Genomic DNA, 55,488 nt, shown 5'->3' with positions numbered 1-55,488 from the left:
CCTCGACCGTGACTTCCTTGCCCGGATACCGCTCCGAGAGGTCGTTGTCGAACTCGTCCGTGAGCACGATATCGCCATCGGGCGTCTCGACGACGCCGCGGAGGATCTGCGGTTCGTCCTCGTCGAACTCGCCGCGGTCGCCCTCGACGGTGACGCGCTGGAGGTGTCGGTAACCGACGGAGACGCCGCCCTGATGTTTGGCGTGCTCCTTTCCGGTGTCTAACACCGCGTCGGCCTCGAACTCCAGTCGCTGTCCCTCCTTCAGCTCGATGATCGGGACGTTGTCGTCTGCGACCTCGACCAGCGGGTCCGCGCTCTCGATGTCGCCGGAGTAGGCCGTGTCGGGCCCCTCGACGTCGAGTGCGAGCGTGACCTCGTCGCCGACCTCGAAGTCGTCGAGCGGGGTCGTGAGGGGGATGAGCCCCAGCCGCAGGCCGATCATCTCGTCGAACATGACGGAGGAGTTCTCGACGAACCGAACGGTGTCGATCGAGAACGTCGGGACGTCGGCGATCATCGCCCGGCGGATGCCGTTCGCGAACGCCGGGGTGAGCCCGCGGATCAACACCCGCGCGCTGCGTTCGTCCCGTTCGACGTACTCAACGTCGAAATCTGCGTCACTCATGTCAGACTCGCTTGTTCTTCGGTGCCTTCGTCCCGTCGTGCGGGATGGGCGTGACGTCCTCGATCCGGCCGATCTCGACGCCGGCGCGCGAGAGCGCGCGGATCGTCGCCTGCGCACCGGGACCGGTGGACTTGTTGAGGTTGCCGCCGGGGCCGCGCACGCGGACGTGCACGCCCTCCAGGCCGGCGTCTTTGACTCGCTCGGCGACGACTTCCGCCATCTGCATGGCGGCGTACGGCGACGCCTCGTCGCGGTTCTGTTTCACCACGGTGCCGCCGGACGACTTGGCGATCGTCTCGGCACCCGTCTCGTCGGTGACCGTGATGAGCGTGTTGTTGAACGATGCGTACACGTGGGCGATTCCCCACTTTCCGTCCTCGGATTCACTCATTGTTGGTTACTCCTGTGACTCCGCGCGCTCGGGGTGGAGATCGTCCGCGAGCGGGCTGTTCTCGTCGAAGTCGATGGCACCCTCGTCGGCCACGTCGACCTTCACCGAGGGACGCGTCACTCGGGCCCCGTCGACGGTGACGTGTCCGTGGACGAGGAACTGACGCGCCTGCTGTGTCGAGGACGCGAGCCCCTGCCGGTAGACGACCGTCTGGAGACGGCGTTCGAGCAGGTCGGTCACGTCGAGCGACAGGACCGTCGAAATGTCGTCGTTGTCGCCGAGAATACCGATGCGACGGAGCCGTGCGACGAACTCCGATCCGGCGTCCTGGGCGGCGTCGACGTCACCCTGGGCCTCGCCGAGCAGTCGGCGCGCCTCGCGGCGCATGTTGCGCAGCTCGGACTGAGCGCGCCAGAGTTCCTCTTTGTTCTTCAGGCCGTACCGCGAGAGGAGGTCCGACTCCTCGGCGATCCGCTCGCCCTGGTACGGGTGGTTCGGCGTCTCGTAGCCTTTGGTGTTCTTGCCGGTGCTCATTCCTCGTCACCCGCTTCGTCTTCCGCCATCTCCTCGCGGATCTCCTCGACGTTGACGCCAATGGTGCCCTCGGAGCGACCCGTGGACTTCGTGCGCTGGCCGCGTACCTTCTGGCCGCGCTTGTGGCGAACGCCCTTGTACGATTCGATGAGCTTCATCCGGTTGATGTCGTGGCGACGCTTCTCGCTGACGTCGGTGCCGACGAGGTGCGTCGTCTCCCCGGAGTAGAAGTCGTTCTGTCTGTTCGTCATCCACGACGGGACGTGGTCTTCGAGGTTCTCGGCGATGTCGACCACCGCGTCTATGTCACCCTCGTCGAGGAGACCGAACGTGGCTTTACGATCCACGTCGGCCTTCTCGGCGACCAGCCGCGCCGTGCGCGTGCCGATGCCGTCGAGTTCGGACAGGCTTCGCTCGACCGTCTTCGTCCCGTCGAGGTCCGCGCCCCCGATCCGGACGAAGTACTGGAGGTCTTCTTCCTCCTCCGGCGAGTCGTCCTGTGATTCTTCCGTGCTCATGTGTTGGTTGTGGTGAGCCCTGCCGGCGCGATTCCGGCGGTACTCGGTCCGTTCGAGCGTTGCGGCGGGGATTCGAACCCCGGAGGCAGTGACGCCACAGAGTTAGCAACCCTGCGCCTTGGGCCAGGCTTGGCTACCGCAACTCGCGTCGTATCATCGCCCTCTCGGACTCGGGGCCCGGTACCCCTGCAGTTCGTGCATCCGTACGGTCCCGCCTTCGGTACTTAAACATCACGAAAACAGCGGGTGAATGCGTCCAGATCGCACGGGTGAGACGGTGTGACGTGCGATAAAGTGTGACGTGCAGTGGGGTGTGCCATGCGATGGACTGTGCCGTGAGACGAAATCACAGCCGGTTGGCGTACTGTTTAGTGGGTGCCGCGGGTGGGAGACGGTATGCAAGCAGTTCAGTTCGATTCCCACGGCGACCGCGACGTGATCGAGTACGGCGAGTTTCCGGACCCAGAGCCCGGCCGCGGCGAGGTCCTCGTCGACGTCAAAGCCGGCGCGCTGAACCACCTCGACATCTGGACGCGACGCGGGCTGCCGGGCGTCGACTTAGAGATGCCGCACATCCCCGGCAGCGACGCGGCGGGCGTCGTGGAGGCCGTCGGCGACGGCGTGACGCGCTTCGAGCCGGGTGACCACGTGGCCGTGAGCGCCGGTGTCTCCTGCGGCGAGTGCGAGTTCTGTCGAAGCGGCGAGGAGTCGCTTTGCGCGTCGTTCCACATCATCGGCGAGCACGTCCGCGGCGTCCACGCCGAGAAGGCCGCGGTGCCCGCAGAGAATCTCGTTCCCGTCCCGTCGGGCGTCGACTGGGAGGTCGCCGGGTCCGCCTCGCTCGTCTTCCAGACCGCGTGGCGGATGCTCCACACGCGGGCCGAACTCGATGCGGGCGAGAAGGTGCTCGTCCTCGGCGCGTCTGGCGGTGTCGGGCACGCCGCGGTACAGATCGCGGACCACGCGGGCTGTGAGGTGTTCGCGACCGCCTCTACGGAGGAGAAGCTCTCGCACGCCGAAGACTGCGGGGCCGACCACGTCATCGATTACGAGGCGAACGACTTCGCGGACGAGATCGCCGAGTTAACGGGGAAACGCGGAGTCGACGTCGTGGTCGACCACATCGGCGAGGCGACGTACCCCGACTCGCTGAAGTCGATGGCGAAGGGAGGTCGACTCGTCACGTGTGGCGCGACGACCGGCCCGAACCCGGGCGCAGGGCTCAACCGGATCTTCTGGAACCAGCTGTCTGTGATCGGTTCGACGATGGCGACCCCCGGCGAGGTCGACGACGTGTTACAGCTGGTCTGGGACGGGACCTTCGAGCCGCGCGTGCGCGAGGTGCTCCCGATGAGCGAGGCCGCCCGCGCGCACGAACTGATCGAGAACCGTGAGGGCTTTGGCAAAGTGGTGGTAAAACCCGATAGTGAAATCTGATCCCGACGCCGACGCCGTAAGCGAACCCGACGCAGACGGGTTCGGACGAAAGGGGTGGGCGCTGACAGCGGTGCTTTTCACCTGCGTCCTCGTCATCCCCGGGATCATCTACGTGTACCCGTATGCCGCCGGCGCGCTCGGGTTCTCGTTTTTCCAGACGTATCTCGCGCTTCCGCTGATTCCCGCCGTCCTCCTCGGGCTCGTCGCCGTGTGGTCGATGACTGCGGCGACTCGGGACCAGTAGCCGCCGGGGTTCGTGGCGGTGGCCGCACTCCCCGCGAGCGCCGAACGACAACCGTTTTGAACGATACCCGCGGAGTAGCGATATGTTGATCACCGTCTCCGGCCCGCCGGGAAGCGGGAAGAGCACGAACGCCACGGCGCTCGCCGATCGCCTCGGCCTCGGTCACGTCTCCGGCGGCGACATCTTCCGCGAGATGGCGGCCGAACGCGACATGACGCCGGTCGAGTTCAACGAGTTCGCCGAGGAGGATCCGCAGATAGACCGCGATCTCGACCGTCGGCTCCACGAGATCGCTACGACCCGCGACGACGTGGTCCTCGAATCGCGGCTGGCCGGGTGGCTCTCCGCCGACGCGGCCGACTTCCGCTTCTGGTTCGACGCGCCCGTCGCCGTCCGCGCAGAGCGGATCGCCGACCGGGAGGACAAGCCGGTCGAGCGCGCGAAAGCCGAGACGGAGCGCCGTGAAGCCTCCGAGCGGAAGCGATACTTGGAGTACTACGACATCGACATCGACGACCTCTCCATCTACGACGCCGCCTACAACACCGCCCGTTGGGGACCCGAGCGCTTCATCGACGTGCTCGTCGCGACGGTCGAGGCGTACGACCCCGACGACGACGAGGGGAAGGCACCGATCGACGGCGTCGACTACGAGTTTTGAGACCGCTCGAACTGATATCGAACCATGCCCAGTGACCCAGCCGACGCGGACCGCACGCCGCTTCGCACCCCGCCCGAGGACCGAACGGTCCCGGAGCTCCTCCGGTTCGGTGTCGTCAACCTCGACAAGCCAGCCGGACCCTCCTCGCATCAAGTCTCAGCGTGGATACGAGACGCGATCAACGAGGGCCTCTCCGCGCTCGATCCCGAGGGCGAGCCGATAGACGGCGTCGCACACTCGGGTACCCTCGATCCCAAGGTCACCGGGTGTCTCCCCGCGCTCACCGGCACCGCGACTCGAGCCGCACAGGTGTTTCTCGAAGGGAGAAAAGAGTACGTCGCGGTGTTGGAGCTTCACGCCGACGCGCCGGACGACTTCCGCGACGTCGTCGCCGAGTTCGAAGCGGAGATATACCAGAAGCCGCCGCGAAAGAGCGCGGTTACGCGGCGGCTCCGCAGCCGGACCATCGACGACCTCGACGTGTTAGCGATCGACGGCCGACAGGTGCTGCTCCGGATCCGGTGTGAGTCCGGCACGTACGTCCGAAAGCTGTGTCACGACATCGGACTCGCGACCGGCGTGGGCGCACACATGGGACACCTCCGCCGGACCGCGACCGATCCGTTCGACGACCGCGATCTCTGCACCCTGCAGGACCTCGTCGACGCGCTCGCGTGGGCCGAAGAGGGCGACGAGACGCTCCTCCGCGAGGTCGTCCGGCCGGCCGAGGACGCGCTGGGTCACCTCCCCGGGGTCACCATCGCGCCGTCGGCGGCGCGAAACGTTGCGACCGGTGCCCCCGTCTACGCGCCCGGCGTCATCGGCGTCGACGACGACGCCGAGAACGCAGCCGCTGAAAATCAGGAACCGGGCGGTCACGCCGACGAGAGCCCCCTCGTTGCCTGTTTCACGCCCGACGGTGCCGCGGTGTGTCTCGGCCGGATCGTCGGCGACCCCGACGCCGAGTCCGGGACCGTCGTCTCGATAGAGCGCGTGCTCGTCTGATCACGGGACGACGACGGACGGCCGTGGGCCGAAGCGACACGTGAAACGAAGTTCTTAATTACCGGACACTCATGTCTCCGAATGCAGCACGGGACCGTGGGGTAGTGGTATCCTCTGCGGATGGGGTCCGTAGGACCTGAGTTCGACTCTCAGCGGTCCCACTCAAAATAAAACACTTTTCGTCAGAAACATCTGCCCGTCGAGACACATGCTTGCGGCTCAGTTTTCCACGACAGTCAACCAATTTTGGGGCGGTAGTAGCCGACGCCCCTCTCATCGGAGGAGTACCGACGTAACCGGAGTCAGTTATGGGAGTTCTATGTCCTGATCGACTTGTGACTCTCGCGCACTTGATTCAGTCTGAAGAAAATATCCGCACTGCTCGCGATGAATTGGACCCCGTAACGATCCAACAGTTCAACACCGATGTGTTTGGGTTGCGGTACTGGACTCAAATAGAAAGCCGGCGAAAATAAATTTAGACGTAGATTACTCGGCTGTGATTGTCGTTGAGTAGATCGCGTTACCAGACGGCTCGTGGATCACGCGGATCGTAAGACGATCGCCCGATGCGAAGGAGATGGATCCACCAGCGGGCTCATCAGTAAAGTCTACAGATTGGCCCGTTTGCCATGTCGGTGAATCCAGATGGCTCCCGTCGGTGATGTCTGTATCCGAACGGGCACCTTCAACCGATAGAGTCAGATCGGCTGCCTCAAGATCCTGTCCACCAGTTTTTGTGAGGGTGAAAGTGACATTATTATTAGCCGCATCTGTGGAAACGTCGTCAATCCCGAAGCTCGCCTGCGGCGCAGTATCACCTAGCTGATCGCCCAGACCGAGCACGAAGGTCCCGATGACGGCCGCGAGGATGACAGTGATTGCGACCATAAGTATAACTCCGATAACAGGACTCACGGCGCGGTCGTCCGCTGTGTTTTGGTTGAATAGTTTCATGGTTTGCACCCAGCGTCGGCCGAAGACGCGAGTACGACCTACCGCGGTCGCGTCCGTCGGGTTGCTGGCTACTTGATGCTACGCGAATCTGGTATATGTACGTGTTGGCCAAAATCTCAGCGTTGAAAACCATCCCGCTACGTTCAAGGTGTCACTGATTCGATTCGTGGGTATGTACCCCACGGCGCAGGCCCTCGCTCGGACCTACAGCGACCGCGAGTACCCCGACCCGTGGCAGAAAGTCCTCGACTATCGCCGCGTCCGCGAGTACGCCGCAGAACACCCGAACCACGGCCGAACGCGCGTGGGCAGCGCTCTCGATCTCCCACCGAGCCGCGTTCGAGGGTGGCTCGACGGCGGGATGCCTGACTCGGTCCGAGGTATCCAGACGGCGATCGGTCACGGCTGGCTCGACCCCGACGAGGCGACCACTGCCGCGTTCGTCGACCTCCTCGCACACGTCCTCGCGGGCGGCAGCATCAACGACACGTTCGTTCCGGCGATAACCGTCGACGACTCGGTGACGACCGATGAGGTGCGCTCGGTCTTCGAGGCGCTCGGTATCGGTATTCTCACCCGCAACTCCGACGTAGACAACCGCGCGACGGAGGTGGTTCCGGCCGCCGACGCATCGGTGCTCGGTCGGTGCCTCGTCGCGATCGGTGCCCCGGTCGGAGAGAAGGCGGGGCTCGACTCGTTCCCGCAGGTCGTGTGGGACGTGCCGAAACCGTTCCGCGAGTCGTTCGTCCGGATCTACGTCGGCCACCGCGCGCTCACGTACGAGACGAAAGACACGCGAGTCATTCAGGAAGACCGGTCGCGCGCGTATCTCGACGCCCTCCGCGACGTGTTGGCCGACGTGACCGGCGAGCCCGTGAGCGTCGGCGACGGGCGCGTGACGGTCTCCGCGGCGGCCGCTCGTCGACTCGCGAAACCGGACCGCACCGGCTCGCTTCCGTCGAGCTCGCCCCCGAAATAGGTGCGATAGGGATCGACGGCCCGGACGACGAGGACGACCGGACGTTCTCGCGTTCGCGCGGAGGTGTGCCCCGACGCGACGAAACGCCGCAGACGGCGGACTACCGGTATAGACGGCCGGGCAGACCGCTCCGGAACCACTAAACGCCGCACTCGCGTACCGCCGGTGATGGCCGACTGGACCGAAACGTATCGCCCGCGCACGCTCTCCGAGGTCCGCGGCAACGACAAGGCTCGCGACGCGTTCGAGGAGTGGGCGCGCTCGTGGGACGACCACCGGGAGGCGGTCGTGCTCCACGGGAGCCCCGGCGTCGGCAAGACGAGCGCGGCGCACGCGCTCGCGAACGACATGGGCTGGGAGACGGTCGAGCTGAACGCCTCGGACCAGCGCACCGCCGACATCATCGAACGGTTCGCGGGGCGGGCCGCCCGCAACGCGACCCTCGGCGGGAGCGCGGCCGGCGGCGGCGCAGCCGGGGGCGACACGGCCTCGCGCCAGCTCGTCGTTTTGGACGAGGCGGACAACATCCACGGCAACTACGACCGCGGCGGCGCGAGCGCGATCACGGAGCTGGTGAAAGAGTCCGGCCAGCCGATCGTCCTCATCGCCAACGACTACTACGACATGTCTCGCGGGCTCCGCAACGCCACCCAAGAGATCGAGTTCCGCGACGTCTCCGCTCGGTCTATCGTTCCCGTGCTCCGAGATATCTGTCGGAAGGAGGCGATCGAGTTCGAGTCCGACGCGCTCTCGGAGATCGCCGAGCGGAATCGCGGTGACCTCCGCGGCGCGGTCAACGACCTGCAGGCGGCGGCCGAGGGGCGCGACGCGATCACCGTCGACGACGTGGTGACCGGGGACCGCGACAAGGCGCTCGGACTCTTCCCGTTCCTCGATGCGGTGCTCAAAGAGGAGTCCGCCGAGGAGGCGCTCCAGTCGGCGTACGCCGTCGACGAGACGCCCGACGATCTCACGAAGTGGATCGAGAACAACGTCCTCGACGTGTACGACGCCCGCGAGGCGGTTCGGGCGTACGACTTCCTCGCGAACGCCGACGTGTGGCTCGGGCGCGTGCGCGCCACACAGAACTACTCGTACTGGCGGTACGCGACCGACAACGCGGCCGCGGGCGTCGCCGCCGCGCGCGACGAGACCAAAGGCGGATGGACGCGGTACGGCCGCCCGCAGTTCTGGAGTTCCTCGGACGCGACGGCCGACGAGGTGGTGGGGCGGATCGCGGCAGCGAGCGGCTGCAGCGTCGCCACCGCCCGCAGAGAGGTGCTCCCGTTCTTACAGTCGATCACGCACCACTGCAAGCCCCGAGAGCTGACCGTCGCGATGGCGGCCGCGTACGACCTCGACGAGACGGGCGTCGCCTTCGTCACCGGCTCCGGCGAGTCGACGAACAAGGTGGAGTCGATAGTCGAGGACGCACAGTCGCTTCGTGACGACCGACTGGAAGACAACGCGGGGGGCGCGTTCGCCGCGAGCACCGACTCCGTCTCTCCCGTCGGTGAACGCGGTGACGAGACCGTGGACGGTGACGCCGGAGACGCAGATACCGGTGACGGCCGGGGCGAGACGGGACGCGAGGACGGAACCGACACGGTCGACGCCGACGGTAACGCGAGCGACGCCGAAGACGACGACGGACAGGCGGGGCTCGGCGACTTTCTGTGACCGCGTCGATCAGGTCGCGTCGTCGCTCCCGGTGTCGCCCGCGTCGAGAGGCGGATCCGCGCCGAGCACGCTGACGCCGTCGAACTCGAAGCGCGCCCCGCCCGTCCGGCTCTCTGTGAGCGTGACCTCCCAGCCGTGGGCTTGTGCGATTCTGTCGACGATAGCGAGCCCGAAGCCCGTCCCCCCCTCGGCGGTCGTATGCCCCGGTTCGAACACGGAGTCGCGGTCTGCGGGATCGATCCCGTCTCCGTCGTCCGCGACGTAGAATCCGCCGTCGAGTCGGCCGACGAACACCTGAACCGCCGGGTCGTCCGCACCCGCACGCACGGACGAGTCCTCCCGTGCGTCAGAGACGACGTCGCCGTCGGCCGCGTCGGTGAACGTGCCGGGCGGGACGGATCGGTCGTCGAACGTGTCGCGTCCCTCGGGGTCGGCGAAGTCGTCGCCGGCCACATCGGCGTCGGTGCCGTGTTCGAGCGCGTTATGAAAGAGGTTCTCTAGCGCCTGCCGGAGGCGGCGTCTGTCGCATTCGATGCGCGGCAGCGGGCCCGTGACGACGAGCCTCGCGTCCGCGCCGGGGGCGACGGTCCGCCACGCCTCTTCGACGACGGCGGTGAGGTCTTCCGGCGTGGTCCCCTCGACGGACCGCCCCTCGCGGGCGAGAGCGAGCAGATCGGAGATGAGGTCGTCCATCCAATCGAGCGCGTCGAGCGCGCGGTCGAGTCGGTCCGTACTGGCGTCTCCCTCGAACTCCATCGCCAGTTCGACGTTGCCGACCGCGACGGAGAGGGGGTTGCGAAGGTCGTGTGAGACGACGCTCGCGAACTCTTCGAGGCGCTCACGCTGTCGTTCGAGCTGCCGGTTGCGCTCGACGCGGTCGCCGGCGGTGAAGAGGTAGCCGACGAGGTTGCCACGCCCGTCGCGGGCAGCGCGCTCGTGAACCCACGTCTCCGCGTCGTCGACCTCGAGACGGTAGGCGACGTCGACCCGTTCCTCACCGAGAGCGGCGTGAAATCGGTCGGCGTCCGCGTCTGCAACTGCCTCCGACCACCCGGTCTGCGGGAGCACCGCAGGGTCGAGCCCCGACTCGCCGACGCTCTCGACGACGAACCGGTCCGGATCGCCGTCGGGGCGGCGATACGCGATCCCGGGTCGCCGCTCCATCGAGTGGCACACGATCGCAACGCTCAATGTAGGATATTAAATCTTTCTCGAATAACACGATGGCGAGAGGAGTCACCGCTCCCGAGCGGCCCCGAGTCCGGGGATCGCGACGCGGTCGTCGACGCGCTCCATCAGTTTCGAGGCCGTGATCACGAGGGCGAGATACATCGCGCCGGTCACGACGAAGATGAGCGTGTACCGAAACGTCTCGGAGGCGACCTGGTCGGCACGGTAGTAGAGCTCCGGGACCGTGATGAACGCCGCGAGCGACGAGTACTTGATCAGGTAGACGAACTCGTTCGTCCAGGAAGGGATGGCGTACCGCAGCGCCTGCGGGAGCACGACGTGATAGATGGACTCAACCTTCGAGAGGCCGATCGCCCGTCCCGCGGTGATCTGTCCCTCGTCGACGCTCTCGACCGCGCCGCGGATGTACTCCGCCTGATACGCGGCCCCGTTGAGAGTGAACCCGAGGATGGCGACCCAGACGACGTCGCGCGGGAACACGCCCGAGAGCGCGCCGGGAACGTATCGACCGAGGTTCAGTCCGTAGTACAGCACGAACAGCTGGGCGAGAAGCGGCGTGCCACGCAGTAGCTCCGTGTACGCGAGCGAGAGCCACGCCGAGAACCGACCGTACACGCGGGCCACCGCCAGGGGGACGGCGAGGAAGAAACCGACGACGAGGCTCACGCCGGTGATGACGACCGTGAGCCACGTGCCCTGCGCGAGGTTCGGCGTGAGTTGGACGACGAAGGCGGCGTCGCTCGCGTACGTCGCGAGCGCTGGGAGCGAGGCGAGTGCCCCCTCGACGAGCCCCGGCGCGACGAGCGGATCGCCGACGGGGACGACGACGCCGCCCAGCCACCGGTTGACCCAGCTGACGAGGAGCCAGCCCCAGAACAGCACGCCGGCCGCGACGAGGAGGAGCCGACCGGCCGAGACGTCCGCGTCGCTCACGCGCTCTCGAACCGTCGTGGGTCTCGTCGCGCCCGCCATCAGTCGTGACTCGCGATCCGTTCGAGGAAGCGGCCGGTCCGCTCTTTTTCGGGCCGTTCGAACAGCTGGTCCGGGGGTCCGCGTTCGACCACGCGGCCGTCGTCGAGAAACACGATCTCGTCTGCGACCTCGCGGGCGAAGCTCATCTCGTGGGTGACGACGAGCATCGTCATTCCCTCGTCGACGAGCCCGTGCATCACCTCTAGCACCTCGCCGATGAGTTCGGGGTCGAGGGCGCTCGTCGGCTCGTCGAAGAGCATCAGTTTCGGTTCCATCGCCAGCGCGCGGGCGATCCCCACGCGCTGTTGTTGTCCGCCGGACAGCTCCGCCGGGTACGAATCGAGTTGATCCCCGAGTCCGACGCGTTCCAGTTGCGCCTCCGCGCGCTCGCGTGCCTCGCGTTCGGAGAGCCCGAGCACGCGCCGCGGGCCGAGCGCGACGTTGCCGACCGCGGACAGATGCGCGAACAGGTTGAACCCCTGAAACACCATCCCGACTTCGCGTCGGAGGTCGTCGACGTCGAGGTCGGGCGACAGCACCTCCTCGCCGTCGAGGAGGATCGATCCCTCTTGGGCCTCGGCGAGCCGGTTGACACAGCGAAGCATCGTCGACTTCCCGGAGCCGGACGGACCGATGAGAACGGTCACGTCACCGCGACTCATTTCGAAGGACACGTCGTGGAGCACCTGCTCGTCGCCGTACCACTTCGAGACGTCGGACACGCGGAGGAACCCGTCGTCGGAGTCACTCACGTCGACTCACCCTCCGGGATCGCGTAGCGAGTGCCGAGGTAATCGAGCGCGCGGTTCGTCGTGAACGTGAGGACGAAGTAGATTGCACTGATGAACAGGATGACTTCGAGCACTGCAGTCGTTCGCTCCGAGAACAGGTCGTACCCCCGAGTCAGTAGCTCCGCGAGCCCGATCGCGAAGACGATGCTCGTGTCCTTCAACACGATCGTGAACTCGTTTTGAAAGCCCGGGATCGACCGCCGAAGCGCCTGCGGGACGACGACGTAGCGGATCGCTTCGAACCGCGAGAGGCCGACAGAGCGACCCGCCTCGAGTTGACCGTCGTCGACGCTCGCGAGCGTCGCTCGGAAGATCTGTGACTGGTAGGCGGCGCTTCGCAGTCCGAGCCCTAAGATGCCGGCGACGACCGGCGGTGACAGCGAGGCGACGCCGAAGTTGATCTGCGGGACGCCGACGACGAAGTACATCACGATCAGGATGACGACGATAGGGGTCCCGCGGAGGACGACCCCGACGGTGCCGACGGCTCGCTTGAGAAGCCCGTCGCCGTACACCTCGACCGCGCCCGCGGGGAAGCCGAGGGCGAACCCGAACAGGATCGACGCGACCGTGAGCCCTATCGTCAACAGGACGCCGACGCCGAGGTAGTCGGCGTTGTCGAGGACGAACCACCAGTCCGCGGGCTCGCCGATGAACCACCAGTCTGCGGTCCCGACGACGAGTCCGGACGCGACGGCGGCAACGTCGGACGCCGCGACCGACGGAGCGCCTCCCGACGCGAGAGCACCGAGGCTGTCGACCGCGGCGGGCGCGAGCGTCCCCAAGGCGGACATCCTATTCCTGACCGAACCAGGTGTTGGTTATCTCTTGGTACGTCCCGTCGTCGCGGACCGTCGCGAGCCCGTCGTTGAGCGCGGACTGGAACTCCGATTCGCCCTGCCGGAGTCCGAAGCCGAACTGTTCGCCGGTCTCTTCGACGAAGGCGATGGTCACGTCGCGGTTGGCCGCGAACGTCTCTGCGACGGGGTTGTCGACGACGACCGCGTCGACGTTCTCGTTCACGAGGTCCTCGACTGCGAACACGTAGCTGTCGTACGTGGAGTAGTCCTCGTCGGCGATGATACCGGGATCGACGAGGTTCGACTGGACCTGATCTGCGCCGGTCGTCCCCGACTGTGCACCGACGCGGACGCCCTCGAAGTCAGCCCACGCACCCGGCTGGAAGTCGCCGCCCTCGCGCACGAGGATCGCCTGATCCGACTCCCAGTACGGGTCGGAAAAGGCGATCGTCTCCTGCCGGTCCTCGGTGATCGTCATCGCGGCGGCGATCACGTCTATCTCCTCGTTTTGCGTGAGCGCGGGGATGAGCGAGTCGAACTCGAAGGTCGCCCACTCGCCGAGCTCGTAGTCGGTCTCGGCGACGACGGCCTCAAGCAGGTCGATGTCGAATCCGATCAGTTCGCCGTCTTCGCGCATCTCGAACGGCGGGAACCCGGGAGCGGTACCGGGCGTGATCGTCGTGGTGTTCTCGCCGAGACAGCCGGCGACGCCGGTCAGCCCGACGGCGCCCGCGCCACCGGTGAGTTTCAGGTACGTCCGACGGCTCACGTCGGTTTCCGTGCGGTATGACATACCGAGAGGAAGTGCCGGGACTGATTTCAACCTTTCCTCCTCGAACCGGACGTGCGGCCGTCAACGGGCGTTTTCATCGATCGATCCCCACAGTCTCGGTGGGGCCGTAGCGATCAGTCGGTGGCCATCGGTCGGTCGAAACGGCTGCAGGCGGTCAGTCGCCGCCGACCGGTGTCGCCCGCCGCTCCGTGCCGTCTGCACCGCGGACCACCCACGCTGCGCCGACGGCACACACGAGCGCGAGGCCGAGCGCGACGAGGTTGATCTGCTGCCAGACGCGGGTGTACAACACGAGATCGCGACCGAGGAGCAGCGTCCCGACGAGCGCGGCCATCGACCCCGCGGCGAACGCGCGTACGGCCCGGGCCGTCGAGCGGTCGATCCCGGCGTACCCGCCGCGGACCGCCTCGGTCGTGTACGCGATCGTCGCGACCAGCCCGAGGTGTCCGGCGAGCCCGGTGATGTAAAATCCCGCCTGCGCGCCCGGCGAGTAGGTGACGAAGGGGACCGCCCGCGAGAACACCGCGCTGGCGACGATGCCGGCGACGGCGATGGTGGTGGCTATCCGAAGGAGTCGCGGTCCGCCGCGACCGCCTCCCCAGATCGTCGCCAGCGCGAGCAGGGTGAAGATACAGAGAGCGACCGTGAGGTGCGCGGCGTGCGTCGAGACGGTGTAGCCGCCGGGAACGAGCCCGCCGACGGTGACGGTGATAGCACCGACCGTGATCTGTAGCGGGAGAATCGCCACCGCGAGGGTCGCGGCCAGTTTCGTTCGGCGGTCGAAGGAACCGAGCCACGTCCAGCCGGCGACGCCGACGATGAGGAACCCGGTCACCATCGCCCACACGCGGTGGAACCACTCGATGAAGTCGGGGTTGATCGTGAGGGTGGGGATGAGCTGGTCGGAACAGAGCGGCCACTGGGCCTGACACGCCAGTCCGGACCCCGTCGCCGCGGTGTAAACCCCGAGCGAGAACAACACGAGGGTCATTCCCGTCGTCGCCGCCGCGTATCGCCTGAACGAGAGCCACGCGGGCCGAAGACTCATTGTCCGTACTCCGGCTCGCGCGTACTTAGACCGTTCGACCGATCCGCGTCGCCGGGAACAGAAGACAGACCGGTTTTATGCGTGACGTGAGGCGAGCGAGTTCCGGAAAAGGACCGAACCGACACGGTCAGCCGCGGTGAGTTCAGCCCGACAGCTCCCGTTTCGCGCGCCGTGCCCGCTCGGACATCTCTTCGTTGCCCTCGACGTCGGCGAGGGTCTCTATCGCCTCCAAGTTGCGAACCGAGTCATCGAGAAACGAGAGCACGTCGCCGGTGTACGCGTACACCATGTAGTCGTCGGTCATCACGTCGACGATCGCCTGCGGACCGAGTCCCTCGGCGCGGAGTTCGAGCACGTACCGCATGAACTTCTCTTCGGGGCAGCCGCAGTACGGGTTGGCGTCGCAGTCGCAATCGAGGAAGTCCTCGGCGAAATCGAGGATGCGGTCTCGCGTCGTCGAGTCGAGCTTCGAGAGGCCGTCGCCGCTATAGAGGATGTCGAGCGTCGCGCCCGCGAACGCGCCCTTCGGGATGCTCGTCTCCAGCTGCGAGGCGAGCTGCCGGTGATTCTTCACGTATATCTTGTCGGTAAACGCCACGAGTCACACGAGCCTACGCCGTGGCGCGGCAAAAGCGGTGCGGTCGGGGATCTCACGAGCGCGCGACCGAGAGACGCTCTCTTGCCGCACAGCCTGAGCGAACCGATGGCACGGACTGCCGCGAGTCGTAACGGTTATCAGTCGAAACGGGGTACGTGCGAGTGCGTGTCCGGGTTAGGGTAGTGGACTATCCTTCAGCCTTGTGGAGGCTGAGACGCGGGTTCGATTCTCGCACCCGGACCTTCTGAGGAACGTAGTGACGAAGAGAGACGGGAGACGAGAGTGACACTCGAGACGAGCGCAGCGAGTCTCGCTCGGGTTCGATCCTCGCATTCGGGCCTCCTACGGAGCGGAGTGAAAAAACGGAGAACGGAAACGCTGCGAGTCAGCCGGGGGCGATATCACGCACCGAGCAACCGGGCGGCGATCCCGATGAGCGTGAGAAGCCCACCGAGGACGAACGTTCCCGGCAGTGGGAGGACGAACACGAGCACGCCGACGGCGATAAGCATCGTCGAGAGCCGCATTCTGAGTCGCATTCACGACGCCGGACCAATAACGGTTGTGCCGAACGCCGCCGATTGGCGCGGACGCGGGGCGGTTGAGGCGGCGGTGTGTCGGTCGGGGATCGCGCTACGGCCGTGAGAACCGATCGCTACTGACTCGACGACGCCTCGTCCGGGCGAGCGTCCTCCGAGGTTCGCGGGCCGTCCCGCGTCGTCTCCGCGAGCGGGAGTTCGACGACGAACACCGCTCCGCGGGGGTCGTTGTCTTCGACCCACACGTCGCCGCCGAACTGATCCGCGAGCACGTAGACGAGGTACAGGCCGACCCCGGACCCGGCGCTGTCTATCCCCCGCTCGCCTTTTCCGAATATCGCGGTCTTCGACTCGTCCGGGACCCCCGGACCGTTGTCCGCGACGCGGACGCGGACGCCGGCGTCGTCCGTCTCGCACGCGACCGTCACTCGCGGCGTGTCGCTGTCGTTGTGCTGTACGGCGTTGTTCAAGAGGTTGCGGAACACCGACGACAGCATCTCGTTCGCCCGGACCGTGACCTGCGACGAGTCGTCGCGCAGCCGAAACTCGGCGTCGGGGTACGAGTCCCGGGCCGCCTGGACCTCGTCTTCGATCAGCTCCCGCAGGTCGACCGGTTTGATCTCGGGGAGCGCGTCGCCCGTGAGCGAATCGACGAAGTCCCGTGCGGTCTCGGTGAGTTCGATGACGTGATCGGACTTTCGCAACACGCGGTCGAGCGCGTCCCGCCCTTCGTCGTCGACGTGATCGCGGAGGGTCTCCGACCAGCCGCGTATCACGGCCATGTCGTTGCGGATGTCGTGTCTGACCACGCGGTTCAGCGCTTCGAGCTGCTCGGTGCGCTCTTCGAGCCGAAGCCGATACCGCTCTCTGTCGGTGACGTCGTCGATCGTGAGTAGCTCGCCGGCCGTCGCGCCGCCGGAGGTAAACGCGTTCCGCGAGACCTCGTAGAAACGTCGAAGGTCGTCTGAACCACCCAGATCGACTTCTATCACGTCGTCTCCGCCGCGGTCGATCGCGAGGTGCGGAAGGACGGTGTCGAAGGGCTTCCCGACCGACCCCTCGAGCGACGGGAACAGGAGCCGAGCGGCGCGGTTGTAGTCGCGGATGCGGCCCGCCTGATCCAAGAACACGGCCGCGTCGTCGCTCTCGGCGGCGAACTGGATCGCCTCGAAGCGACGGAAGTAGACGAACAGCGTTCCGAGCGCGAAAAGCGCCACGCCCGGCGGCTCGTACAACAGGGGGAGCAGCCACGGGAGTTCGCCGCCGACGAGGGTGGCGACGGTCGGAACGGCGGTCATGCCTGCGAGCACGACGAGCGGCCGGCTGTCGGCGCCGGTGTAGTAGAACTGTTCGAGGAGCATGTAGAACCCGACCGCGACGATCGCGTACGAGACGCCGAGAACGACCCAGTAGAGAAGCTCGTGGCGGATCGCGAGGTGAGGGAACGGCTCGGTGGTCCACGCGGCCGTGAAATAGAGGTTGTGGAGCGGGTTCGTGACCTTCAGGGCGCTCGTCGCGAAGAACACGCCGGCCACGGCCCACCGGTGTGGTGCCCGTCGCGGCGAGCGGCCGGTGTACGCGGCACAGAAGTAGAGCCACGCGCCGACGGCGAGGAGCGCCGCGACGAAGCCCGCGATGTAGAACGCGACCTTCAGCCGCTCGCCGGGCACGAGGAGGTATCCGACGTACCCGCCGGCCCACGCCGTGACGGCGAGGAGGAGTCCGACGAGACCTTCCCGCGTCTCTCGGTCCCGGACGCGCTGTGCGCGCGGAAGGGCCGCGACGCAGGCGAGCGCCGAACCGGCGAATACGGAGACGTGTGCGAGAAAGACCGTGTTCATCGTTCGACGGGTGCGACTCACGGCCGCGTCTGATAACGGTTCGGGTGTCGACTCCCGACGACGACGCCACGTCCCTTCGGAGCCGACCGCAGTCTTTTGACCGCCACCGGTCGTCATAGGAAACATGACAGAGAACGGGGGGTCCGACGGCGGCACAGCGGACACGATGCGCGACCGCGCCGACGAGAGCGGAGTGAAACTCTGGCTCCTGTTGCGCGCGAATCGGCTGCTCGTCACCGGTGTCGTGACCGTGGGTCTGTTCGTCGCGTTCGTCGTCGGTGCGGCGGCGCTCTCCCCGGCGCTCGCGGAGAAGGTCGGGTCGAGCGACGTGATAGAGACGATGTTCTCGGCGATGATCACGGCGATCGTCACGGGTACCACGCTCGTCGTCACGATCGGACAGCTCGTGTTGACCCAAGAGAACGGCCCGCTCGGTGACCAGAGGGATCGGATGGCCGGCGCGATGGAGGTGCGCGAGTCCGTGGCCGCGCTCACCGGCAACCCGAGCCCGACGGATCCCGCCGAGTTCCTCGATGCGATCCTCGGCGTCGCAGCGGACAGATCGGAGCGACTCCGCACCTCGGTCTCGGTGGCCGAACGCCCCGACGCGGTCGGTGACGACCTCGCGGAGCTCGGTCAGCGGGTCGCCGGCAACGCCGACACCGTACGGGAGCAGCTCGACGGCGCGCGGTTCGGCTCGTTCGACGTGGTGTTCGCCGCGCTGGATTTCAACTACGGGCGGAAGATACACCGAGTAGACCGGCTCGAAGCCGATCACGGAGATAGCCTCACGGAGGCGGAGCGCGACGCGCTCGGGGACCTCAGGGAGTCGCTGTCGCTTTTCGGACCGGCCCGCGAACACGTCAAGACGCTGTACTTTCAGTGGGCGCTCATCGACCTGTCGCGGCTGATCCTCTACGCCGCCGTGCCGGCGCTTCTCGTCGCCGGACTCATGCTCGCCGTCGTCGACAGCGGGACGGTTCCCGGCAGTACGCTGGGAGTCGAGCACGTCACCGTCGCGGTCGCCGGTGCCTTCGCGGTCACGCTGGTGCCGTTCGTGCTGTTCGTCGCGTACCTGCTCAGGATACTCACGCTCGCGAAACGGACGCTCGCGATCGGACCGCTGGTCCTCCGAGACGGGCAGTGATCGGGCGAGCGCGGCCGGAGTGACGACCCTAAACGCGTGCGGATCAGGCGAGAGCGCGACCGACGCGCTCGAAGACGACGGCCCACGCACTGGTCGCGAGCGCGACGACACCGAGAGCGAGGAAGGCGGCGTCGAACCGCCCCGCGTCCGCCAAGACGCCGACCGCCGGCGGTCCGAGCGCACCGAACGCGATGTACCCGGTCCGGAGCAGGCCGAACCCGCTTCCCTGGATCTCCGGTGGGAGCGACGCGAGACCGGCCGCGTTGACCGGCGGCATCGCACCGAGGAGGAAGCTCAACAGGACGGTGACTCCGACCAGCGCCGCGAACGTCTCGACGACGGTCAAGAGCACGAATCCGGGGACGCTGAGGCCGATGAACACCACGATCGCGACGCGGTTTCCGCGCCGGTCGGCCACGATTCCGGAGAGGAACTGCACGCCGATCGCGGCCGCGAAGAACAGGCTGTACAGCGTCGCCGCCGAGCCGGGGTCGACACCCTTCTGCGTGACGAGGTACGTCGGCAGGAATCCGGTCACGCTCTGGTACAGGAACATGTTGAGAGAAAGCAGCGCCGTGACGGCCACCACCGGCGGTCTGCGCACCGACGCCGCGACCTTCCGCATCGTCTCTCGGAAGGGCTCGTCGCCGGTCGCCGTCGACGCCCGCCGGGGCAGGGCGATCCACAGGCCGATCGCGCACGCCAACAGTACGGGCAGGAGGAAGCCGAAGCCCCACCGCCAGCCGAGGTAGACGCTCACGAACCCGGCGCTCGCCGAGAGGACGACGTTCCCGACGTTGCCGGCGGCCTGGTTCACGCTGATCGCGGTCGTCCGCATCCGGTCGAAAAGCGCCGAGATCACCGTGAGGCGGGTCGTCCCGAACAGCCCCGTGCCGAGGCCGAGGAGCACCGTCGCCAACACGAACGTCTCGACGGTCGAGGAGAGCACGATCACGCCGACCGCACCGGCAGAGAGGAGGATGCTGCCGGTGAGCACGAGGCGCTCGCCGACGACGTCCGCGATCGCGCCGCCCGGGAACTGTAACAGCGCGTACGTCGTCCAGAGGAGCCCGACGAACGCGCCGGTCGTGGCGTTGCTGACGCCGAACTCAGCGGTCACCTGCGGTAGCAACGCCGGGTACACGATCCGAACGCCGAGGGTGAGGAACCAGCCGAGCGACACGACGAGGAGGATCGACACCGGTCCGTCTTCTCTGATATCAGACAGTGTTCGGATCAGAAGCGATCCCGGCCGAGACAGCGCTCCCATCACTCGGCCCGACTCCAGATAGCCGTCTAAATGTTTGCGTCCCGGTAAGGCCGGGCGGCGGCGTGCGACGACGGACGGCTAGCAGAAAGTATTTTGCTATAGCCACAATATCGTTTCGAGAGCCCGGACCGGCAGAGCGATAGCTCAGATCGCGTCCGTCGACGGCGGCGTCCGTTCGGACTTCACCTTCGGATCGCGGAGAACAGACGCGATCGAGAGGTCCAGCGAGGCGACACGTAGGTGCACTGGAGTCGATTGAACGGCAGAATGAGGTGTTTTACGGCGTTTACCAAGGGACCGGCTCCGCGAACCGGAGACTGTGTCCGTCATCACAACGGGATGCCTCGATGTCGAATGGTGAACCAGATATCCCCTTCGCTGGAGGGTGCGTCACCGGCCGTCAGATCCGAACGCTTATGAGATAGTATTGTATAATTTGCACACAAAATGAACGACAGGCTGGGTGAGACGCTGCGGAAGGCAGCGGTCGTCGGAGTCGCGTTGCTGCTCGTCGGATCGATGGGAATCGGGATCTCGGGGACGGCCGCGGAGCGGTTTAGCGAGGAGTCGGTGCCGGAACTCGACGCGACCGTCGCCGGGACCAACACGGTGACGCCGGGTGAGACCACGACGCTGACGCTCGCGATCCAGAACCGCCACGACGGGGTCACCGACTCCGATCGGGCGATCGAGGACGTCTCGCGGGTCGTGCAGGCGCACGGCGTCCAGATCGGGGCCGCAACCGGGACGACCGTCACGTACGACGACGAGGGGCTCCCGCTCGACGTGAAGATGGGGACACAGAGCGTCGGAACGGTGCGAACCGGCAGTGCCACGCGGGTCCCTCTCACTATCGAAGTCGACGAGTCTGCCGAGCCGGGGACCTACACCGTGCCGATGGACCTCGAGTTCTCGTACATCCGCGACATCTTCGTCGACCGGGACGACTACACCGTCAATCGGAACACCGGGACTGAGGAGACGAGCGTCACGATCCGCGTCGAGCCGGACGGCCGGCTGGCGGTCGTCGACGTCCGCGGCGACGGACTCTACGAGAACGCCGAGGGCGACGTGGCGGTGACCGTGCGCAACGCCGGCAGCGAAGCGATGTCCGACGCGACGCTCTCTCTCGTCGGGTCGACGCACTTCGAACCGCAGAGCAACGAGGTCGCTCTCGGCACCGTCGCGCCCGGCGACACGCGGAACGCCACCTTCCAGACCGTCGTCCGCGGCGTCGAGTCCGCCGGGTCGTACGCCGTCGGGTTCCGCGCCGCATACGAGGATGCGAACGGACAGCCGAGCGAGTCCGCGGTCCGATACGGGAGCGTCGGCGTGGCACAGGGACCGCAGTACGACGTGTCGGTCGAATCGCGCTCGCTCTACGTCGATTCGACCGGGGCGGCGCGCGTTACGGTGACGAACACGGGCGACGTGGCCGCGACGAACGCACGCGTGTTCGCCGAGCCCGACCGACCGTTCGCGCCGCTGTCTAACGGCGGGCAACTCGGGACGCTCGAACCCGGCGAGTCGGCGACCACCAGCGTCAAGATGGAGGTGTCCGACCGCGCGCTCGCGCAGTCGTACGCGCTCCCGGTAGTCGTCGCCCACGACGACGACTACGGGAACACCGTCCGCAGCGACCCGCTGACCGCGGACGTCTCGGTCGGCCCCGAGCGGCAGTTCACCGTGGTCGACACCGCGCGGATCGAAGCGGGCGCGACGGAGCGGATCGAGATGACCGTCGAGAACACGGGCGAGAGCGCCTTCGAGGACGCGGTCGTTCGGATCAACGCCGACTCGCCGTTCGAGACCGACGACGACACGGCGTACGTCGGCGAGCTATCACCGGGCGAGCGGGCGACCGTCTCGTACACGGTCACCGCAGACGAGGCGGCGACGCCGAAGGCGTACACCCTCGACGCGACGATCAAGTACGACAATCCGTTCGACGAGACGGTCGTCTCCGACGTCCGGCCGGCCACGGTCGAGGTGACGGAGCCGAGCGGCCCCTCGACGCCGCTCGTCCTGACGGCGGTCGGCGTGCCGGTGCTTCTCGGAGCCGGGATCGTGTTCAAGCGCGACCGACTGCGCCAGTACCTCGGGTAAATGAACGCCGGAGAGCGGATCCAAGACGGGTTAGAACACGCGGGCCGGTACGCCGCGCGAAATCAGGTCAAGACGATCGCCGTCGTGCTCGTGACGGCGCTCATCGCCGTCGGCGTCGGGGTCGCGGGGATCCAGATGAGCATGGGGATGACCCTCTATATCGAGGACGACTCCCAGACGGCGACCGACTGGGAGACGCTCAAAGAGGACTTCGAGACGGGCAACAACGTGTTCGTCATCGTCGAGTCCGGCGAGCTTCACGACCCCGAGACGATCCGAGCGATCGACAGGCTCGATAGACGATACGCCGAGAACATCGACGAGACGACCACGGTCACCTCGCTGGCGGACGTCGTCCGTCAGGGGAACGGGGGCGAGCTACCGCGGACGGAAGCGGAGGTCGAACGAGCGATCGACAGGGTGCGCCAGCAGGGGCCGGAATCTGCCGCGATGGTCGACCGGCTCGAACCCGAGCCCGGCACGACGATCATCCTCGCGAGCTACGGCGACGTCGACACGTTCGACAGGGGGGCGTTCCTCCCGCAGCGGGACTCCGACATCATCTACGACAGGGTGCGAACGGAGACCGGTCTCGCGCCGTTGCCGCCCGGTGTGACGACGACCATCACCGGACAGCCCGTCTTCGAGAACGCCGCGTTCGGACTCATGTTGCCCGAGATGATCACGCTGTTCGCCGGGGCGTTCGCGCTCATCTTCACCGTGGTCTACCTGGTGATGCGCGCGAAGGTGGAGCGGGGGTGGCACGTATTCCTCCCGCTTGGAACCGCCATGGTCGCGCTGGCGTATATGGTCGGTGCGATGGGCGTGTTCGGGTTCGACTTCAACGCGATCATGCTCGGAGTCATGCCCATCGCGCTCGGCCTAGGGATCGACTACGGACTGCAGATCCACTCGCGGTACGTCGAGGAGCGCGAGGCCGGGTGCTCGCCGGAGACCGCCGCGGCGGTCGCGACGCGGACCACCGGTCGCGCGCTGCTCATCGCGATGGGCGCGACCGTGATCGGACTGGGGTCGCTTCTGGTGTCCAGCGTGCCCCCCGTCCGACAGTTCGGGATCACGAGCGCGACCGCCGTGTTGGCGTCGATGGCGCTGTCGGTCACGCTCCTCCCCGCGCTTCTCGTCCGATTCGACGGCGACGGGTACACACAGAGAGACCCGACCGACACGACCCCGGCGTCGACCGACTGGCTGGAGACCGGGACGGAGCGGTTCACCAGCGTCGTCACCGGCGGGCGACCGCTCGTGACCCTGTTCGTCGCGCTCCTTCTGGTCACCGGCGGTGCCTACGCGTATCCGCAGGTGGAGCCGAATCAGGAGATGATGGACTTCTGGCCGCAGGACCTCGACGCGAAAAACGACATGGACCGGCTGTCCGACACCGTCGACAGCCCGAAGGTGATGTACGTCAGCGTCAGCTCCGAGACGGCGTACTCGCCGGAGACGTTCCGCGAACTGGCCAGGTATCAGCGACTCATGCTGGCGAACGACCGGGTGAACGCGGTACAGAGTCCGGTGTTGGCCGTCCAAATGGCGAACGGCGGCTCGATTCCGGAGACGGAAGGACGGCTCGACGAGACGCTGGCACGGCAGACGGGGTCGGGGATGATGAGCGTCCGCGATCCGGCCCAGACGCCGTCACGGGTGCTCTTGACCTTCTACGTCGAGGACGTGGAAGGCGAGGAGGTCCGGACGCTCATCGACGAGTTCGAGGGGAACGCCGACCTCGCGTTGACGGGTGCGAACGACGTCCGCGTCACCGGGAAGCCGGTGCTCAATCGGAACGTGATCGAGAACGTCACGGCGGGGCTGACGCCGATGACGGTCATCTCGTTCACGCTCGGGTTCGTGTTCCTCGCGTTCGCGTTCCGGTCGGTCCGCGTGTCCGCGATCATCGTCGTCAGCGTCGCCGGCAGCGCGGCGCTCCTCGTCGCCGGAGGGATGTACGTGCTCTCGGTCCCGTGGAACCCGCTCACGATCACGATGTCGTCGCTCACGCTCGGGATCGGCGTGACCTACGGGATCCACATCTACGAGCGGTTCGTCTTCGAGACGGAGACGCACGGGCGGCCGCCGATCGGGGCCGCGGCGACGTCGGTCGCCAAGCTCTCCCGACCGATCATCGGGTCGAGTTTCACCACGATCTTCGGGTTCGGGATCCTCGTCGCCTCGCGGTTCCCCGTGCTCGCGAACTTCGGGGTGACGACCGTGCTGGCGATCGGGCTGTCGCTCGCGACCGCGTTCGGTATCCTCCCCGCCGTGTTGACCCTCGCGTCGCCTGCCTCCGAGGACGGCGGGACAACCGAGGCGACGCCGGCGGCTGACTGACACGAACAGTGTGTCGCCCGCGACACTAACGTCCGGTCTCATCTCCGGCGGCGTGCCGCGTCGACCGGGAAACCCTCGTGGCGGGCGGTCGCCTGCGCGGCGACGGGCGAGTCGCGTGTGCGACCATAATGTCGCGCGCCTGGGTTCTCCGCGCGGTCATCGCTCCCATCGGGGAGTACTCGGGCGGGGACTTGAGGGCGCGCACACGACGGTAGGCCCCGGCCGAACTTAACTGGCCCGTCCCGGATCCGGCTCAGTCCTCCTGTTCGGTTCCGGCGACGACCACCGCGTCGCCGTCGTCGCTTTGGGCCTCGCGGACCGACACCGGGTCGATCCCGCGACGAGCGGCGTCGACCTCCGAGAGAAGGTACACGAGGCCAACGAGCAACACCGCACCGAGCGGGAGCAGCGCGAGCGGCGTCACTCGCGTGGTTCCCCAGATCACGAGAAGCAGCACGACGACGGCGGCGACGGTGACGGCGTAGTAGATCTGCGTCCGGACGTGGTCGATCAGGTCGGCACCGGTGAACGTCGCGGAGAGAACGGTCGTATCGGAGATCGGTGAGCTGTGGTCGCCGAAGATCGCCCCGGAGAAGATGACGCCGACCATCGCGGCGACGAGCGTGTGTCCCGCGGCACCGCCGCCGCTTATCTCCCACGCGATCGGGATCGCGATGGGGGTGACGATACCCATCGTTCCCCACGACGTGCCGGTCGAGAAGGCGATGAGTCCCGCGACGACGAACACCAGCGCGGGCAACAGCGCGGGGGACACGGACCCGACCGCCATCGTCGCCACGTAGTCGCCCGTCCCGAGCGCGTCGATCGCCTCGCCGATCCCCCACGCGAGCGAGAGGATGGCGGCCGCGGTGAGCATGATTCCGAACCCGTCGATCGTGTACTCCGTCGCGTCGCCGACGCCGAAGACGTCGTACGCCTTCCCGAGCGCGAACCCGCTCGCGACCATCGCGAACGAGCCGATCATGAGCGCCACCTCGTAAGAGGCGTTAAGCGCCGCGTCCCAGAGCCGGCCGCCCGCCGGGCCGAACTCGCCGACTGCGAGGTCGCCGGCGAACCCGACCGGCGAGAACTCTCCCGACCACAGCGCAGTTGTGACCGTGACTGCGATGAGGACCGCGACGGGGACGAAGAAGTTGACCAGTCGGGGCGTCGACGCCGGCGGCTCGCCGAGTTCGCCGGCGACGTCCTGCATCGGCACCGCCTCGTCGCGGGTGACCTTTCCCGCGGTCCACGAGCGGTGTTCGGCGGTCAGCATCTCGCCGTAGTCGCGACCCGTGCCGACGATCACGAGCACCATCACGATCGCCAAGATAGCGTACATGTTGAACGGGATCGAGGAGACGAACACCTCGAAGGTGCCGGGGCGGTTGGCGGCGGCGACGCCCGCGGACTCGTACCCCTCCCCGATCAGCGAGAGCTGGAAGGCGACCCACGAGGAGATGCCGAGCGTGGCCACCGGTGCCGCCGTGGAGTCGACGACGTACGACAGCTTCTCGCGGGAGATCCGGAGGCGGTCTGAGACGTCTTTCATCGCCGAGCCCACGATGGCGGTGTTCGCGTAGTCGTCGAAAAAGAGGACGACGCCGAGCCCCCACGCGACGAGTCCGGCCTTCCGCTGGCTGTCCAGACGCGCCAGCGCCCACTCCCGGACCGCGGCCGTACCTCCGAGGTTCCACACCATCGCGACGCCGGAGCCGAGCAGCAGCGTGAACACGAGGATGGTGGCTTGGAACTCGTCGGAGATCGCGGCGACGATCCACTCGAACGTCTGGACGATCCCGAGCCCGCCGGTGACGATCACCGCGCCCGACCAGATGCCGAGAAACAGCGACAACACGGCCTTTCGCGTGAGAATCGCCAATACGATCGCGAGCACGGGCGGAGCGATCGACAGCGCGCCGAAGTCGGTCATACCGCATAACTCGTGAGAGCGTATTTAATTCCTCTCAGCGAGCGGGCGGAATCGGCGCGTATCCGAACGCACTTACGTCCCTGTGACTGACCCCCGTGCAATGTCTGTACGAGTCGGTATCCTCGGTGCCACCGGTGCTGTGGGACAGCGGTTCATCCAGTTGCTCGACGACCACCCGACGTTCGACCTCGCCGCGGTCACCGCGAGCGCGGAGAGCGCGGGCAAGACCTACCGCGAAGCCGCGAAGTGGCGCGTGAACACGCCCATTCCGGACGACGTGGCCGAGATGGAGGTCGCGGAGACGAGCCCGGCCGGCGTCGCCGACGCCGACGTCGACCTGCTCTTCTCGTCGCTCCCCTCGGGCGTCGCGAGCGAGGTCGAACCGGCGTTCCTAGAGGAGGGGTACGTCGTCTCGTCGAACTCCTCGAACGACCGAATGGCCGACGACGTCCCGCTCACTATCCCCGAGATCAACCCCGACCACCTCGACCTGATCGAGGTCCAGCGCGACGAGCGTGGCTGGGACGGGGCCCTGGTGAAGAACCCGAACTGCTCGACCATCACGATGGTCCCGACGCTCGCGGCGATCGACGAGTTCGGCCTCGAAAGCGTGCACGTCTCGACCCTGCAGGCGGTCTCCGGCGCGGGCTACTCCGGCGTCACCTCGATGGAGATCATCGACAACGCCATCCCGCACATCGGCGGCGAAGAAGAGAAGATGGAGACGGAATCGCGGAAGCTGCTCGGGGAATTCGACGGCGCGGCGGTGCACCTCCACGACGCCGACGTCGCCGCCTCGTGTAACCGGATCCCGACGCTCGACGGCCACTTAGAGAACGTCTTCGCGGAGTTCACGGAGGACCCGTCGGCCGCCGACCTGCGCGGCGCGATGGAGGCGTTCGAGAGCGCGGACCTACCGAGTTCGCCGGACCAACTCATCAAGGTGTTCGGCGACGACGAGCCGGAGCGTCCGCAGCCGCGGCTCGACCGGACGTACGCCGACGGGATGGGAATCGTCGCCGGCGGGGTCCAGACGACCGACGACGGCGCGAAGTACAACTGTCTCGCGCACAACACGATCCGCGGCGCGGCCGGTGCCTCCCTGTTGAACGGCGAACTGCTCGTCGAGGAAGGGTACGTCTAGCGGCCCGGGTCACGCGGCGACCGTCTTCGCTCCCGACTACCGCATCGCTCGAACGCCGAGCGCCGAGGCCGACACGCCGCCGATAGCGACGGGCATCCAGTAGACCGCCCCGCGGAACACGAGCACGGCTGCGGTGACCGTCGACGCGGGAACGCCGGTCGTGGGGACGAGCAGCGCGACGAACGCGGCTTCGATCCCGCCGAGACCGCCGGGAAGCGGCGTGGCGCCCGCGACGTACGCCAAGGGAACGACGAAGAGCGGAATGGCCGGCGATACCTGGTGGCCGACCGCCGCGAACGCGACCGTGAGCGCCGCCGCCTGAAAGACCCAGCCCGAGAGCGAGAGCCCCACGGCCGCCGCGAGCCGGCCCGGGCTGGTGCCGACGCGCTCGATGTCCTCGAAGAAGTTCCGGAGCCGCTCCGTGAGTCGGGCTTCGAGCGCGTCGGGATCGAACCGGTCCAGCCGACCGAGCAGTCCGGCGACGCCGGCGGGCAGGCGGGCGACCACCCGTCGGCGGAACCGCCACGCGAGTCCGATGACGGTGACGATGGCGGTGATGAGTCCGACGGCGACCGCGACGGCGACGCTCAGTCGCTCGCCGACGGCGGTCGTCGTCGCGTAGTACCCGACGCCGAGGAAGACGAGCGAGATGGACGGGACCACGTTGAGCACGTCGACGCTCGCGATCCCTACCAACCCCGTCTCGTAGCGCGAGCCGGACACGCGCGAGATGAGCGCCGCCGCGACCGGCTCGCCGCCGGCCTGTCCGAACGGCGTGACGTTGTTGGCGAACACCGCGCCGGCGTACACGAGGAACGCGGTGAAAACCGACATCGAGACGTCGAGAGAGCCGAGCACGGTCCGGAGCATGATGCTCCACGCGAGCAGCCAGCAGAGCGCGAGGCCGAACGAGGCGACGACCAGACGACGGTCGGCGGCGACGAGCTGATCGACGACGCGGCCGGCTCCCACGACGACGAAGAGCACCGCGAGTATCCCGAGGGCCGCGAGTCCCCCGAGTAGCAGCCCGCGCCGCGGGTTCCGGTCCATGACCATCCTGTGATGGTGTCGGACTTGAAACGTCTGGTCGCGGCCGGAAAATCGGGGTGAGATCAGTACCAATAAGAATACAACCGTCGGCCGGATACGGGCGCACGACCTATGGAAGACCAGCGGTTCCTCGAGTCGGAGTGGGATTACTGTCTGGTCCTCGACGCGTGTCGATACGACGTGTTCGAGGACGTGTACGACGAGTACCTCGACGGCGACTTGGAGAAGCGCTGGAGCGTCGGCTCGTCGACGCCCGAGTGGGCCTACCGGACGTTCACGGGCGACCACGACATCGCCTACTTCTCCGGAAACCCCTTCATCAACGACCTGGGGATCCCGCTGAACGAACTGAAGTGGGGCGCGAGTTGTGACTACGAGTGGACCGCCTCGGAGCACATCAGCGACATCCACGACGTCTGGAAGACCGGCTGGGACGAGGACCTCGGCACGGTCCCGCCCGACGGCCTCGCAGAGGCGTTTCACGACAATCAGGCGGCCGTCGAGGCCGCAGACCGAACCGTCCTCCACTACATGCAGCCGCACGCGCCGTACCTCTCGCGCGGGAAGGGACAGAAGCTCAAACAGATCCAGAAGGGGATCAAACGGCAGGAAGAAGAGGCGGCGAGCGGCGACGGCGCGGGCGACGACTCCGACGACGGCCTGCTCTCGTCGCTCAGCGACTCGATCCGCCCGAAGATCGAGAGCCGGCTGGACGACAGCGAGTTCGCCCAGAAGGCCGGCCTGTGGCTGGAGCTCGATCCCGCCGACCTCGTGAAAGATGGCACCCGCGTCACTGCGCTTCGTCTCTACGAGGAGAACCTCCGGATCGCGCTCGAATCCGTGGCCGAACTCGTCGAGGAGCTCGACGGCACCGTCGTCGTGACGGCCGATCACGGCGAGGCGTTCGGCGAGGAGGGAGTCTGGGAGCACCACATCGAGACGCACATCCCGCCGCTGATGGAGGTCCCGTGGCTGGAAGTCGAGTGACCGGAGGTGACTGGGACGGCCGCACGATCGGCCGTGCCGCTGCGACGGCCGCGAGAACGGCCGTGACGCCGCGATGAGAGTCAGCCACTACTTCGAGTTCGAAGATCGGATCACGGGCGGCATCGCGGAGTCCGTCGCCCACCAGCGGACGATGCTCGACCGCGTCGGCATCGACTATACCACGGAGCCGACGCTCGACGTCGACGTGCTCCACTGCAACCTGATGGGCCCTCGGTCGCTGTGGTACGCGAGGCGCGCGCGCGACCGCGGCGTGCCGGTGGTCGCGCACACGCACGTCACCGCCGAGGACTTCGGGGACAGCTTCCGGTTTACCAACGCGCTCGCGAAGCCGCTCAAACCGTATCTCAGCCGCGCGTACGGACTCGCGGACGCGCTCGTCTGTCCATCCGAGTACAACGAGAACGTGATCGCCGACTACACCGACGCGCCGACGACCGTGATCTCGAACGGCGTCGACCGGGGGAAGCTCGACGGGTTCGAGTCGCTGGAAGCGGAGTACCGCGATCGATACGACCTCGACCCGCCGACCGTGTTTCTGGTGGGCCACGTGATCAAACGGAAGGGATTGGAGACGTTCGTCGACCTCGCCCGCGAACTCCCCGACATCGACTTCGCGTGGTTCGGTCCCCTCGACCTGTCGTTGAAGGGGCGTGAGACCACGCGGCTCATAGAGGAGTCGCCGGAGAACTGCACGTTCACCGGGTACGTCGACGACGTTCGCGGAGCGTTCGCCGCGGGCGACGTGTTCTTGTTCCCCACCCACGAGGAGAACGAGGGGATCGCGCTGTTGGAGGCGATGACCGCCGGGAAGGCCGTCGTCGTCCGCGACATCGAGACGTTCGAGTGGCTCGACGACGGCGAGGACTGCCTGAAGGTCTCCGCGGCCGGGGCGGACGCAGCGGGCGAGATCGACGCGTTCGCCGACGCCCTCCGCAGGCTCCGCGACCCCGACCTCCGCGAGCGGCTGGGGTCGAACGCGGCCGCCCGCAGCGAGGCGTTCTCGCTCGATTCGATCGCCGAGCGGTACCGGTCGCTGTACGAACGAGTGACGCAGTAGCGGGGCGATCGACGCAGTAGCGATGCGATCGACGCAGTAGCGATGCGATCGACGCAGTAGCGAGGCGATCGACGGATAGTCGCGTCCGTACCGCGGGAGTCGGGGGTTCGCGAAAACCGCAGTTGGTATGAGCCTGAACCTGCTCTCTACAGGCAACATGACACGCGTGAGCGTTATCGGCTGTGGCAACATGGGGGGTGCCCTCCTGCGCGGGCTCGCCCGGACCGACGGATATCGCCTGACCGCGATCGATCTCGACCCGGAGGCGCGCGCGAGCGTCGCGGACGCGGCCGACGAGACGACGGACGACGTCGACGCGGGCACGGCGGACGCCGACATCGTCGTCCTCGCGGTGAAACCCGACATCGCCGAGCCGGTGCTCGACGACCTCGACCTCTCGGCGGACCAGCAGCTCGTGACACTGGCCGCGGGACTCCCCCGAGAGTTCGTCGCCGAGCGGACGGCTGCGACCGTGGTTCGGATCATGCCCAACCTCGCGGCCGAGACCGGCGACATGGCCGCGGCGGCGACGACGGACGGGCTCACGGACGAGGTCAGAGACCTGCTGAACGCCGTCGGCGAGTTCGTCGAGATCGAGGAGTCGCTGATGGACGTCGCGACGGCGGTCAACGGGAGCGGCCCCGCGTTCGCGTTCTACCTCATCGACGCGATGAAACAGGGCGGTATCGACGGCGGCCTCGACCCGGAGCAGGCCGAGACGCTCGCCGCGCAGACGTTCAAGGGGGCCGCGGAGACGGTCCTCCGCGACGACCGGAGCGTGGACGAGCTGATCGACGCGGTCTGCTCGCCCAACGGGACGACCATCGAGGGGATGGAGGTGCTCTGGGACAGCGACGCCGACGCGGCGGTCGCAGACGCCGTGGCGGCGGCCGAAGAGCGCTCGCGGGAACTGGCGGAGGCGTTCGATGACGAGTGAGTCGGCGGTGGCGGCGGTCGATCCGGACGACGTCGAGCGCGCCCGCAAGGCGGCGGCCGCGGCCGACCGCGTCGTGGTGAAGGCGGGGACCAACTCCCTCACAGACGAGGACTCGAAGCTCGACCGGGTCAAACTGGACAAGCTGGTCGCCGACGTGATGGACCTGCGCCGGGAGGGCAAGGAGGTCGTCCTCGTCTCCTCGGGCGCGGTAGGGGCCGGTATCGGCCACCTCGAACAGACGCACCTCGACCGCGACACCGACGAGATAGAGGAGAGTCAGGCGCTCTCGACGGTCGGACAGAGCCTCCTGATGCGTCACTACACGCAGAGCTTCGACCGGTACGACCAGACGGTCGCACAGATACTGGTGACGGGGAAAGACCTCGACAGCCCCGAGCGGCTGCGAAACGTCCGAAACACGGTCGAGACGCTGCTGGAGTGGGGTGTCGTCCCCGTCATAAACGAGAACGACGCGGTGGCGACGGACGAGCTGCGGATCGGCGACAACGACATGCTGTCGGCGTCGGTCGCACTCGCGCTCGACGTCGACTTGCTCGTCACGCTGACCGACGTGGCCGGCGTGTACACCGGGAACCCGAAGCGGGACTCCGACGCGTCGGTGATCGAGGCCGTCGGGTCAAACTACGACGACGTGCGAGCCGTCATCGGCGACAGCACGACCACCGACTTCGGCGGAATTCAGACGAAAGTGGAGGGCGCGCGCGACGTCGCAGAGAGCGGTTGTCCGGCGATCATCGCCGGATCGGCCGAGCCGGACGTCTTAGCGCGGATCGCAGCCGGTAAATCCGCGGGCACGCTATTCGTCCCATCCACTGGTGAGACCGATGAGTGACACGACAGCGGTCGAGCGCGACACGGACGAACTGGTTCGAGACTCTCAGCGCGCCGCGTTGCGTCTCGCGAACGTCGACGAGGCGGCGCGGAACGAGGCGCTCCGGTCGATCGCCGACGCGCTCCGCGAGGAGGAGGCGGCGATCCTCGACGCCAACGCCCGCGACGTGGCCGCCGCCGAGGACCTGCTGGCGCAGGGCGAGTACACGCAGGCGCTCGTCGACCGACTGAAGCTCGACGCGGCGAAGATCGAGGATATCGCGGAGATGGTCGAGTCGGTCGCCGAACAGGACGACCCTCTCGGGCGGACGCTCGCGGCCCGCGAACTCGACGAGGGGCTCGACCTGTACCGCGTGTCGGTCCCGCTCGGCGTCGTGGCCACGGTGTTCGAGTCGCGGCCGGACGCGCTGGTCCAGATCGCGGCGCTCGCGCTGAAGTCCGGCAACGCGGTCATCCTCAAGGGCGGCAGCGAGGCGAGCGAGTCGAACCGTGTCCTCCATCGGATTATCGAGGACGCGACCGCGGACATCGCCGATATCCCGGACGGCTGGGCCGGGCTGGTCGAGGCCCACGAGGAGGTCGACCGGCTCCTCGAACTCGACGACCAGATCGACCTCGTGATGCCGCGGGGCTCCTCCGAGTTCGTCTCGTACATCCAGGACACCACGCAGATCCCGGTGCTCGGTCACACGGAGGGTATCTGTCACGTCTACGTCGACGAGGCGGCGGACCTAGAGATGGCAGAAGACGTCGCCTTCGACGCGAAGGTCCAGTACCCGGCGGTGTGTAACGCGGTCGAGACGCTCCTCGTGAACGAGTCGGTCGCGGCCGAGTTCCTCCCCGACCTCGTCGAGCGCTACGAGGACGCGGGCGTCGAGCTCCGCGGAGACGACGCGGTTCGGGAAGTCGTCGACGTCGGGGCGGCGACCGCGGACGACTGGGACACCGAGTACGGCGACCTCGAACTGTCGATCGCCGTCGTCGACGACGTGTACGAGGCGATAGCCCACGTCAACTCCCACGGATCGAAACACACGGAGTCGATCGTCACCGCGGACGACGCGGCCGCCGAGGCGTTCATGACCGGGATCGACGCCGCGAGCGTGTTCCACAACGCCTCGACGCGGTTCGCCGACGGCTACCGGTACGGGCTGGGCGCGGAGGTCGGCATCTCGACGGGGAAGGTCCACGCGCGCGGTCCGGTCGGGCTGGAGGGGCTGACGACGTACAAGTACTACCTCGAAGGCGACGGGCACCTCGTGGCGAGCTACAGCGGCGAGGACGCGCTGCCGTACACGCACCGCGAACTCGACGCGGAGTGGACGCCGGGCGAAAACTAGCGATCGAGCCGGTGTCAGTCGGTCGTCGCGGTCACGCGTCCGCGGGTCGACCGCAGCGTCCGGAGCGTGCTGAAGACGATCGCGCCGGCCACGGCGACCGCGGCCCCGATGACGAGGAACAGGCCGACCGTCTCTAACAGCTCGTTGCCGAGGTACGAACCGACTTCGCCGACGCCGACCGCGACGGAGCCGGCGAGCAGCATCCCGCCGAAGTACACCTTGATGTCGTCGGCGTCGACGACGGCGGTCGCGGCGGAGCCGATGCGCGCGCCGAGCGCGCTCCCGAACAGGAGCGGGGCGACGATGCTCAGGTCCACGCCGCCGCTCTGGCCGTAGAGGTAGCTGCCGATGCCGCCGGAGAAGACGATCTCGAAGAGGTCGGTCCCGACAGCGACGGGGGCCGGAACGCCGATCGCGTAGATCATCGCCGGCATCCGGATGAAGCCGCCGCCGACGCCGAGGAACCCGGATAAGACGCCGGTCGAGAAGGCGACGGCCGTGATCACCCACACGGAGACGCGGACGTCACCGCGAAGCGTGACCATCGGCGGGATCCGGACCGTCTCTTGGATCCGCGTCGCGATCTCGGGGATATCGTACTCGCTCAGGTCCTCGTCACCGTCCGCGTCGTGATCGATACCGCCGTCGCTGTCGCCCGACAGGGCGTCTCGCGTGACCATGAGACCGATACCGCCGAGTAAGAACACGTAGACCACGCTTATCACGCCGCCGGCGAGTCCGAGCGATTCGAGGTAGAACACGCTCGCGCGGCCGACCTCGATACCGATCGTCGTCCCGGCGATCATGATCGCGCCGAGCTTGTAGTCGACCTGCCCGAGGTCGTGGTGTTTGAGCGTCGCGATGACCGCCGTCCCGAACACGAACGCCATCCCGCTCCCGACCGCGACGGAGGCCGGATAGCCCAACATCAACAGCGCGGGCGTCACGAGGAACGACCCGCCCATCCCGAAGAACCCGAAGAGGAGACCGACGACGAGCCCGAACCCGACGAAGAGCGCGACCGTCTCGGGCGAGCCGCTTACCGCCCCGATCACGCTACCGAGCATCGGAGTCACCCCCGACCAAGAACTCCATGAGACGGCGTCCGACGAGCCGTTCGAGGCCGGCGTAGCCGACGTATAACACGATAGCCTCTAACAGGATCGCGCCGATGAGCATGGCCGTCTCCGGGTCCCACGTCGGAACTTCGAGCCCGGGCATCAGTTCGTCCTCCGGTGACCGCGATCGGTAATTCGAGTGTTGCACATTTCTGGACGAGGATCACTACCCGGTTGGACGATATAACAGTTGTGTCTGAAGCGTACAATACAATATTTCCAGAACCCCTCTCCAACCATCGATAACGTATACATACGTTTTCGTGCGACGCCGCTCGACCGACGCGGCGGCGGTGAGTCGCGGGTCGACTCGGCCGATCCGAACGTCCTTCAAGCAGCGCGATGAGATTCTCGACGGAAGCGGCGGCTCACCGCTCGTCGTCGTACTCGTTCGGGAACCGTGCTTGAGTGAGGTCATGGAACTACTGCACATATATTGGTGCAGCGAGACGACGACGGCGGTCGCGGCGACGAAAGCGCAAAGACGCCGGGGCGACACCACGGGATATGCGACTCGAGGACTACTGGGGGATCGGACCGAAGACGAGCGAGCAGCTCGCCGACTCCCTCGGTACTGAGCGGGCGATCGAGGCGGTCGAGTCGGCCGACGTGCGCGCGCTCGTCGACGCCGGACTCCACCGGGGGCGTGCGACCCGAATCCTCCGCCGCGCGAACGGCGAGGCCGGGATGGACGTGCTCGCGACGAGCGACACGCGCTCCGTGTACGACGACCTCCTCGCGTTGGCGGCCGGCGGGGCGCTTACCGCGCACGCCGCGGACCGGATTCGAGTGCTGACGCCGCTCGCAGACCGGGACGCCGTGGAGGCCCGACTCGACGACGTCACGGCCGCACGCGAGACGTGGGCCGGGCTCGACGACGCAGCGCGCGAGCGGGTCGTCGCGGCCTTCGACGCGTACGACGAGGCGGGGGGAGGAGACCGCGCCGCGGTCGAGACGGCGATCGCCCTGCGAGAGGCAGATGTTACGTCCGGACCCTTCGCGGCGATCGGCGCGCTCGACGGCGAGACGCTCCGCGACGCGGCCGACGCGCTCGCCGACGTTCGGGGCGCGATCGACCCCGGACCGGACGCCGACATCGACGTGGCTCGGGGCGCTGACGACGAACTGGACCGGCGGCGCGAGCAGCTCTCGGCCGCGCGCGACCTGTCGGACGCCGCGTTCGACGTGTTGGAGTCGGTCAGAGACGGCTCGCTGCGAGACTTCGAGGCCCTGCAGTCGGCGACGATCGACCACGTCGCCGCGGAGACCGGCGTCGACAGGGCGCGGGTGCGGGCGGCCGCGCCCGACGACGCTCTCGACGCCGCCGACTTCGTCTCGGCCACGCTCCGCGACCTCGAAGCGGAGCTGGAGGCGGCCGTCGAGGAGCGCGAGGCGACCGTGGCCGCCGACATCCGAGCGCGGATCGGCGCAGAGGCGACGGACGACGGCGGAGACGCCGGCGACGGCGGAAGTGCAGGCGACAGCGGAAGCGCAGGGGACGGCGGGAACGCCGGCGACGACGAGCAGGCCGGCGGCGAAAGCGACGTGTCCCGCGCAGCCGGGGCGGTAGCGGACGCCGCGTTCCTGCTGTCGCTCGGACGGTTCGCGGCCGAACGGGATCTCGTTCGGCCGCGGCTCGTCGACGACGGGATCGCGGTCAGAAACGCTCGCAACCTCTTCGTCTCGGGCGACGTTCAGCCGGTGTCGTACGGGGTCGGGTCGCACTCGCTCGCGGACGGCGCGGGCGTTGCTGCGACGGAGGCGCCGCCGAGCGGCGACCGGGTGAGCGTGCTCACGGGGGCGAACTCGGGCGGGAAGACGACTCTGCTCGAAACCCTGTGTGCGGTCGCGCTGCTCGCGTCGATGGGGCTCCCGGTGCCGGCGGACGCGGCAGAAGTGGGCTCGTTCGACCGGATCGTCTTCCACCGGCGGCACGCCTCGTTCAACGCCGGCGTGCTGGAGTCGACACTGAAGTCCGTGGTCCCGCCGCTCGTCGAGGACGGACGGACGCTCATGCTCGTCGACGAGTTCGAGGCTATCACGGAGCCCGGCCGCGCCGCCGACCTGCTGAACGGCCTCGTCACGCTCACCGCCGACCGCGGCGCGCTCGGAGTGTACGTGACGCACCTCGCGGACGACCTCAGCCCGCTGCCCGAGGCCGCCCGAATCGACGGGATCTTCGCGGAGGGGCTCACCGGCGACCTCGAGTTGCGCGTCGACTACCAGCCGCGGTTCGGCACCGTCGGGAAGTCGACGCCGGAGTTCATCGTCTCGCGGCTCGTCGCGAACGCGAGCGACCGCGGGGTCCGGGCGGGGTTCGAACACCTCGCCGGGGCCGTCGGCGAGGAGGCGGTCCAGCGAACGCTCTCGGACGCCGAGTGGTCGGGGGGCGACGACTGACAATGACCGACGACACCGCGGACCCGACCAGAATCCGGTCGATCGCAGTTCACCGAGAGGACGTGGCGAACGCGCTGGAGGCGACGCTCCGGACCGACCGCGAGGTCGTCCTCCGGGTGACGCCGCCCTTCTCCGGACGGATGCGAGCGCGGCTGCACGCGGCGGACGCGTCGGGAACGGCGGTCGGGGGAGCGACGGCCGAACCGGACGGATCGACGGCCGAACCGGGAGCGATCCACGTCGACCCTCGGGACCTAGTCGAAGACGCCCCGACGTATCCGGAGGTCGACGAGACGGCGGAGGAGCACCCGGACGCGGACGTGGAGACGCGACGCCGACGTCACGGTGAAGCGGTCGAGGCGTGGCGCGAGCGCGTCCGCGAGTCGCTCACCGACGCGGTGACGCTCGACGTCGGCCGCGAAGACGAGGGCAGTGGAGGCGAGGGCAGTGGAGGCGAGGGCAGTGGAGGCGAGGGCGACAGTGGCGAGGGAGACAAGGGCGGGACGGACCACGAGGTCGACGTGGTCGCGCTGGGGTGAACGGAGACAGATCGGCGATGAGCGCGGCCGGCCCGTCTATAGCCGGATCCGTTCGACCGCGGTGCCGACGTCGCGAAGCCCGCCGAGGGGATGGTCGCTGTCGGCGTCCGCGATGTCGAGGTCGGCGGCCCCTCCGGTCGCCGCGGCAGCGACGGTGATACCGTGCGCGTCGATGTCGGGGTCGAGCAGGACCTCGAACGAGCCGTCTCGCGGGGTCGCGAGGGTCGCTCCGGCCGGCGTGTGGACGGCGACCACGTCGGCGGTCGTCTCACCGGTTATCACGAGGTCGTCGGCGACGAACTCGGCCGTCGCGTCGATCGAAGGGCCCTCGGGCCGGTCGCGTTCGACGTAGCGGTCGCGGACCACTGACGGCGTCTCGACCGGCTCGCCGGCGTCGACGCCGTGAGCGAGGCGGATGAACCCGGCCATCGACCACGCCAGCGGCGTCGCCCCCCCAGTTCCCTCGCCGAACTCCCAGCCGTAGTCGGTCGGGTGCTCGCGGTCCCACACCTGCTCGGGTAACATCCGTCCGGAGTTACCGAACCCGGCCATCGTCTCCAAGAGCGCGTCGGGTTCGAGCGCGTCCTCGTCGGTGCCGCCGAACCCGTCGGGACCGTCGGCGCGCGCGCGGAGTTCGTACTCGCCGCGCTCGCCGGTGAAGATCGGCCACAGGCGACCGCGGCCGTCGCCGGTTCCGGCCCACGGCGCGCCCGGGTCACCGGCCGCGATCTCGCCGTACGCGTCGCCGACGTAGCGGTACCAGGCGGGGCCGTGAGGCGTGTCGACGCGGATCGAGTCGTCGGCGACCGAGACTGAGTTCCGCACGACATCGTCGTCCGCGGGCTTCACGCCGAGCCGGACGAGTTCGAGGAAGCCGCCGTCGACAATCTCCCGCTCGTCGTACGTCGGGCCGTCGTTGGCGATCGTTCGGGGTCGGCCGGCCTCGGGATCGCCGTCGGCGGTGACCCGGACGTAGTAGGGCGTCTCCGAGTGGCGCTCCGTCCCCGTCGCGGTCGCGCACCAGTCTTCGATGCGATCGGTCCAGTCGTCCGCGAGCGCGAGCCACGCGAGCGCGTCGGCGCGAAGCGCGTCGGGGTCGAGGAGGTCGCCCGCGTCCGCGGTTCGTCCCTGCGCGTCGCGCCGGTCGGCCTCCGCGAGCGCCAACGCGGCTCCGCAGACGAGGCCGGCTATCTCGGCGGCGATGCTCGACGGCGAGAACCCGGCCTCCTCTTCCCAGCGTTCCTGCGCCGTCTCGGGACCGTTGACCGCGATGTACCCGAGCGACCGACGGACGTGGTCGTACGTGTACTCGGCGTCGGCGAACCCGACGCCGTGTTCGTGGAGCTGCCACGCCATCACGGAGGGGAACGCGATGTTGTCCATCTGCTCGCCGCCCCAGCGGGTGCGCCCGTCGATGTAGGTGTTCTGCGGGAGGAACCCGTCGTCGTCCTGCTGGGTGTTGTAGAGGTACGCGAGCGCGTCGGCTCCGCGGTCGACCTCGCCGACCTCGACGAGCGCCGTGAACACCTGATAGAGGTCGCGCGACCAGACGAAGTTGTAGCCGTACCCGCGGTCCTCCGCGGCGTACTCGGTCTCGCCCCACGGCACCGACGGGCTCGCGATCCCCGCGCCGTCGTGGCGCTTGTCCTCGACGGCCGCCAGCGTCATCAGCGCGAACCGGTACTGCGTCTCCACGTCGACGTCGCCGGCGACGGAGGCGGGGAACGACCGGTCGGCGAGCCAGTCGCGCCACGTTTCCACGTAGGCGTCACTGACCGTCTCGAACCCGCGGGAGATGGCACCCTCCGCCTCGCCGAGCGCGGCCGCGGTGTCCGCCTCCTCGGCGAATCCGAGCGCGACCGTGTCGGAGACGTCCGTGCCGCTGCCGACGAGCCCGGCCAACACGACGTTGCCGACCGCCTCCGCGATTCCCTCGCCGCGTTTCCCCTCGCCGAACAGCGCGTCGGCCTCGTGGCCGCCGGCCGCGAGCGCGCTGGCCCAGTCGAAGCGGTCCTCGCTGGCGAGCGCGAGCGCGACCTCGAACGACTCGCCGTCGTCGTCGACGAGTTTGCCCGGGTCGCGGTCGGCCGCGTCGTCGTTGCGCGCGAACAGGTGGTACCCCTCCTCGTCGCCGACGCGGTCGCCGCGGTCGTTGGTCCCGACGTTCGTGATCGTCGTGTCGACGAGCGCGTACACGTCGTACTCGCGGCCGCCCTCGAACTCCACGTCGGCGAGGATCGCGTTCCCCTCGGTGTCGACCGCGTACTCGACGGTCAGCGTCCACCGGTGGCCGTGGCCGTCGCCGGTCTCGCGGATCGTCTGCGTGTACGCGAGCGCGTCGTCGACGGTCGGTTCGGTCGTTCGTTCGACCGTCTCGGTCGCCGTCACGTGGCTCGTCTCGTCGAAGGTCCGGATCGTGTATCCCGTCTCCGGGTCGGCGACGAGGAAGTCGAACGTCCGCACGTTCATCACGTCGATCCGCGGGAACCGCGCCTCGGTGAGCGCCCCTTCCGTCAGCGTGTACCAGACCGGAACCGACCGGTCGGCGTCGTGGTCGGCCGGCGTTCCGACGCCGAACTTCCGCCCCGTCGTCCAGTGCGGGGCCTCGTCCGGCCCCGTGGGGCGGTCGTGCGGCACCGGGAGCGCGCCGTGTGCGGCGAGCGTCACCGTCGCGTCGATCCGGAGCGCGTGCGACCACGCGAGCGGGGTCGCGCTGTCGAGGTCGCCGTCGTCGAAGACCTGTTCGGCGAACAGCCCCGCGTCGTTGACGAACGGCCCGTCCGACTCACAGAGCGAGTATAGGTTCCTCGCGTCTTGGAAAAGCGAGCCGGCGTCGCCGCCGCGGTCGGCGACGAGGCCGCCGATCTCGGCCGCCGCCGTCACGCCCCACAGCGTCGCGAGCGACCACACCTTCGCCGCGCCCTGCTCTGCCGTCCGCCAGTCGTCGCCCGTGAACCTGACGAGCCCCTCGACGTCCGCGGTCTCGCGGTGGAGCGCGTCGATCGTGTTCCCGACGTGCGTCCGAACGCGGTCGAGGAACCGCTCGAAGTCGGCCGTCGAGACCGCCGCGCTCGACCCGTCGGTGGGCGCGCCGTCGACCTCCGCGCGCTCGTCGCGCAGGGCCGCGTACTCGGTCGTCGCGCCCGCGAGCGCGAACGTGCTGGCGTCCGCGCGGCCGTCGCGGCCGTCGTCGCTCGCGCGCTGCGGGAAGCGTCCGGTGTCGGCGTCGAACCGCTCGTCGAGCCCGGCGAGGGCGTCGTCGGCCGCGGCCGCCGCGGCGACGCGCGTCTCGTCGTCCACCGGCGCGCGCGCGACCGCGGCGAACGCCCGCAGGTACGTCGCACCGGTGTGGGTGAACCGGCCGAGCGCGTTCTCCCAGCAGTTCTGACAGCGCCGGGGGAGTCCGTCCGATTCGGTGGTCTCGCGGAGGAACGCGACCGCGTCCGCGACGGTGGCGTCGATCCGGTCGCGCCACTCCTCGGGGAGGTCGGCCGTCCGCCGGAGCCGTGCGAGGAACGCGACGACGGAGGCGGGCTGGTCGAGCTGGTCGTTCGGACCCGCGGTCCCGTTCGCGCCCTCGATCCGCGCGTTCGCCCAGCCCGGAGCGACCTTCCCCGAGTCGGCCCACACCCGGTGGGGCCACGAGCCGTCGGCGTCCTGCGTCCGACAGAAGAAGGCGGCCGCCGCGAGGAGGTCCTCGTCGGCGTCGAGCCCGATCTCCTCGCTGGCGTCGAGAAGCGCCATCGACACCTCAGCCTCGTCGCGGAACCACGTGTAGCCGTAGCCGCCGGAGGTGGAGTAGAAGGGGTCGAACTCCGGGGCGGCGATCCGCGCGCCCGACTCCGCCGTGAGGAGGTCGAGCGTGCGGAGGTCGCCCGCGACGACGTCCCGCCGCGGCACGTCGTCGGGAACGGTCGGTCCCCGCCCCGCGGCGGCCTCGCGGAGGTCACCGGCGTCGGGGTACGCGGTCGCGATGCGCGCGATCTCGTCGATGCGGCGCTGGCGGTCGGGACCGTCCGAGAGCGCGTCCTTCGCGTCCTCGCCCGTGTCGCGGGCGTCTCGCCGGTCCATTACGGCGCGGCTGGCGAGCGTGACGCGCTCGGTGCGCCCGTCGCGCTCGAACGGCGCGCGCATGACGACGTCGGGGGTGAGCCGGGAGTCCTCGCGCTGGTCTATCTCGCCGCGGTGGGGGAACCCGTCGCCGCTCTCGCCGAGGAGTTCGGGGATCGTCCGGAGGCGCTGGCCGTGCGCCGCGGAGAGTCCCGTCGAGGCGGTGAAAAAGTCGTGTTCGGTGCGGTGATACACCTCGACGACGCTCCCGTCTTCGGGACCGGCCGACTCGTGGACGAGGTTGCCGACGCGCCCCTCGACCATGTCCGGCGCGAACGCGCAGGCGGCGACGAGCTCCGCCCCGGCGGGCGGCGCGCCGCGGAGCTCGACGTGGGTGAGGTGCGTGTCGCTGACGACGAGGTCGAACTGGTGGATCGTGTACCGCCCGGCGTCGTACTCGGTCTCGACGAGCGGGGTGTCGCCGTCGTAGTGCTGCCGGGTCGTCGTGAGTTCGTCGAGCCAGCGCACGCCCCGGCCGGCCGTGATCCCCATGCGGAGCCGGTCGGCCCCGCCGACTCCCGACAGGGAGTACGAACAGTCGTGGACGGTACCGTCGGGTCCGACGTGGACCAGCCGCCCGTCGTCGCCCGTGAACGCGCCGGCGGTCGTGGGACGCTCCGCCGGATAGCGCTCTCCGCGCCGACGTTCGTGCTCTGTGAGAGCGGTTCGCAGTCGCATGGTCACCCTGTGATACCCGCGGTAAAAGTCTTGACGACCGAGACGGTCGAGCGGAGCCTCGCGGGGGTATCGAAGAGCAACACCGAAGACCCCGGGCGTCGATGGGTGTGACATGACACGGCAGGGAGACCCCCACACGGACGCGCCACGGGTCGGCCAGCACCACCCCGGTCCCCCGCGGTTCCTCTCGACCGGCGAGACGACCGAGTTGGCTCCGCGCGATCCGGATCCGGACGCGAGCTACGCCTGGCGCGTCGTCGACGCGCCGCCGGACAGCGACGCGACCGTCGGCACGGAGCCGGTGACGCAGTTCACGCCGGACGTACCGGGACGGTACCTGATCGGGCTCGACGCACCCGACGGCGACCACCGCCTGACCGTCCGCGCGTTCCCCGCCGACTACGCGGGCGTCGACGTCGCGGGCGGAAGCGGCACCGCGCTGCGCGACCGCGACGCCGACGACACCGCGGACCGCGGGTACGCCGCCCACCGGGACCGCGAGGGAGCGGGTCGCCCGCGGATCCGGCTCGACGCGACCGTGGAGCGCGGCGACGGCCCCGAAACGCGGGACGACGGGACCGCGGACAGCGCCGAAGTGGTCGTCCGCGCGACGCCGACGCCGAACCCGGAGTCGGCGCTCGACGCCGAGGAGCTGGCCGTGACCTTCGTCGTGGACGACCGGGACGTGGAAACCGCCGTGTCGACCGGGCGCACGAACCCCCGAGACGCGATGCGGCTGACCGACGACGGACGCACGCTCCGCGTGGACGCGCAGGCGGTTCCGGACCGCCTGCGCGTCCACGCGGTCGCCGTCGCCCGTCCGCCGGGCGAAGACCCGCGCGTCAGCGTCGCCGACGCGGTCGCGGTCGAGCGGACGACCGCGGGAGCGTTCGACGGGGACGCGTTCGACGAGGGGGCGTTCGGGGCCGGCGAGACGCGGTTCGAGACGGTGCGGCTCAACGACCCGCCGTCGTGGGCGTCGGACGCCACCGTCTACGAGGTGTACGTCCGGACGTTCTCGGACGCCGAGGAGGGGGAGGCGTTCGACGCGCTCGCGGAGCGCATCCCCGAGATCGCGGACCTCGGCGTCGACACGCTGTGGCTCACGCCGGTCCTGCAACACGACGGAAAGCCGCACGGGTACAACATCACCGACTTCTTCGACACCGCCGCCGATCTGGGCGACCGCGACGACTACGAGGCGCTCGTCGAGACGGCCCACGACCACGGGATGCGCGTGCTGTTCGACTTCGTCGCCAACCACACCGCCCGCGACCACGAGTGGTTCGAGGACGCCTACCGGAACCCCGAGTCGCCGTACCGCGACCGCTTCGAGTGGCAGGAGTCCGGCGAGCCGGGCACCTACTTCGACTGGGAGCTCATCGCGAACCTGAACCACGCGAACCTCCACGTCCGGCGGTTCCTCCTCGACGTGATCGACGAGTGGGCCCCGCTCGTCGACGGGTTCCGCTGCGACATGGCGTGGGCCGTGCCGGACGCCTTCTGGCGCGAGCTGCGCGACCGCGTGAAAGACATCGACCGGGAGTTCCTGCTGATGGACGAGACGATCCCGTACATCCCCGACTTCCACGAGGGGATGTTCGACGTCCACTTCGACGCGACGCTGTACTTCCAGCTCAGACAGGTCGGTCGAGGCGCGGAGCCGGCGAAGAGCGTCCTCGACGCGATCGACCAGCGCGCCGAGATAGGGTTCCCCGACCACGCCGGCTTCCTGCAGTACATCGAGAATCACGACGAGACGCGGTACCGAGTCGAGTGCGGCGACGCGGCCGCGGCCGCGGCGGGCGCGGCGACGTTCGTCCTCCCCGGCGTGCCGATGATCTACGCCGGACAGGAGATCGGACAGCGCGGGCGCAGAGACGCGATCGCGTGGGACCACGCCCGCGGGCCGGTCCGCGAGCGCTACAGGCGGCTGCTCGACGTCCGCGAGGCGCACCCGGCGCTCGGGCCCGACGGCGACCTCGAACGGCTGGACTACCACGTCGCGAGCGGCGACCTCGACGAGCGGCCGATCGCCGCCAGCGGCGACGTGCATCCCGAGGACGTGGTCGCGTTCCGCCGCGGCGACGGCGACGAGTCGCTGGTGGTCGTCCTCAATTTCGCGCCGGAGCCGGCGAGCGTCGCGGTCGAGACGGCCCACGCCGACCGTGACCTCGTCACCGGCGACTCGTGCGTCGTCGTCGACGCCGAGGGACGAGAGCGCATCCGCGTCGACGCGGTCGCCGTCGTTCGCGAAGCGGTGTGACGAGGGGGCCGAGACCGAGAGCGCGACGGCCGGCGACGACCGCCGTCACCCTCGGACGCAACCCTTGAGTCGGTGGGGGCCACAGGGGGGCGTATGCGATTCGACCGCTCCGGCGGCGTGTTCTGTCACCTCACCTCGCTTCCGGGCGACCACGGCATCGGCGACCTCGGCGACGGGGCGAGCGAGTTCCTCTCGTTCCTCGGCGACGCCGACGTCCGCCACTGGCAGATCTGTCCGATCGGGCCGACGCTCTCCGGGGCCGGAGAGTCGCCGTACCAGTCGCCGTCGGCGTTCGCCGGCAACCCGCTTTTGATCGATCTATCCGGGCTCGTCGACGACGGCTGGCTCGACGCGGCGGACCTCGAACCGGTCCCGGAGTTCCCCGACGACCGGGTCGCGTACGACGCGGTCCGCGAGTACAAGCTGCCGCTGTTGCGGACGGCGTTCGAGCGGTTCGACGAGGCGGCCGGGGAGTCAGACCGCGCGGAGCTGGCGGCCTTTTGCGATCGGGAGCCGTGGCTCGACGACTACGCGCTGTTCCGCGCGATATCGGCGTCGCGCCCGGAGGACACGTGGACCGAGTGGCCCGAGGGCCTGCGGACCCGCGACCCGGACGCGCTGGCCGAGGCGCGCGAGCGCCACGCCGAGGAGGTTCGGTACCGCGAGTTCGTCCAGTGGACCTTCGACCGGCAGTGGCGCGAGGTTCGCGAGGTCGCCGACGACGAGGGCGTCTCGATCGTCGGCGACGTGCCGATCTACGTCGCGCTCGACTCAGCCGACGTGTGGGCGAACCCGGAGGCGTTCCGGCTCGACGAGGGCGGTCGCCCGACCGCGGTGGCCGGCGTCCCGCCGAACCCGGGCGACGACGGACAGCGCTGGGGGAACCCGGTGTACGACTGGGACCGACTGGCCGAGCGCGACTACGACTGGTGGATGGCGCGGTTCCGCCGGCTGTTCGAACTCGCCGACGTGGCGCGGCTCGACCACTTCCTCGGGTTCGTCTCCTACTGGGCCATCCCCGCCGACAGCGACGACCCGGCCGACGGCGAGTGGCGCGACGGCCCGGGCCGCGACCTGTTCGAGACGGTCGAGCGCGAGCTCGGGGAGGCCCCCTTCATCGCGGAGGACCTCGGCTTCGAGGAGCCGGCGATGGACGATCTGATGGCCGAGTTCGGCTTCCCCGGCATGCGCGTGCCGCAGTACGCGGACTGGTGTACCGAGGGGAACCAGTACCAGCCGATGCACTACCCCGAAGGAGTGGTCGGCTACACCTCGACGCACGACACGGACACGTGGGTCGGCTACTACGACGACCTCCCCGGACAACAGCGCGACTGCTTCCGGTACAACGTCGGCGCGGGCGGCGACCGCGCCGTCGAGTGGGAGATAATCGAGGAGGTGTGGCGCTCCGAGGCGGTGCTCGCGATGACGACCGTTCAAGACCTGCTCGGACTCGGGAGCGACGCCCGGTTCAACGAGCCCGGCACCCTAGACGGCAACTGGGAGTGGCGCGTGCCCCGCGGGGCGCTCGGCGACGAGATCGCAGACCGGCTGTGGGAGCTGGCCGGGAAGCACGTCCGGTGAGTCGATGGTCGGAGCGCTCGCGGGCGGCGCGACGAGCGCTTCCAGCGCTCCGCTCGTTCTCGACGGGCTATCCATCCCCGGCTCGCCGCTCGCTCACGTCCTCGTCGTCGTCGGGGCGACGGTCGCGATCTGGGTCGGAAGCGGGTGGTTAGAGGAGTCCGCCGAGACGCTCTCGGGCTACTACGGGCTCCCGGCGGTCGTGCAGGGGTCCGTCGTCGTCGCGATCGGATCCAGCTTCCCGGAACTCGTGAGCGTCCTCGTCACGGCCGCGGTCGGCGTGTTCGACATGGGCGTCGGCGCGCTCGTCGGGTCCGCCATCTTCAACATCCTCGTCATTCCGGCGCTTTCGGGGCTCGGAACCGACGAGCCGCTCGAAGCCAGCCGCGCCATCGTCTACAAGGAGGCGCAGTTCTACATGATCGCCGTCTCCGCGCTCGTCGTCACCTTCGCGCTCGCGGTCATCTACTATCCGGTCTCCACGGAGCCGATCGTCGGCGAACTCACGCGACCGCTCGCGGTCATCCCGCTTTCTTTGTACGGGCTCTACCTGTTCATTCAGTACCAGGACGTCGACGACGCCGCGATGGATCGGCTCCGATCCGGGGTCGACGTCCGCCGCGAGTGGGCGAAGCTCGCCGCCGGGTTGCTCGTCATCGTCGTCACGGTGGAGCGGCTCGTCGCGTCGGTCGAGTCGCTCTCGGCGACGTTCGGCGTCCCGGAGTTTCTCGCCGGCATCACGGTCGTGGCGGCCGCGACGAGCCTCCCCGACACGCTGGTGAGCGTCCGGACCGCCCGCGAGAACAGGGGCGCGACGAGCCTCGGGAACGTCCTCGGCTCGAACACGTTCGACCTGCTCGTCGCGATCCCCGTCGGCGTGTTGATCGTCGGCAGCGCGGAGATCAACTTCTCCACTGCAGTCCCGATGCTCGGCGTCCTCACCGTGGCGACCGTGCTCCTTTTCGCGCTGCTTCGGACCGACCTCAGGCTCACGACCGCCGAGTCGTACGCGCTCTTGGTCGCGTACCTGCTGTTCGTGGGATGGATCGTCACAGAGACCGTCGGACTGACCGGCGTTCTCCGAGGGGTCTGAGAGCCCGGTCAGCGGGTGCGACCGAGCAGGAAGTAGAGAACCAACCCGAGCAGGGGTGCGAGGAACGCGACGATCCCCCAGAGGAACGCGGGCTGATCGCTGCGCTTCTGCGCGTCGGAGTAGACCCAGACGACGATACCGAGCTGTACGAGCAGTACGAGGAGGCTGAACAGGAGCGCGACGACGCCGGCCGCACCCTGCAACAGTATCGGGGACATTGCGATCCGGCGGACGCGGCGAGCCATGAAGTGTTTTTGGGACTCTCGCCGGGCGGCGGAACGACTATCACCGCGGCGCGCGAGCACCGAGCGTGAGACGCAACGCGGCGGTCGCGACGGTTCTGGGAGGAGTCGCGGCCGGGATCGTCGGAGCGTACGTCACCGCCGCCGGCCCGCTCACGGGATGGCCGGACATCGTCGGCTATCCCGCGAACGCGGTGGTCGCGAAAGGGCTTCAGGTCGGCAGCGTCCTCGGGATCCTTTCGGGGCTCTACCTGCTCGCAGTCCGGCTGGTGTGGCGCTCGACGAACAAGCGCCGAGCGCACAACACGCGGAACCTGCTCCGCCTCGCGTTCGGGCTCGTCGGGATCGTGGCGACGCTCGCCGTGCTGACGGCCAACTGGCTCGGGCTGTTGTTCTCGCTCGGCGTCGTCGGCTTCGCCGTCACCTTCGCGCTCCAGCAGCCGCTCCTGTCGCTGATCGCGTGGGTGTACATCGCCGCCAAACAGCCGTACGGCGTCGGTGATCGGGTCCGGATCGGCGACGCGAACGGGGACGTGATCGAGGTCGACTTCCTCGTGACGACGCTGTGGGAGATCAGCGGCGATCTCGTCACGACGAACCAGCCGTCGGGTCGCGTGGTGACGGTGCCGAACAGCGTCGTGCTCTCCTCGAACGTCGTCAACTTCGGCGGGGGAGGGTCGCCGTACGTCTGGAACGAGATCGCCGTCCAGGTCTCCTTTGAAACCGACCTCGCGTTCGCCCGGTCGACGATGGTCGAGGAGGCGACGGACCTGCTCGGCGACGAGATGGCGGCCGGGATCGCGGCGTACCGCGAGTCGCTCGCAGAGACGCCTGTCGAACTGGAGGTACACGATGGACCCACGGTGAACGTGCGGCAGGCGGAGTCGTGGGTCGAACTCCGCCTCCGATACCTCACACACCCGCGTCGTGGACAGCGCGTCAAAAACGAATTGTACACGCGGATACTCGCGCGGTTCAACGAGGAACCGGACAGGGTGGGGTTCCCCGTGGGACGGAACCGCTGACCGAGGCCCGGCCGACCGATCGGCCGACGAGAACACGGCACGCCCTGCCGGCAGACCGGTGGGTGGAAGGGTGACCGAAGCGACTGATAGAGACTAGCAAACTATATATACATCCGACAAAATCGAATCCGGTCCGACAGCGAAGCGGACAGGTGAAGCGGATCCAGATTCCGTCGCGTTGTCCGTCTAGCTCGTAGATTCTGTTGCGAGCCTAAATAAAGCTGGCGACATATTTATATACTTTCGAGACTTACTGTTAGTTAACGAATCGGCGCGCCCGACACCAGTATTTCTGTCGGGAGTTCGATCGGAGAACCTATGACAGAAACACGCACACGCAGCTACAGCGGAGAGACGGAACGCGAGCGCACAGTTGACGACCGAACGATCGACCGAGAGACGTCGGACAGCGAAGCGACGCGGGCCGGCGAGCGAACGACCACCTGCCCCGAGTGCGGCGGGTCGCTCATCACCGACACGGAGCACGGGGAGACGGTCTGTGACGACTGCGGGCTCGTCGTCGAGCAGGACGGGATCGACCGCGGGCCGGAGTGGCGCGCGTTCGACTCCAGCGAGCGGGACAGCAAGTCGCGGGTCGGGGCCCCGACGACGAACATGATGCACGACAAGGGGCTCTCGACGAACATCGGCTGGCAGGACAAAGACGCCTACGGCCGGTCGCTCTCGAGCAGTCAGCGCGAGAAGATGCAGCGGCTCCGCACGTGGAACGAGCGCTTCCGCACGCGCGACTCGAAAGAGCGCAACCTCAAGCAGGCGCTCGGCGAGATCGACCGCATGGCCTCGGCGCTCGGGCTCCCCGACAACGTCCGTGAAACGGCCTCCGTCATCTACCGCCGCGCGCTGAGCGAGAACCTCCTGCCCGGGCGCTCGATCGAGGGGGTCGCGACCGCGTCGCTGTACGCCGCCGCCAGACAGGTCGGGAACCCCCGGAGCCTCGACGAGTTCACCGCGGTCTCCCGGGTGGACAAGATGGAACTCACCCGGACGTACCGATACGTGATCCGCGAACTCGGGCTACGCGTCCAGCCCGCGGACCCGGAGAGCTACGTCCCGCGGTTCGTCTCCAAACTCGGGCTCACGGAAGAGACACAACGTCTCGCACGAGACCTGCTCGACGCCGCGAAGAGCGCGGGGATCACGAGCGGGAAGTCGCCGGTCGGCCTCGCGGCGTCTGCCGTCTACGCCGCCGCGCTGCTCTCGAACGAGAAAGTCACCCAGAGCCAGGTGTCCGCGGTCGCCGACATCTCGGAGGTGACGATCCGGAACCGGTACAAGGAACTGCTCGAGACGAGCGAGGGGCTCACCGCTTGAATCAACGCCGCGTCGGTACCGCGTCGCGGCGTGACCGGCGTCCCCGCATCAGGCGACGCGTGCCGGCCGCGGACGCGATCCGCCACGCATGTTTTTAACCCGGTAGCGTGTACCACGGTCTATGGTGGACGCGTTCGTCAGACTCGTTTGTCCGGAATGTGGCAAAGAGTGGCAGGACAACCCTGCAGACCTGCAACAGCTCCGTTCGAACTTTAGCTGCCCCGGTTGTCACGCCACCCGCCGGCTGACGGAGTTCATGCGAACGGAACGCGATCTCGAAGCGGTCAAACAGTTCCAGTAACGGAGAGACGCGGCGCGGTCGGCAGCGAGCCGATCGGGTCGTCGAAGCGCGTCCGTGACGAAAACGCATACCGGGAACTGTATCGATCGATAACGTAGAACGGCCCGTTTGTGGCCGTACGGCCGTGATATTCGAGCTACCCATGATAACGTGACTCAAGATAATAATATAAACCTCCGGTAGCAAAGGACTGGTACTCATGAAGAAGCAGGAGCTCATCCATCTTCACGGCCTCCTCGCAGAAGTACGAAAACAGTGCGAATTCTGGAACGAGGACATCGACCTCGACGCCTACGAAGAACTCGGCGTGAAGCCGACATCGATACACAAATCGAAGACCGACCACAAAGCCGCTGTTTTTAAACTGACCGAAGGAATCACCGAGCCGATGGACGAATCCGAATCGGAGCCGCTGGCCCCGACCGCAGACTGACTCTTCACAGCCGACTGCAGTCGTTCGTCAACCGCCGAGTGACGACAGCGTCTCGTTGAGTGCGATCCGTCGCGTCACGCAGACAGCGCGAACGTCGCGAACGCTCGCTCACGTCGGGCCATCGTTGGCGGTCGAGCCGTCGTCAGGGGCCGAATCGTCGTCGATCACTTCCACGTCGAGCACCGCCAACGGAATGTTGCGGAGACGCTGGCCGATCTCCTTTCTGGCGACGCGACTCGCGTGTTCCGTGCGGTCGACGTTGAACACGTCCATTCGGAGTTCGAGTGCGACGAGCGCCTCGTCGGCCGCGACGAACGCTGGCGGAAGCTCTTCACCGCTCGGTGCGCGGCGAGTTCCCGTCTCGATCTCGACGTAGTTGAGGTCCGGATTCAGCATCTTTCCGGTCTTCGAGATCGCGATTCGGACCGCTTCATCGGGCGTCTCGACATCGTACACCGGAACGGCGGCCTCGACGACGACTCGACAGTCCATCACGAGTCAGCGTACCACACGAACCAGCATGAAACTTCGGCCGATACCGCGAGATCAGTCACCGCCAGCCCGGAGGTAATAGAAGACGTACGTCTGTGCGTAGCCGGCAAACTCACCGCCGAACCGGTCGCGTATCGCACGCGACGTCTCGGCGTAGCTCCCCCGCTCGCAGTCGGGATAGTACTCTTCGATAGTCGTCCGGATCCACGTGTCGAGTGGCACCGCCTGCAAGAACCCGAGCGAGAACAGCAGCACGCAGTCTGCGACTTTGTCTCCGACCCCGACGAACCGCGTCAGCGACTCGCGAGCCTCCTCGTACGGGAGATCTGCCGCCTCCCGCGGGTGGGCCTCACCGGAAGCGACCATCTCCGCCGTTCGCTGGACGTAGGGGGCCCGATAGCCGAGCGAGAGATCGCGCAGTTCGTCTTCCGTCCGCGAAGCGAGCTGGTCCGGCGTCGGAAACGCGTGGAACTCCTCGCCGTCGAGCGTGACGACATCGCCGTACGTCGTGCGGAGCCGACGCTGCATTCCGTGGATGCGCGCGACTCGCATCTGTGCCGAACAGATGAACGAGACGAGACACGGGAACGCCGGATCGCGCGTGAGACGCATTCCCTCGTAGGCGTCGTACGCCCGATCGAGGAGCGGAAGGTCCGGCGTCGACTCGCGGATCGCGTCGAGGTCGTCGTCGAGGCGGAACAGGTGATACAAGAACGGAACGGCGTCGATAGACGATTCCCACTGAAGCGTTCCATCGTGAACGCCACCGGTCTGTCTGACCCGCAGCGGCACCCGCTCGTCGACGACACCGGGTATCGGATCGACGACCGTTTCGTACCACTCGTCTCCGCCGTAGGCGTGGAGTTCGTCGTACGTGCCGCCGTCGGCGCGGTTCCAGAGGTAGCTCTGACCGCTCTCGACCGTGGCCTGCAGGTCGAACGGTCCGCCAAGATCGGCGATGTCGATCGCGCCTCGTTCCATACCACGTCTCCTCGCGACGTGGTCGTATCGGGGTTTCGGTAGCGGGGAACCGCACGACAGCCGGTCGACCGAAGAGGGGTTTTTGTCCGAGCGGAACGTGACGTACGATATGCCGACGTATCGCCGGACGACCCGAATCCCCGCCCCCATCGACGAGGTGTGGGCGTTTCACTCGACGATCGACGGACTCCGAGAGCTCACTCCCGACTGGATGAACCTCGCTATCGACGGGGTCGAAGGCCCCGAGGGAAACGCCGACCCAGAGTTGCTCGTCGAAGGCTCCCGAATACGAATGTCGATCCGTCCCTTCGGAGTCGGTCCGCGCCAGCGGTGGACATCACGGATCGTCGAACGAACGCCCGACGGAGACGAGCCCGTCGGAAAACGCGCGCAGTTCGTCGACGAGATGGAGGGAGGCCCCTTTCGGACGTGGGAACACACCCACGCCTTCTACGCAGACGGCGACCAGACGCTGCTCGTCGACACGGTCGACTACCGCCTGCCGCTCGGTCCCCTCGGAGACGCCGCCGGGCCCTTCGCGAAGGTCGGGTTCGAGGGCATGTTTCGAGACAGACACCGCCGTACTGTCGATCGGTTCGAGACGGCGACTACCGCAGACAGAGATTCTAACGTCAGGTAGGCTCGACGGCAGTCGGAGCCTCAAACGAGATGTCGAACACCGCACCGTCGTCGTTGGTGACATCGACTTCCCAACCGTGGGCGTCGGCGATCCGAGAGACGATCGCGAGCCCGATACCGGAACTGTCTGCAGTCGAGACCCCCGAATCGAAAAGCGAGTCACTCACGTCCGGTGACACCCCGGGACCGTCGTCGGCGATATACATCCCGACACCGTCGGCACCGTCTCGGGGACCGATCTCGATATCGACCCGTGGACCGCCGTGTTCGACGGCATTGCGGAACAGGTTCTCGAACAGCTGACGGAGCCGAAGGGGGTCAGCCTGCACAGTGCCGATTTCGTCCGCGAGCGTCAGCGTCGCGTGCGGTGCGCGGATCGATGTCCACGCGTCTTCAGCGACTTGACAGACGGGCGTCGGCTCCGTTTCCCCGATCGTCTCACCGCGTTTGGCCAGCATGAGCAAGTTGTCCAGAAGCGTCTCCATCCGCGTGATCGCACGGTCCATCGGAGCGTGTTTCGACGGAGAGATCTCATCATCGATCATGTCCACGTACCCAGAAAGCACGTTGAGGGGATTTCTGAGGTCGTGAGAGACGACGGAGCTGAACTGTTCGAGCTGTTCGGTCCGTCGCCGTATCTCCAGTCTCCGATCGTTTCGCGCGATCGTATGGGCGATCAGGTCAGCGAACGTCCGGTACAGGTCGACCTCCTCTTCGATCCAAGTGCGCCACGCGTCCGTCTCTACGGAGAGAACGCCGATCAGCTCCCAGTCCGCCACGAGCGGAACGTGAACGGTCGCGGGCGGCTCGCCCGCAGTCTCGTTCTCTACTCTCTCGGAGTCGTCTATCCGGCGCTCGGCAGTCGACTGAGCAGACGAATGGACGACGTTTTCGAAGGTGGTAAGCCGGTCTGGCTGCGGGAATTCGTCGAGCGAACAACTCGCGGTATCGCATCCATCGGGACACCAGACGTACCGCGGATCGAAGGTCTCACCGTCACGGAGGTAACAGACGATGCGGTCGGCTTCGGCGTGTTCGCCGACGTTCGCCATCGTCCAAGTTATCTTCGTGTCGACCTCGTCCGTTCGCGTACTCATGAGCGTCGACCCAGCGTCCAACAACACTTCACGGAGTCGGTCCGCATCGTCCACGCTAAACCGTATCCGGCCCGGCGAGACCCGCTCTGCGAGCCGTTGGGTGAGCACGTCAGTGTCAGCCTCGTCGGCGGCTTCGGCGTCAAGTTCCGCCTCGGTGACGACATCGGACGGACCGGCCCGGAGAGCCGACCGAAACCCGTCGGCGGTCGTCTCCTCGAGAACGACGATAACCGGAACTCCCTCGGGGGTCGCAGAGAGGTTCTCCGCGACCGCGTCATCTGCCACTGCACGACCGGTAGCGACGATCCCACACACGTCTGTCAGTGGCAACGGGTCGGTATCGTCCGCGCGTGCTCCGACCACCTCGGCCGCTCCAACGGCTCGGAGGTCCGGAACACGCGATCCACCCCACGCGGACTCGATCGCGCGTGCTACGCGATCGCGCACGCCCGGGTCGTCACCGACGAACGTGACGACAGAGCGCCTGTGCATGCGATATCATCTATTCTGATCCATTTGAACCTTGAGCCGAAAATATCGACTCCGAGAACGCGAATCCGCTGTGTCCCCGAAGACAGCGATACCCTGTCGGAACACTCCGATCGAAACGGACCGGCGATACTTAACCCGGTACCGACAAACCAAGAGGCATGTGCGCAGACACGTTCGGTGTCGGGATCCACCTCACCGAGGCCGAGCTCCAGTTCGTCGTTCACGTTCCCTCGGAGATCGACTCGGGATGGACCGATCCAGAGTCGTTCCAAACGCTCGTCGCCGACGCCGTCTGGGAGCGACTCGATCAAGAATCGACGCTCCACACCATCGCCGAACGCTTCGAGCCCGGAGAGACCATCTCGCTCGGGACGGTCACGCTCGATCCAGACGGAACGGTCGTCGACCATCACCTCGACCCCCCCGAGACGAACGACTCACCGCGGTAGCAGACCGCAGTCAAACATCTCACTGCAGGTACGACGCCCGTAAAACCGCGACGCTACATGTAGGCTGATAGCTCTCCGTATAAAATGCAAAAAGCCCAGCGACGTGGTGTCGCTGGGCGTGGGTGGGAGTGTGCTCCCGTATGAGTGGGTAGGCGGCGAACCGCGGTTCCCAGAGGATCGCTCACTCCAGTACTTCCCGGTACGCTGGTGGGCTTAACTTCCGTGTTCGGAATGGGTACGGGTGTGGCCCCACCGCTCTGGCCGCCTTCATGCCGACTCTCGGACTCGAACCGAGACTCTCTATCACAGAGAGATCCCTGTGTCGGTTGGTTCCGATCTCGCGATCGGCCGACCGTGTGTACGTGCGATCCAGTTACCGCCTGAACTCATGCGAGTGTGGTGTCAGTGCCGTATGATTGTGGCTTC

General features: G+C 67.7%; 50 protein-coding genes, 3 tRNA genes, 1 rRNA gene and 1 pseudogene (1 of these 55 only partly in view). 29 read left to right on the top strand and 26 right to left on the bottom strand.

Annotated elements, in window-relative coordinates:
- From NO930_RS08890 to NO930_RS08870, 5 genes are all read right to left on the bottom strand, one after another.
- Positions 1-625, bottom strand: the 5' portion of a protein-coding gene (locus NO930_RS08890) for a DNA-directed RNA polymerase subunit D (protein WP_256403196.1). 128 nt of this gene lie to the left of the window's left edge; 625 of the gene's 753 nt are visible here — the first part of the coding sequence; the start codon lies at positions 623-625; its stop codon lies beyond the left edge, outside the window.
- Between the two features lies 1 nt (position 626).
- Positions 627-1,016: a 30S ribosomal protein S11 gene (locus NO930_RS08885; RefSeq protein ID WP_004046448.1), complete on the bottom strand. Its 390-nt coding sequence runs from the start codon at positions 1,014-1,016 to the stop codon at positions 627-629.
- 6 nt (positions 1,017-1,022) lie between these two features.
- Positions 1,023-1,550 (bottom strand): 30S ribosomal protein S4, encoded by a 528-nt coding sequence (locus tag NO930_RS08880; RefSeq protein ID WP_092562500.1) that lies wholly within the window; start codon positions 1,548-1,550, stop codon positions 1,023-1,025.
- A complete protein-coding gene (locus NO930_RS08875) occupies positions 1,547-2,068 on the bottom strand; it encodes a 30S ribosomal protein S13 (protein ID WP_049982784.1) in 522 nt (173 codons plus the stop codon). The genes NO930_RS08880 and NO930_RS08875 overlap by 4 nt, the downstream gene beginning before the upstream one ends.
- A 57-nt stretch (positions 2,069-2,125) precedes the next feature.
- Positions 2,126-2,211, bottom strand: a tRNA-Ser gene (locus NO930_RS08870).
- 253 nt (positions 2,212-2,464) lie between these two features.
- On the opposite strand from NO930_RS08870, the gene NO930_RS08865 reads away from it, so the two are divergent.
- From NO930_RS08865 to NO930_RS14145, 6 genes and pseudogenes are all read left to right on the top strand, one after another.
- Entirely contained in the window at positions 2,465-3,505 is a 1,041-nt protein-coding gene (locus tag NO930_RS08865) for a zinc-binding dehydrogenase (RefSeq protein ID WP_256403195.1), read from the top strand.
- A 1-nt stretch (position 3,506) separates the two neighbouring features.
- Positions 3,507-3,749, top strand: a pseudogene (locus tag NO930_RS08860) (DUF7977 family protein); the annotation flags it as partial.
- Between the two features lie 82 nt (positions 3,750-3,831).
- Entirely contained in the window at positions 3,832-4,410 is a 579-nt protein-coding gene (gene cmk / locus NO930_RS08855) for a (d)CMP kinase (RefSeq protein ID WP_256403194.1), read from the top strand.
- A gap of 24 nt (positions 4,411-4,434) precedes the next feature.
- Positions 4,435-5,415, top strand: a complete 981-nt coding sequence (locus NO930_RS08850) for an RNA-guided pseudouridylation complex pseudouridine synthase subunit Cbf5 (protein WP_256403193.1) — start codon at positions 4,435-4,437, stop codon at positions 5,413-5,415.
- 90 nt (positions 5,416-5,505) lie between these two features.
- Positions 5,506-5,576 (top strand) — tRNA-Pro (locus NO930_RS08845).
- Between the two features lie 147 nt (positions 5,577-5,723).
- Positions 5,724-5,891: a DUF7386 family protein gene (locus NO930_RS14145; RefSeq protein WP_425601445.1), complete on the top strand. Its 168-nt coding sequence runs from the start codon at positions 5,724-5,726 to the stop codon at positions 5,889-5,891.
- 13 nt (positions 5,892-5,904) lie between these two features.
- Here NO930_RS14145 and NO930_RS08840 read toward each other — a convergent pair whose 3' ends face one another.
- Positions 5,905-6,372: a type IV pilin domain-containing protein gene (locus NO930_RS08840; RefSeq protein WP_256403192.1), complete on the bottom strand. Its 468-nt coding sequence runs from the start codon at positions 6,370-6,372 to the stop codon at positions 5,905-5,907.
- Positions 6,373-6,544: 172 nt separating this feature from the next.
- Here NO930_RS08840 and NO930_RS08835 point away from each other — a divergent pair, with 172 nt between their 5' ends.
- Positions 6,545-7,351, top strand: a complete 807-nt coding sequence (locus tag NO930_RS08835; protein ID WP_256403191.1) for a hypothetical protein — start codon at positions 6,545-6,547, stop codon at positions 7,349-7,351.
- A 168-nt stretch (positions 7,352-7,519) separates the two neighbouring features.
- Entirely contained in the window at positions 7,520-9,031 is a 1,512-nt protein-coding gene (locus NO930_RS08830; protein WP_256403190.1) for a replication factor C large subunit, read from the top strand.
- 9 nt (positions 9,032-9,040) lie between these two features.
- Here the strand turns inward: NO930_RS08830 and NO930_RS08825 are convergent, their stop codons facing one another.
- The 7 genes from NO930_RS08825 to NO930_RS08795 all read right to left on the bottom strand — a co-directional run bounded on the left by NO930_RS08825 (position 9,041) and on the right by NO930_RS08795 (position 15,224).
- Positions 9,041-10,195, bottom strand: coding sequence for a sensor histidine kinase (locus NO930_RS08825; RefSeq protein WP_256403189.1), 1,155 nt, complete (start codon positions 10,193-10,195; stop codon positions 9,041-9,043).
- 72 nt (positions 10,196-10,267) lie between these two features.
- On the bottom strand, positions 10,268-11,194 hold the full coding sequence (locus NO930_RS08820; protein WP_256403188.1) for an amino acid ABC transporter permease: 927 nt from the start codon (positions 11,192-11,194) through the stop codon (positions 10,268-10,270).
- Positions 11,194-11,946 (bottom strand): amino acid ABC transporter ATP-binding protein, encoded by a 753-nt coding sequence (locus NO930_RS08815; protein ID WP_256403187.1) that lies wholly within the window; start codon positions 11,944-11,946, stop codon positions 11,194-11,196. Before NO930_RS08815 ends, NO930_RS08820 begins: the two co-directional genes overlap by 1 nt.
- Positions 11,943-12,779 carry an amino acid ABC transporter permease gene (locus NO930_RS08810; RefSeq protein ID WP_256403186.1) on the bottom strand — a complete coding sequence of 279 codons (837 nt, stop codon included), beginning with the start codon at positions 12,777-12,779 and terminating at the stop codon, positions 11,943-11,945. The genes NO930_RS08815 and NO930_RS08810 overlap by 4 nt, the downstream gene beginning before the upstream one ends.
- Before the next feature lies 1 nt (position 12,780).
- Complete coding sequence (locus NO930_RS08805) at positions 12,781-13,578, bottom strand: basic amino acid ABC transporter substrate-binding protein (protein WP_256403185.1); 798 nt, start codon at positions 13,576-13,578, stop codon at positions 12,781-12,783.
- Positions 13,579-13,732: 154 nt separating this feature from the next.
- Entirely contained in the window at positions 13,733-14,569 is an 837-nt protein-coding gene (locus tag NO930_RS08800) for a COX15/CtaA family protein (protein WP_137783908.1), read from the bottom strand.
- Positions 14,570-14,768: 199 nt separating this feature from the next.
- Entirely contained in the window at positions 14,769-15,224 is a 456-nt protein-coding gene (locus NO930_RS08795) for a DUF5814 domain-containing protein (protein ID WP_049982009.1), read from the bottom strand.
- 168 nt (positions 15,225-15,392) lie between these two features.
- On the opposite strand from NO930_RS08795, the gene NO930_RS08790 reads away from it, so the two are divergent.
- A tRNA-His gene (locus tag NO930_RS08790) sits at positions 15,393-15,465 on the top strand.
- A 160-nt stretch (positions 15,466-15,625) separates the two neighbouring features.
- Here NO930_RS08790 and NO930_RS08785 read toward each other — a convergent pair.
- A complete protein-coding gene (locus NO930_RS08785; protein WP_256403183.1) occupies positions 15,626-15,763 on the bottom strand; it encodes a hypothetical protein in 138 nt (45 codons plus the stop codon).
- 116 nt (positions 15,764-15,879) lie between these two features.
- Positions 15,880-17,604: a sensor histidine kinase gene (locus NO930_RS08780; RefSeq protein WP_256403182.1), complete on the bottom strand. Its 1,725-nt coding sequence runs from the start codon at positions 17,602-17,604 to the stop codon at positions 15,880-15,882.
- Between the two features lie 124 nt (positions 17,605-17,728).
- Between NO930_RS08780 and NO930_RS08775 the strand changes: the two genes are divergently transcribed.
- Positions 17,729-18,751 (top strand): DUF7972 family membrane protein, encoded by a 1,023-nt coding sequence (locus tag NO930_RS08775; RefSeq protein ID WP_137784442.1) that lies wholly within the window; start codon positions 17,729-17,731, stop codon positions 18,749-18,751.
- A gap of 43 nt (positions 18,752-18,794) precedes the next feature.
- On the opposite strand, the gene NO930_RS08770 is transcribed toward NO930_RS08775, so the two are convergent.
- Positions 18,795-20,021: an MFS transporter gene (locus NO930_RS08770; RefSeq protein WP_256403181.1), complete on the bottom strand. Its 1,227-nt coding sequence runs from the start codon at positions 20,019-20,021 to the stop codon at positions 18,795-18,797.
- A gap of 447 nt (positions 20,022-20,468) precedes the next feature.
- Between NO930_RS08770 and NO930_RS08765 the strand changes: the two genes are divergently transcribed.
- Both NO930_RS08765 and NO930_RS08760 read left to right on the top strand, forming a co-directional pair.
- On the top strand, positions 20,469-22,127 hold the full coding sequence (locus NO930_RS08765; RefSeq protein WP_256403180.1) for a COG1361 S-layer family protein: 1,659 nt from the start codon (positions 20,469-20,471) through the stop codon (positions 22,125-22,127).
- Positions 22,128-24,473 carry an efflux RND transporter permease subunit gene (locus NO930_RS08760; RefSeq protein ID WP_256403179.1) on the top strand — a complete coding sequence of 782 codons (2,346 nt, stop codon included), beginning with the start codon at positions 22,128-22,130 and terminating at the stop codon, positions 24,471-24,473. It abuts the gene before it with no gap.
- Positions 24,474-24,726: 253 nt separating this feature from the next.
- On the opposite strand, the gene NO930_RS08755 is transcribed toward NO930_RS08760, so the two are convergent.
- The gene (locus tag NO930_RS08755) at positions 24,727-26,406 is read right to left on the bottom strand and encodes a Na+/H+ antiporter NhaC family protein (protein WP_256403178.1); all 1,680 of its coding nucleotides are present in this window, start codon (positions 26,404-26,406) and stop codon (positions 24,727-24,729) included.
- A gap of 100 nt (positions 26,407-26,506) precedes the next feature.
- Here NO930_RS08755 and asd point away from each other — a divergent pair, with 100 nt between their 5' ends.
- The gene (gene asd / locus NO930_RS08750; protein ID WP_137784684.1) at positions 26,507-27,550 is read left to right on the top strand and encodes an aspartate-semialdehyde dehydrogenase; all 1,044 of its coding nucleotides are present in this window, start codon (positions 26,507-26,509) and stop codon (positions 27,548-27,550) included.
- A gap of 36 nt (positions 27,551-27,586) precedes the next feature.
- Here asd and NO930_RS08745 read toward each other — a convergent pair whose 3' ends face one another.
- Positions 27,587-28,600, bottom strand: a complete 1,014-nt coding sequence (locus NO930_RS08745; RefSeq protein ID WP_256403177.1) for a lysylphosphatidylglycerol synthase transmembrane domain-containing protein — start codon at positions 28,598-28,600, stop codon at positions 27,587-27,589.
- Between the two features lie 111 nt (positions 28,601-28,711).
- Between NO930_RS08745 and NO930_RS08740 the strand changes: the two genes are divergently transcribed.
- The 5 genes from NO930_RS08740 (at position 28,712) to NO930_RS08720 (ending at position 33,794) form a co-directional block, all read left to right on the top strand.
- Positions 28,712-29,587 (top strand): hypothetical protein, encoded by an 876-nt coding sequence (locus NO930_RS08740; RefSeq protein WP_256403176.1) that lies wholly within the window; start codon positions 28,712-28,714, stop codon positions 29,585-29,587.
- Between the two features lie 73 nt (positions 29,588-29,660).
- On the top strand, positions 29,661-30,665 hold the full coding sequence (locus NO930_RS08735) for a glycosyltransferase family 4 protein (RefSeq protein ID WP_137784312.1): 1,005 nt from the start codon (positions 29,661-29,663) through the stop codon (positions 30,663-30,665).
- 157 nt (positions 30,666-30,822) lie between these two features.
- On the top strand, positions 30,823-31,602 hold the full coding sequence (proC, locus tag NO930_RS08730) for a pyrroline-5-carboxylate reductase (RefSeq protein WP_256403456.1): 780 nt from the start codon (positions 30,823-30,825) through the stop codon (positions 31,600-31,602).
- The gene (gene proB / locus NO930_RS08725; protein ID WP_256403175.1) at positions 31,592-32,455 is read left to right on the top strand and encodes a glutamate 5-kinase; all 864 of its coding nucleotides are present in this window, start codon (positions 31,592-31,594) and stop codon (positions 32,453-32,455) included. The genes proC and proB overlap by 11 nt, the downstream gene beginning before the upstream one ends.
- Complete coding sequence (locus tag NO930_RS08720; RefSeq protein ID WP_256403174.1) at positions 32,448-33,794, top strand: glutamate-5-semialdehyde dehydrogenase; 1,347 nt, start codon at positions 32,448-32,450, stop codon at positions 33,792-33,794. The genes proB and NO930_RS08720 overlap by 8 nt, the downstream gene beginning before the upstream one ends.
- A 14-nt stretch (positions 33,795-33,808) precedes the next feature.
- Here the strand turns inward: NO930_RS08720 and NO930_RS08715 are convergent, their stop codons facing one another.
- Both NO930_RS08715 and NO930_RS08710 read right to left on the bottom strand, forming a co-directional pair.
- The gene (locus tag NO930_RS08715; RefSeq protein WP_256403173.1) at positions 33,809-34,861 is read right to left on the bottom strand and encodes a sulfite exporter TauE/SafE family protein; all 1,053 of its coding nucleotides are present in this window, start codon (positions 34,859-34,861) and stop codon (positions 33,809-33,811) included.
- Entirely contained in the window at positions 34,851-35,015 is a 165-nt protein-coding gene (locus tag NO930_RS08710) for a DUF7512 family protein (protein ID WP_199242300.1), read from the bottom strand. Before NO930_RS08710 ends, NO930_RS08715 begins: the two co-directional genes overlap by 11 nt.
- 404 nt (positions 35,016-35,419) lie before the next feature.
- Between NO930_RS08710 and NO930_RS08705 the strand changes: the two genes are divergently transcribed.
- Both NO930_RS08705 and NO930_RS08700 read left to right on the top strand, forming a co-directional pair.
- Positions 35,420-37,312: a MutS-related protein gene (locus NO930_RS08705; RefSeq protein ID WP_256403172.1), complete on the top strand. Its 1,893-nt coding sequence runs from the start codon at positions 35,420-35,422 to the stop codon at positions 37,310-37,312.
- A 2-nt stretch (positions 37,313-37,314) separates the two neighbouring features.
- Positions 37,315-37,851: a DUF8009 family protein gene (locus NO930_RS08700; protein WP_256403171.1), complete on the top strand. Its 537-nt coding sequence runs from the start codon at positions 37,315-37,317 to the stop codon at positions 37,849-37,851.
- A gap of 36 nt (positions 37,852-37,887) precedes the next feature.
- Here NO930_RS08700 and NO930_RS08695 read toward each other — a convergent pair whose 3' ends face one another.
- Complete coding sequence (locus NO930_RS08695; protein WP_256403170.1) at positions 37,888-42,639, bottom strand: DUF7997 domain-containing protein; 4,752 nt, start codon at positions 42,637-42,639, stop codon at positions 37,888-37,890.
- 112 nt (positions 42,640-42,751) lie between these two features.
- On the opposite strand from NO930_RS08695, the gene malA reads away from it, so the two are divergent.
- The 3 genes from malA to NO930_RS08680 all read left to right on the top strand — a co-directional run bounded on the left by malA (position 42,752) and on the right by NO930_RS08680 (position 47,579).
- Complete coding sequence (gene malA, locus NO930_RS08690; protein ID WP_256403169.1) at positions 42,752-44,905, top strand: alpha-amylase MalA; 2,154 nt, start codon at positions 42,752-42,754, stop codon at positions 44,903-44,905.
- Positions 44,906-44,998: 93 nt separating this feature from the next.
- On the top strand, positions 44,999-46,489 hold the full coding sequence (gene malQ, locus NO930_RS08685; protein ID WP_256403168.1) for a 4-alpha-glucanotransferase: 1,491 nt from the start codon (positions 44,999-45,001) through the stop codon (positions 46,487-46,489).
- Between the two features lie 4 nt (positions 46,490-46,493).
- The gene (locus tag NO930_RS08680; protein ID WP_256403167.1) at positions 46,494-47,579 is read left to right on the top strand and encodes a sodium:calcium antiporter; all 1,086 of its coding nucleotides are present in this window, start codon (positions 46,494-46,496) and stop codon (positions 47,577-47,579) included.
- A gap of 8 nt (positions 47,580-47,587) precedes the next feature.
- Here the strand turns inward: NO930_RS08680 and NO930_RS08675 are convergent, their stop codons facing one another.
- Positions 47,588-47,797, bottom strand: coding sequence for a PLDc N-terminal domain-containing protein (locus NO930_RS08675; RefSeq protein WP_256403166.1), 210 nt, complete (start codon positions 47,795-47,797; stop codon positions 47,588-47,590).
- Positions 47,798-47,889: 92 nt separating this feature from the next.
- Here NO930_RS08675 and NO930_RS08670 point away from each other — a divergent pair, with 92 nt between their 5' ends.
- The 4 genes from NO930_RS08670 (at position 47,890) to NO930_RS08655 (ending at position 50,912) form a co-directional block, all read left to right on the top strand.
- Positions 47,890-48,846 (top strand): mechanosensitive ion channel family protein, encoded by a 957-nt coding sequence (locus tag NO930_RS08670; protein WP_137784337.1) that lies wholly within the window; start codon positions 47,890-47,892, stop codon positions 48,844-48,846.
- Positions 48,847-49,164: 318 nt separating this feature from the next.
- Positions 49,165-50,178, top strand: coding sequence for a transcription initiation factor IIB (locus NO930_RS08665; RefSeq protein WP_256403165.1), 1,014 nt, complete (start codon positions 49,165-49,167; stop codon positions 50,176-50,178).
- Positions 50,179-50,299: 121 nt separating this feature from the next.
- A complete protein-coding gene (locus NO930_RS08660) occupies positions 50,300-50,479 on the top strand; it encodes a DUF7836 family putative zinc-binding protein (RefSeq protein WP_137784520.1) in 180 nt (59 codons plus the stop codon).
- 199 nt (positions 50,480-50,678) lie between these two features.
- On the top strand, positions 50,679-50,912 hold the full coding sequence (locus tag NO930_RS08655) for a UPF0058 family protein (RefSeq protein ID WP_127117638.1): 234 nt from the start codon (positions 50,679-50,681) through the stop codon (positions 50,910-50,912).
- 108 nt (positions 50,913-51,020) lie between these two features.
- On the opposite strand, the gene NO930_RS08650 is transcribed toward NO930_RS08655, so the two are convergent.
- On the bottom strand, positions 51,021-51,404 hold the full coding sequence (locus tag NO930_RS08650; protein ID WP_256403164.1) for a DUF555 domain-containing protein: 384 nt from the start codon (positions 51,402-51,404) through the stop codon (positions 51,021-51,023).
- Between the two features lie 54 nt (positions 51,405-51,458).
- Positions 51,459-52,385 carry a DNA-3-methyladenine glycosylase family protein gene (locus tag NO930_RS08645; RefSeq protein WP_137783851.1) on the bottom strand — a complete coding sequence of 309 codons (927 nt, stop codon included), beginning with the start codon at positions 52,383-52,385 and terminating at the stop codon, positions 51,459-51,461.
- Positions 52,386-52,494: 109 nt separating this feature from the next.
- Between NO930_RS08645 and NO930_RS08640 the strand changes: the two genes are divergently transcribed.
- Complete coding sequence (locus NO930_RS08640; protein WP_137783852.1) at positions 52,495-53,025, top strand: SRPBCC family protein; 531 nt, start codon at positions 52,495-52,497, stop codon at positions 53,023-53,025.
- Here NO930_RS08640 and NO930_RS08635 read toward each other — a convergent pair.
- Positions 53,018-54,613 carry a GAF domain-containing sensor histidine kinase gene (locus NO930_RS08635; protein ID WP_256403163.1) on the bottom strand — a complete coding sequence of 532 codons (1,596 nt, stop codon included), beginning with the start codon at positions 54,611-54,613 and terminating at the stop codon, positions 53,018-53,020. The genes NO930_RS08640 and NO930_RS08635 overlap by 8 nt on opposite strands.
- A 158-nt stretch (positions 54,614-54,771) precedes the next feature.
- Here NO930_RS08635 and NO930_RS08630 point away from each other — a divergent pair, with 158 nt between their 5' ends.
- Complete coding sequence (locus tag NO930_RS08630; protein WP_256403162.1) at positions 54,772-55,062, top strand: DUF8124 family protein; 291 nt, start codon at positions 54,772-54,774, stop codon at positions 55,060-55,062.
- 147 nt (positions 55,063-55,209) lie between these two features.
- On the opposite strand, the gene rrf is transcribed toward NO930_RS08630, so the two are convergent.
- Positions 55,210-55,331: ribosomal RNA gene (gene rrf, locus NO930_RS08625) — 5S ribosomal RNA — on the bottom strand.
- Positions 55,332-55,488 lie beyond the last annotated feature (157 nt).

The sequence above is a fragment of the Halorubrum salinum genome (assembly GCF_024494575.1).
GTDB lineage: Archaea > Halobacteriota > Halobacteria > Halobacteriales > Haloferacaceae > Halorubrum > Halorubrum salinum.
This window is presented reverse-complemented; position numbering and strand designations above follow the sequence as displayed.

What these genes read in the sequence shown, in the direction of transcription:
- NO930_RS08830 (WP_256403190.1), top strand. Translation starts at nt 7,520, where the DNA reads ATGGCCGACTGGACCGAAACGTATCGCCCGCGCACGCTCTCCGAGGTC.
- NO930_RS08720 (WP_256403174.1), top strand. Translation starts at nt 32,448, where the DNA reads ATGAGTGACACGACAGCGGTCGAGCGCGACACGGACGAACTGGTTCGA.
- NO930_RS14145 (WP_425601445.1), top strand. Translation starts at nt 5,724, where the DNA reads ATGGGAGTTCTATGTCCTGATCGACTTGTGACTCTCGCGCACTTGATT.
- NO930_RS08820 (WP_256403188.1), bottom strand. Translation starts at nt 11,194, where the DNA reads ATGGCGGGCGCGACGAGACCCACGACGGTTCGAGAGCGCGTGAGCGAC.
- NO930_RS08700 (WP_256403171.1), top strand. Translation starts at nt 37,315, where the DNA reads ATGACCGACGACACCGCGGACCCGACCAGAATCCGGTCGATCGCAGTT.
- malQ (WP_256403168.1), top strand. Translation starts at nt 44,999, where the DNA reads ATGCGATTCGACCGCTCCGGCGGCGTGTTCTGTCACCTCACCTCGCTT.
- NO930_RS08630 (WP_256403162.1), top strand. Translation starts at nt 54,772, where the DNA reads ATGTGCGCAGACACGTTCGGTGTCGGGATCCACCTCACCGAGGCCGAG.
- NO930_RS08775 (WP_137784442.1), top strand. Translation starts at nt 17,729, where the DNA reads ATGACAGAGAACGGGGGGTCCGACGGCGGCACAGCGGACACGATGCGC.
- malA (WP_256403169.1), top strand. Translation starts at nt 42,752, where the DNA reads ATGACACGGCAGGGAGACCCCCACACGGACGCGCCACGGGTCGGCCAG.
- NO930_RS08640 (WP_137783852.1), top strand. Translation starts at nt 52,495, where the DNA reads ATGCCGACGTATCGCCGGACGACCCGAATCCCCGCCCCCATCGACGAG.
- proB (WP_256403175.1), top strand. Translation starts at nt 31,592, where the DNA reads ATGACGAGTGAGTCGGCGGTGGCGGCGGTCGATCCGGACGACGTCGAG.
- NO930_RS08780 (WP_256403182.1), bottom strand. Translation starts at nt 17,604, where the DNA reads ATGAACACGGTCTTTCTCGCACACGTCTCCGTATTCGCCGGTTCGGCG.
- NO930_RS08765 (WP_256403180.1), top strand. Translation starts at nt 20,469, where the DNA reads ATGAACGACAGGCTGGGTGAGACGCTGCGGAAGGCAGCGGTCGTCGGA.
- asd (WP_137784684.1), top strand. Translation starts at nt 26,507, where the DNA reads ATGTCTGTACGAGTCGGTATCCTCGGTGCCACCGGTGCTGTGGGACAG.
- NO930_RS08710 (WP_199242300.1), bottom strand. Translation starts at nt 35,015, where the DNA reads ATGCCCGGGCTCGAAGTTCCGACGTGGGACCCGGAGACGGCCATGCTC.
- NO930_RS08705 (WP_256403172.1), top strand. Translation starts at nt 35,420, where the DNA reads ATGCGACTCGAGGACTACTGGGGGATCGGACCGAAGACGAGCGAGCAG.
- NO930_RS08875 (WP_049982784.1), bottom strand. Translation starts at nt 2,068, where the DNA reads ATGAGCACGGAAGAATCACAGGACGACTCGCCGGAGGAGGAAGAAGAC.
- cmk (WP_256403194.1), top strand. Translation starts at nt 3,832, where the DNA reads ATGTTGATCACCGTCTCCGGCCCGCCGGGAAGCGGGAAGAGCACGAAC.
- NO930_RS08850 (WP_256403193.1), top strand. Translation starts at nt 4,435, where the DNA reads ATGCCCAGTGACCCAGCCGACGCGGACCGCACGCCGCTTCGCACCCCG.
- NO930_RS08825 (WP_256403189.1), bottom strand. Translation starts at nt 10,195, where the DNA reads ATGGAGCGGCGACCCGGGATCGCGTATCGCCGCCCCGACGGCGATCCG.
- NO930_RS08800 (WP_137783908.1), bottom strand. Translation starts at nt 14,569, where the DNA reads ATGACCCTCGTGTTGTTCTCGCTCGGGGTTTACACCGCGGCGACGGGG.
- NO930_RS08805 (WP_256403185.1), bottom strand. Translation starts at nt 13,578, where the DNA reads ATGTCATACCGCACGGAAACCGACGTGAGCCGTCGGACGTACCTGAAA.
- NO930_RS08675 (WP_256403166.1), bottom strand. Translation starts at nt 47,797, where the DNA reads ATGTCCCCGATACTGTTGCAGGGTGCGGCCGGCGTCGTCGCGCTCCTG.
- NO930_RS08645 (WP_137783851.1), bottom strand. Translation starts at nt 52,385, where the DNA reads ATGGAACGAGGCGCGATCGACATCGCCGATCTTGGCGGACCGTTCGAC.
- NO930_RS08660 (WP_137784520.1), top strand. Translation starts at nt 50,300, where the DNA reads ATGGTGGACGCGTTCGTCAGACTCGTTTGTCCGGAATGTGGCAAAGAG.
- NO930_RS08715 (WP_256403173.1), bottom strand. Translation starts at nt 34,861, where the DNA reads ATGCTCGGTAGCGTGATCGGGGCGGTAAGCGGCTCGCCCGAGACGGTC.
- NO930_RS08865 (WP_256403195.1), top strand. Translation starts at nt 2,465, where the DNA reads ATGCAAGCAGTTCAGTTCGATTCCCACGGCGACCGCGACGTGATCGAG.
- NO930_RS08810 (WP_256403186.1), bottom strand. Translation starts at nt 12,779, where the DNA reads ATGTCCGCCTTGGGGACGCTCGCGCCCGCCGCGGTCGACAGCCTCGGT.
- proC (WP_256403456.1), top strand. Translation starts at nt 30,823, where the DNA reads ATGACACGCGTGAGCGTTATCGGCTGTGGCAACATGGGGGGTGCCCTC.
- NO930_RS08835 (WP_256403191.1), top strand. Translation starts at nt 6,545, where the DNA reads ATGTACCCCACGGCGCAGGCCCTCGCTCGGACCTACAGCGACCGCGAG.
- NO930_RS08755 (WP_256403178.1), bottom strand. Translation starts at nt 26,406, where the DNA reads ATGACCGACTTCGGCGCGCTGTCGATCGCTCCGCCCGTGCTCGCGATC.
- NO930_RS08745 (WP_256403177.1), bottom strand. Translation starts at nt 28,600, where the DNA reads ATGGACCGGAACCCGCGGCGCGGGCTGCTACTCGGGGGACTCGCGGCC.
- NO930_RS08735 (WP_137784312.1), top strand. Translation starts at nt 29,661, where the DNA reads ATGAGAGTCAGCCACTACTTCGAGTTCGAAGATCGGATCACGGGCGGC.
- NO930_RS08740 (WP_256403176.1), top strand. Translation starts at nt 28,712, where the DNA reads ATGGAAGACCAGCGGTTCCTCGAGTCGGAGTGGGATTACTGTCTGGTC.
- NO930_RS08840 (WP_256403192.1), bottom strand. Translation starts at nt 6,372, where the DNA reads ATGAAACTATTCAACCAAAACACAGCGGACGACCGCGCCGTGAGTCCT.
- NO930_RS08880 (WP_092562500.1), bottom strand. Translation starts at nt 1,550, where the DNA reads ATGAGCACCGGCAAGAACACCAAAGGCTACGAGACGCCGAACCACCCG.
- NO930_RS08760 (WP_256403179.1), top strand. Translation starts at nt 22,128, where the DNA reads ATGAACGCCGGAGAGCGGATCCAAGACGGGTTAGAACACGCGGGCCGG.
- NO930_RS08770 (WP_256403181.1), bottom strand. Translation starts at nt 20,021, where the DNA reads ATGGGAGCGCTGTCTCGGCCGGGATCGCTTCTGATCCGAACACTGTCT.
- NO930_RS08665 (WP_256403165.1), top strand. Translation starts at nt 49,165, where the DNA reads ATGACAGAAACACGCACACGCAGCTACAGCGGAGAGACGGAACGCGAG.
- NO930_RS08695 (WP_256403170.1), bottom strand. Translation starts at nt 42,639, where the DNA reads ATGCGACTGCGAACCGCTCTCACAGAGCACGAACGTCGGCGCGGAGAG.
- NO930_RS08635 (WP_256403163.1), bottom strand. Translation starts at nt 54,613, where the DNA reads ATGCACAGGCGCTCTGTCGTCACGTTCGTCGGTGACGACCCGGGCGTG.
- NO930_RS08655 (WP_127117638.1), top strand. Translation starts at nt 50,679, where the DNA reads ATGAAGAAGCAGGAGCTCATCCATCTTCACGGCCTCCTCGCAGAAGTA.
- NO930_RS08650 (WP_256403164.1), bottom strand. Translation starts at nt 51,404, where the DNA reads ATGGACTGTCGAGTCGTCGTCGAGGCCGCCGTTCCGGTGTACGATGTC.
- NO930_RS08885 (WP_004046448.1), bottom strand. Translation starts at nt 1,016, where the DNA reads ATGAGTGAATCCGAGGACGGAAAGTGGGGAATCGCCCACGTGTACGCA.
- NO930_RS08680 (WP_256403167.1), top strand. Translation starts at nt 46,494, where the DNA reads ATGGTCGGAGCGCTCGCGGGCGGCGCGACGAGCGCTTCCAGCGCTCCG.
- NO930_RS08785 (WP_256403183.1), bottom strand. Translation starts at nt 15,763, where the DNA reads ATGCGACTCAGAATGCGGCTCTCGACGATGCTTATCGCCGTCGGCGTG.